The organism is Streptomyces olivochromogenes (assembly GCF_001514115.1).
Classification (GTDB): Bacteria; Actinomycetota; Actinomycetes; order Streptomycetales; family Streptomycetaceae; genus Streptomyces; species Streptomyces olivochromogenes.
This window is the reverse complement of the sequence record NZ_KQ948465.1, coordinates 138,687-195,425: the sequence shown is the minus strand read 5'-3', so window position 1 is coordinate 195,425 and position 56,739 is coordinate 138,687. Positions and strand designations below refer to the sequence as shown.

Below are 56,739 nucleotides of genomic sequence, written 5' to 3'. Positions count from 1 at the left end.
CCATCGTCTCGATCCCCGCGATCAGCGTTTCCAGCGCGAACGTGAAGTCCCGCTCCCGCATCTCCTCGACCGTGTCACCGCCGCGGGCCTCCATGAGGTCCGCGGCGTTCTCGAAGTTGGCGGAGAACTGCGGCTGTTCGCCGATCGTGCTCATGGCCTGACGGAAGTACTCGTCCTGGGTCATCCCCGCCGAGGCGCAGCGCTGCACGAAGTGACCCTCGATGGTGCCGAACCCGTACACGAACTGGAAGACCGCCGAGAGCGCGCCCATCTGGCCGTGCCGGGGCAGGCCGGTGTTACGGATCACCTGCTGGACGCAGAGCGAGAAGGCCATGGAGTGCGGGCCGATGTTCAGGAAGGTCCCGATCAGCGGGGAAACCCAGGGGTGGCGGACCAGCAGCGCGCGGTAGCCGGTGGCGAGGGAACGAAGCTGGTCGCGCCAGTCCTCGCCGGACTCCGCGGCGGGCAGCTCCAGTTCACCGAAGACCGCGTCGAGGGCGAGTTCGAGCAGGTCGTCCTTGGTGTCGACGTACCAGTACACGGACATCGCGGTGACGTTCAGCTCGGCGGCCAGCCGGCGCATGGAGAACTTCGCCATGCCCTCGGCATCCAGCAGCCGCACGGTGACCTCGGTGATCCGGTCCCGGTCCAGCCCCGACGGCTGCCCGCCCCCGCGCGCCGCGGCGCCCCGGGGAGCCTTGCCCTCCAGCCAGACACTGGTCCGCGCCGGACGCTCGGCACGGTCGGCTGCCCTCACCATGGCGCACCTTCCTCGGAACTCGAAACTCATCACTCATGACTCGGAACTCGAAACTCATGACTCGGAACTCATGACTCGGAACTCGGGACCCTGATGCTAAGCGGGCGCTACGCCGGTACCGCCACCGCGGAGTCTGCCCTCTCCGCACGTCGTAGCAACGCCGCGGCCAGCAGTCCACCGAGAAGAACGGCCGCCGCGCCCACCAGTTGGCTGGTCTCCAACCCCGACGAGAACGCGTCCGTGATCCGCCCGCGCTCCTCCTCCGAACCCGCCGAGGCCAGCGCCGCCGGGAGCGAGGCCGCCGCCACCGGTATCAGCGCCGCGAACCGGGAGTTGAGGATCGCCCCGAGCACCGCCACGCCGAGGCCGTTGCCGAACTCGGCGAGCGTGCCGTTGATGCCCGCGCCCACGCCCGCCTTCTCCGGCGGGATCGCGCTCATGATGGCGTGTGCCATGGCCGGGTTGGCCACGGCGGCGCCCGCGCCGATCAGCAACAGCCCGAGCAGTGTGCCCCCGTACCCGTGCGCGGCGAGCATGGCGATCGACACCAGCCCGGCCGACATCAGCGTCATACCGAGCGCGATCGACACCGGAGTGCCGAGTCGCGCCGTCCACTTCGCCGAGAGGCCGGAGAAGTTCAGCGCCACGACCGCGAGCGCGAGCGGCGCCGTACGCAGTCCGGCTTCCAGGGGGCCGTATCCCAGGACGAATTGGAGGTGCTGGGTGAGGAGGAAGAGGGCCCCGCCCATGCCGAAGGTGATGAGGACGGCTCCCGCGACGGCTCCGGTGAAGCGCCGGTCGCGGAAGAAGTGCAGGTCGAGCATGGGGTATGGGATCCGGCTCTCCCAGTACGCGAAGGCGGCCAGCACCAGCACGGCGACCGCGTCCGTGGCCAGGACCCGGCCCGACGTCCAGCCGTGTTCGGGGCCGGAGATGATCGCGTACACGAGTGCGGTCATGCCGATCGTGGAAAGCAGCGCTCCCAGGAGGTCGGGACGGTCCCCGCGCGGACTCTTCGACTCCGGTACGAGGGCCACCACCGCGGCGAGGCCCAGGGCCACCACCGGCAGGTTGATCAGGAAGATCGCGCCCCACCAGAAGTGGTTCAGTATGAGGCCGCCGAGGAGCGGTCCGGCCGCGAAGCCGAGGGCGTTGACGGCGCTCCAGATGCCGATGGCCTTCGGGTGCTCCGCGGGGGTGAAGACCTGCATGGCGACGGCGAGCGTGGTGGTCAGCAGGAGCGCGCCGCCGACGCCCATCCCGGCCCGCGCGGCGATCAACTGGCCGGTGGAGTCAGCGAGTCCGGCCACCACCGAGCCGATCCCGAAGAGGACGAGCCCCGCGATCAGCATCTTCTTGCGGCCGTAGCGGTCGGCCGCGCTGCCCGCCGTGAGCAGCAGTCCGGACTGCACCAGCGAGTAGGCGTTGATCATCCACTGGATGTCGGAGGTGGCCGCGCCCAGCTCCCAGGTGAGGGAGGGGATCGCGACGTTCAGGACGGTGTTGTCGAGCAGCACGGTCAGTTGGGCGAGGCAGATGACGCCGAGGATCAGCCAGCGTCGGGGGTGGCCTTGTGGCTGGTCCTCGGGGGGCCCTGGGGGAGTCGTGGACATGTTGTACACCGTAGAACAGTTCCCATACAGCGTACAACGTGGTTCTCCGGGCGTACGAGGAGGGCGTACGGAAAGGGCGTACGGAAACGGAGTACGGAAAGGGCGGTGGCCCGGAGCTGGATCGCTCCGGGCCACCGCCCTGCGTACAGGACCTGCCGTCAGCTACTTGGTCGGCTGCGTCAGGTCGTAGAAGGTGGCCGAACCGACCGTCACCTTCTTGAAGTTGGCCGTGACCCACGAGCTGATCTGGGAGGAGGTGGAGGTGGTGGTGGAGGAGTTGCCGCCGCCCATGCCACCGCCCATGCCGCCGCCCGAGATGAAGTAGTGGATCTTGCCGTCCGTCACGTACTTCTTGAACTGGGCCAGCGTCGGGGACGGGTCGGTGCCGTTGAAGCCGCCGATCGCCATCACCGGCTTGCCGGTGGCGAGCTGGTAGCTCGCGGAGTTCTGGGAACCGATGGCCGCGGCCGCCCAGGTGTAGTCCTCCGCGTTCGCCTCCAGCAGCTTCTTGGCCGCGGAGCTGACGGTCGCACCGTTGAGCAGACCGCCCGCGCCGCCACCGCCCATGCCGCCCTCGCCCATCGCGCCACCGCCGGGCATGCCGCCCTGCTGGTTCTGGCCCTGGGTGTTGCCGTTGCCCTGCTGGTTCTGACCGGGGAAGCCGCCGGTGCCACCGGTACCGCCCGTGCCGCCCGTCGGGGGCTGGCCCATGCCGCCGCCTTGCTGGGTGGTGCCGTTGCCGCCCTGCTGGTTCTGGCCCTGGGTGTTGCCGCCACCGGGGAAGCCGCCCCGCATGCCACCGCCGCCACCGGGACCACCCCGGCCGCCGCCCATCATGCTGGCGCCCGCCGGACCGGCCGTGACGATCGAACCGGTGTGCCCGGTGTTCACCGTGGACAGGGTGTACGCCGTCGGGCCCGCGACCGAGGCCACGAAGCTCAGTCCGACCGCCGCGAGGGCCAGTTGACGGCCCAGCCTGGCCGCGAAGATCAGGCCGAGCGCGCCCACCAGACCGCCGATGAGGACCAGCCACTTCAGCCACGGGAGGTAGGTGGGGGTGCGGTTGAGGAGGACGTATCCCCAGGCGGCGGTCGCGGTGACCGCGCCGGCGAGGGTGAGCGAGGCCCAGACCTTGCTCCGCTCCTCCCACAGCACCGTCGCGCCCATGCCGACGACGGCCGCGATGTAGGGGGCCAGGGCCACCGTGTAGTACTGGTGGAAGATGCCGGCCATGTAGCTGAAGATGATCGTCGTCATCAGCAGCGCGCCGCCCCAGGCGAGGAACGAGCTGCGCGTCAGGTCGGTCCGCCGGGCCTTGCGGGTGAGCACGATCCCCGCGACGAACAGGATCAGCGCGGCGGGCAGCAGCCAGGCGATCTGGCTGCCGATCTCCGAGTTGAACATCCGGTTCCAGCCGGTCTCGCCCCACTGGCCGGTGCCACCGCCACCGCCGCCACCACCGACGCTGCCGGTCTCGTCGCCGTTGATACGGCCGAGGCCGTTGTAGCCGAAGGTCAGCTCAAGGAAGGAGTTGTTCTGCGAGCCGCCGATGTACGGGCGGGAGGACGCGGGCCACAGCTCCACGATCGCCACCCACCAGCCGCCGGAGACGACCATCGCCACCGCCGAAAGACCCAGCTGGGCGAACCGCTTCCTGAGCTGCACCGGCGCGCAGACCGCGTACACGACCGCGAGCGGCGGCAGGATCAGGAAGGCCTGCAGGGTCTTCGCGAGGAACGCGAAGCCGACCGCGACACCCGCCCAGACCAGCCACTTCGTCCGACCGTCTTCCAGAGCGCGGACCACGCAGTAGATCGTGACGGTCATCAGCAGCGCGAGCATCGCGTCCGGGTTGTTGAACCGGAACATCAGCGCGGCGACGGGAGTGAGCGCGAGCACCGCACCCGCGATCAGACCGGCCGCTGGGCTGAAGCGACGGCGCAGTGCCCCGTACAGGACGCCGACCGTGGCGACGCCCATCAGCACCTCGGGGACGAGGATCGCCCATGAGTTGAGACCGAAGATCCGCACCGACAGGGCCATCGGCCACAACGAGGCCGGGGGCTTGTCGACGGTGATGGCGTTGGCCGAGTCGAGCGAGCCGAAGAAGAGGGCCTTCCAGCTCTGGCTGCCGGCCTGGACGGCCGCGGAGTAGAAGGAGTTGGCGTACCCGGAGGCGCTCAGGTTGTAGAGGTAGAGCAGGCCGGTGGCGACGAGCAGGCCGAGGAAGGCGGGGCGCACCCAGCGCGGGTCCTCGGGCCGGCCGCGCCAGACGCGGTGGAAGAACGGCTGCTTGGGCTCACCGGACCGGGGGGCCGCGGTGGGCGGCGCCACGGGCTCCCGCAGAACCGTCGAGCTCGTCGGTCCCCAGGAGGGCTCGGCGCCCCCGGTGAGGCTCGCGCCCCCCTGATGGCTCGTATCGGACTGAGTCGTCATCGTGCGTCCCTCGTGTCCCTCGGGTCGTGATCGTGCGGGCGCACCGCTTGCAGCTGCATGGTTGCGTCCCCCCAGGTGCGGTCCGCGGCTTCACCGGCGCGGAACTCGTTGGTCTGGTTGTGGTCGTGATGGGTGTTGGTGTTGGTGTACGGAGCTTGGGGCGCCGTCGCGTTCGGGCGCTGGGGCAGCGGCGAGTGCGGGTGCTGCTGGTGCGGGAGCTGGTGCGGGTGCTGATGATGGTGCGCGTGCTGCTGGTGCGCCGCCGTCGTGCCGTAGGTGGCCGAGGACGGGTTGTGCGAGGCCGGGTTGTGCGAGGCGACGACGGTCGAGGCCGCCGTCTCGTCACGCCGGTCCGGGAAGACCCAGGCGCGGAAGAGCAGGAACCGCAGCACGGTCGCCGCGAGGTTGGCGGCGATGAGCACCGCGAGTTCGGTGGAGTGCGCCGGGCTGCTCGTCGCCGCGTTCAGGGCGGCGAGCGAGCCGCTGGTGAGGGCGAGGCCGATGCCGAAGACGACCAGGCCCTGTGCCTGGTGCCGGACCGCGCTGCCGCGGCCGCGGACGCCGAAGGTCAGCCGGCGGTTGGCCGCGGTGTTGGCGACGGCCGACACGAGCAGGGCGAGCGCGTTGGCGATCTGCGAGCCCGAGAACGAGCGGAAGACGCTGTAAAGGAGCAGGTAGAAGAGGGTGGACAGAGCTCCCACCACACAGAAGCCGACGAGCTGGCGGGCCAGACCCTTGGGTACGTCGGTCAGGTCGCGGTCGCGCGGATCGTCCCCGAAGGGGCGCGCGACCCGGTCGAGCGGCAGCGAACCGGTGGCGAGGGCACGTCCCACGCGCCACACACCCTTCAGGTCGTCGGTCGCGGTCTTCACGATGTGCACGGTCGAGTTCGGGTCGTCGACCCAGTCGACCGGCACCTCGTGGATGCGCAGTCCGGCGCGCTCGGCGAGCACCAGCATCTCGGTGTCGAAGAACCAGCCGGTGTCCTCGATCAGCGGCAGCAGTACCTGGGCGACATCGCGGCGGATCGCCTTGAAGCCGCACTGCGCGTCCGAGAAGCGGGCCTGCAGCGAGCCGCGCAGGATCAGGTTGTAGGTGCGGCTGATGAACTCCCGCTTGGCACCGCGCACCACGCGCGAGCTGCGGGCGAGCCGCGAGCCGATCGCGAGGTCCGAGTGGCCCGAGATCAGCGGGGCCACCAGGGGGAGAAGGGCGTTGAGGTCGGTGGACAGGTCCACGTCCATGTAGGCGAGGATCGGAGCGTCCGAGGCCGACCACACGGTGCGCAGCGCGCGCCCTCGGCCCTTCTGCTCAAGCCGGAAGGACCTGACTTCCGGTATCTCCGACTCCAGCCGTGCGGCCACCTGAGGGGTGGTGTCCGTCGAGGCGTTGTCCGCGACCGTGATGCGGAACGCGTACGGGAAGGTGCGCTTGAGATGCTCGTGCAGTCTCACCACACACGGCTGGAGATCCTTCTCCTCGTTGTAAACGGGGATCACTACGTCCAGGACAGGCGTACCGGCGGACCCGGCCGGGAGGTGCTCCCGCGCCGGCAGGTTGCCGGGAGAAGAGTCGGTTCGCATGCGAACGACTCTCGTCAAACGCCCTGTTGCACCCATGTGGTGGCGCTGTGCTGTGCCTGTGAGAACAGTTGCGCCTTTGTTTCCACGAACGGATCGACGGCGATCGCGGGCAAATGAAGGGTGAACACCGTCCGTCCGGGCATGCTGTCCACGGTGACGGCACCGCCGTGCGCGGCGGCGACGGCCTGCACGATGGCCAGTCCCAGGCCCGTCGAGCCGGAGGACCGGGAACGCGAGGAATCACCGCGTGCGAAGCGTTCGAAGACGCGCGGAAGCAGGTCGGGCGGGATGCCGGGCCCGTCGTCCTGGACGTCCACGCACAGCCACGGTCCGTGCCGGTGCACACGTGCGGTGACGGTCGTACCGGGCGGGGTGTGCGTTCTGGCGTTCGCGAACAGATTGACCATGACCTGCTGCAGCCGTGCGGCGTCCGCGAGGACCAGCGCGGGCTCCTCCGGCAGTTCGAGCCGCCAGTTGTGGTCGCGTCCGGCCGCCCGGGCGTCGCTCACGGCGTCGATGACGAGCGGTACGAGATCGGTCTGGTCGTACTGGAGCGGGCGTCCGGCGTCCAGCCGCGCGAGCAGCAGCAGGTCCTCGACGAGCAGGGTCATGCGCCCGGCCTCGGACTCGATCCGGCCGAGGGCGTGCCGGGTGTCGGGCCCGGTCTCCTCGCGGCCGCGTCTGGTCAGCTCGGCATAACCGCGGATCGACGCCAGCGGTGTACGCAGCTCATGACTGGCGTCCGCGACGAACTGCCGTACGCGCATCTCGCTCTGCTGGCGTGCGTGCAGGGCGCTGTGGATGTGGTCGAGCATGCGGTTGAGCGCGGCGCCGACCTGGCCGACCTCGGTGTGCGGGTCGGCCTCGGACTCCGGCACCCGCTCGTAGAGGGTGACCTCACCCGTGTGCAGGGGGAGTTCGGAGACACGGGTGGCGGTGGAGGCGACCTTGCGCAGGGGGCGCAGGGCGAGCCCGACGAGGACGCTGCCTGCGATACCGGCGGCGATGAGACCGGCGGCGGTGACGCTGACCTCGACCCAGATGAGGGTGTTGATGGTGTTGGTGACGGAAGTCGTCGGGATGGCGACGTAGTAGGCGCCCCTGGGGCCTTCCTGGTACGTGACGCGGTACTCGCCGAGGCCGGGGATGTCGACGCTGTGCACGCCGGTCTTCGACACGGAGCCGAGCGCGGCCAACTGGGCCTGGTTGAGCTTGTTGGTCACCATGTCCGGGACGCGGACCGTGGTGGTGCTCGGCCCCGCCTTGGAGATGACCCCCTCGGTGATCCTGCCGTTCTTCACGACGGCGGCGATGGTGTTCTCTTGGTTCGGCCCACGCTTGAGGAAGGTGAAGGTGTCGTTCTGCAGGCCGCCATTGGCCTGGTTCTGCGTGTTGTTCGGCGGTAGGCCACCCGGCTTGTCCGGGCCACCGCCGGTCGCCCGCCCGACGGTCTCGCCCAGCGTTACGTCCAGCTGCCCATACAAGTGATCCCGGAGCGCGAGGGTCGTCACGGTACCGATCACCGCACACACCACCGCGATCAGCGTCACCGCGGAGACGACGAGCCGCGTCCGCAGCGTGCGCGGCTGTCGTCCTCGCCCCTGCTTACGCGGCCGTCGTCGCCCGCTCATGACGCCGCGGGCTTGATCAGGTAACCGGCCCCACGCCTGGTGTGGATCATCGGCTCACGTCCGGCGTCGATCTTGCGGCGCAGGTAAGAGATGTAGAGCTCGACGACGTTGGCCTGGCCGCCGAAGTCGTACGACCACACGCGGTCGAGTATCTGTGCCTTGCTGAGTACACGTCGGGGGTTACGCATGAGGAACCGCAGAAGTTCGAACTCGGTCGCGGTGAGGTGAATGTTCTCCCCGGCACGCGAGACCTCGTGGCTGTCCTCGTCGAGAGTGAGGTCGCCGACGACGAGCACGGAGTCGGAACGCCGGTCGGCGGCACCGGAACGGCGGATCAGTCCGCGCAGCCGGGCCACGACCTCCTCGAGGCTGAAGGGCTTGGTGACATAGTCGTCGCCACCGGCCGTCAGCCCCGCGATGCGGTCCTCGACGGCGTCCTTGGCCGTGAGGAAGAGGACGGGCACGTCGGGCAGATCGCGGCGCAGGCGCCCCAGGACCGCGAGGCCGTCCATGTCCGGCAGCATCATGTCGAGGACAACGGCGTCGGGCCGAAACTCGCGCGCGGTCTGCACCGCACCCTGTCCGTCACCCGCGCTGCGGATCTGCCAGCCTTCGTAGCGAAGGGCCATGGAGAGCAGCTCGGTGATCGACAGCTCGTCGTCCACTACCAGCACTCGGACGGGGCTCCCGTCCGGCCTCAGCAGTTCGGTGCGCCCCTGGGGCGAGGTCGTGGTCATAGCGGACACCTTGTCGGGGTCCTCTGAGAACGCGCTTTCGGGAACCTGTGATTTTCCTGAGAAACACACAGGAGCCTCTCAGGGAACTCCTGGGAAGATCACGAAGTTCCCGAGGGGCGTTCCGGGGCGCCCCGTTCAGGGATTGATCGGGCGTCCGCTCAGGGACTGACTAGGCGTCCCGCTCAGGGACTGATCGCGAAGAGACGAGCGCCGTTCTCGTAGCAGACGGCCCTCAGCCAGTCGTCCCCCAGCCCGAGCCGTTCGAGGGCGTGCAGCTGGTGGACGTACGGGTAGGGGATGTTCGGGAAGTCGGTCCCCAGCAAGACCCGGTCACCGAGGGCGACGAGTCGGGTCCTGGCCTCGCGCGGAAACGGCGCGAACCGCTCGCTGAAGTCCGTGAACGCCATCGTCGTGTCCAGCCGCACCTCCCCGTAGCGCTCCGCGAGGGCGAGGAAGTCCTCGTACTCGGGCATCCCCATGTGCGCCACGATCAGCCGCAGTCGGGGATGCCGGGCGAGGACGCGGGCGACCGGCTCGGGCCCGGTGTGTTTGCCGGGCGCGGGACCGGACCCGCAGTGGATCACGACAGGGACCCCGGCCTCGGCGAGCAGCCCCCAGGTGGAGTCGAGGAGTCGATCACTCGGGTCGTACGCCCCCACCTGGACGTGCGCCTTGAAGACGCGAGCCCCTTGCTCCAGGGCCTCCCGCACATACCCCTCGACGCCCGGCTCGGGGAACAGGGTCGCGGTGTGCAGACAGTCGGGCGTCCGGCGGGCGAAGTCGACGGCCCAGGAGTTCAGCCACTGCGCCATGCCGGCCTTGTGCGGGTAGAGCATCGCGGTGAAGGCCCGTACTCCGAACTCCCGGATCACCGCGAGACGTTCGCTCTCCTCCGCGCGGTAGGTGATGGGCCACTCGACGCCGCCGGTCAGCGGCCCTAGCGCGTCGAAGTAGTCCCACACCTTGTGCAGGACGCGCTCGGGCATGAAGTGCGTGTGGACATCGACGAGCCCCGGCAGCCCCAGCCGCTCCCAGAACCGCCGTACGTCCTCCCCGCCTGACCCGCCAGACCCGTCAGACCCGTCAGACCCGTCAGTCGCCCGCACGCTTACTCCCGCCACTCCGACCTACCTCCGTGCCCTGCTGAGTCCGATGCTCTGCTCAGTCCCCTGGAGTCCGCTCGAACTCATGGCTCCGCTCGACCCTGGCGATGTGCAGCGTGTAGCGCTCGTACCACTCGGCGCGGCCGCGCCGCTGCGCCGTGCGGTGCTCGGCATGTCCGCTCCACTCCCTGATCGCGTCCGCGTCCCGGAAGTACCCGACGGTGATCGACAGCCCGCCCGGCGTGTGCGCCTGATCCATGCCGAGGTAGCCCGGGATGTCCTTCACCAGCTCCTCCATGCGCTCGGCGGTCTCTCCGTACCCTCCGTCGTCGTCGGTCCTGACGGAGGTGAACACGGCGGCGTAGTAGGGGGGTTCATGGGCTGCGACAGGTGTAATGGAGTGATCGCTCATGTCAGCCACTGTCGGGCCACGTGTCCTCACTCGTCCAGGCCCTTTCCGAACGGGATCCAAGAGGGATCCAACTCTTGACCTTCGGAGAACGGCATCCACTCGGACCCGGGCATTCAGAAGAGTCCGTCCTGCCTCATGCTCCTGTCCTCCCACTCCCTTACGGGAACCGTCAGTTGCTCACCCCTGACCGCGGTCAGCTCCCACCCGGTCATGAGCCGCGTATCGACCACGACGACCCCACGCCCGGTCGCCAGGTGCAGATCGGGCCCGGCCGCGGCGAGCAGCTCCCCGCTCACCACACCGCCCGCGACCAGCTCGCTCACGACACCGACGGCGGGCGGGAGCCCTTCGAGCCCGAACACCTCGGTGTGATCGACGGCCTGGAAGGGCGCCCGCTCCAGGGACTCGGGCCAGCCTTCGAGCTCCATGACCCGCGCATGCAGCTCCCGGATCTCCTCGAGCCGCTCGCCCGGCCCCGGCAACGCGGCCCGCACCGCCCTCTTCTCGGCGTACGGGATCCGGTCCGGCACCCGGAGCGCCGCCCGCAGCAGCTCCTCGGTCCGCCGCGCCGCCATCAACGGCCCCTGCCCCAGCCAGCTGAAGACGACGGCCCCCTGTTCCAGCAGCCGAGCCGAGCCGCGCGCGGCCCCGGTGATCCCGACCTTGACCATGCCGGGCCCGAACCACGCGAGGTACACGCGGTACGGCCGCGGGTCGTCGGCCATCGTGTCGGCGGCCACGGAGTGCGCGCGGTCCAGCCGCGCGCACTCCTCACAACGGGCCCCCGCACTCCGCCCCGACACCACCGCCCGCACCGGACACGCGTTCCCCCGCGCGCCCACACACGTCCGTACGCCCTCGTCCACCACCCCAAAGGCCACCCGCTTCCCCCAGGACAGCGCACTGCCCCGCCCGCCGCCCCACATCAGCACGGGGCCGTCCGCCGACCACCGCAGACCCGAACATCTCCACGTCTGTGCCATCACTCACGAGCGTAGGCGTTGCCACCGACAACGGGGCCGGCGATCAAGCCGCCTCTGCCCGGGCAGCCGTTGAGGTGACGGACTCGGCTGTTCAGGTGACGGACTCGGTCACGGGTTCACCACTCGCCGGCCTTCCGCCGACAGCCACGTCCGACCTGGTCGCGGACCGCCCACGCCCCGCCAGCCGGCACCCCACACACCCGGGGTGCCCCTCCCGCGCGCCGAGGTCCCTGACCCGCAGTCCCCACTCCGAGGTCGGCCGCCGCCCGGGCGGCTTGCCCCACCCGGCGAGATGGAGCACCCAGGTGACCAGCACGCTCACGGCCACGACCGCCAGGCCGCCCCATTCGCCGAGGGCGTTGTCGGTGCAGACCCCCAGCCCGATGCCCACCACCCCCACGGTGGCGATCCCGAATCCGGTCCAGCCCGCGAGGGTGTGCCCCTCGTCATGCTTGCTCACGTATTGCCTCCCTCTGTCCGAACAGCGGAGTTTCGTGACGTGAGGGACTAGAATCCCTCATACGCTAAGAAATCTACCCCAGAAACATCTCACGCACTAAGGGAAATGCCCATGCAGCAGGGCACGCCGCGCCCACCCGCGACTCCGGCCCAGGCGCTGAGCGCGATGGACCACCTCATCGCGACGGGCATGATCGGCCAGCAGGAGATGGCCCAGCGGCTGAACCTGAACGTCACCGACCTCACGTGCTTCGGCTTCGTCCTGGAGGCGGGCGACACGCTGCTCACGGCCGGCGACCTCGCGGAGCGGGCCCACGTCACGACGGGCGCCGTCACGGGGATCCTCAACCGCCTCGAACGCGCCGACTACGTCACCCGCCGTCCCGACCCCGACGACCGCCGCCGTGTCCGCGTGGCCGCGAACCCGGACGCGGTCGCCCGCGTCAAGGCCCTCTACGAGCCGCACCACACCCGCGTCACCGAACTCTTCTCCGACTACTCTCCCGCCGAAATCGCGGTCCTGTACGACTGGTTCACCCGTACGGGAAGGCTGATGGGCGAATACCTGGAGGAGCTGCGGAAGGGTGACTGACCTGGCGCGCCTTCACCTAACGTGGAGAGGGCCCGAAGCCGCAAGTATGGGATGCGACTTCGGGCCCTTCTGCTTCCTCCGGCGTCCTTCGACATGCTTGGGGGCACCCTTCGACGCCCTTCGGCGCTCCCTTGCCCCCTGGCGCCCTCCCGGCGCCCCCCTACAGCACGTACACCGGCGCCCCGTCCGCCGCGCACCCGCTCTGCTACATGCATCCGCGCTTGAGCAGCGTCCTCACCTTGTCGTGCACGCGCTCCACCGTCAGCCCGGTTCGCCCGGCGGCTTCCGGCTCCCGCCGCCCGCCCCCATCCGCCCCGCGATCCGGTCCAACGACTCGGCCATGCGCCCCAGAGCCGCCGCCATCGCGTCCTGGCTCCGGGCGATCATCTCCTGGCTGCGAGCGATCACCTCCTGACTCCGAAAGATCATTTCCTGGCTGCGTGCCATCGCGTCCTGGTTCCGGGCCATGGCGCTCCGGTCACCGTTCGACTCCCGCAACAGCTGATTCCGCTCAGCCATCAACTGCTCCCGCTGAGCCGCCAGCCGATTACCCTCAGCCATCAGGGCATTGCGCTCGGCCAGCAATTCGTTCCGCGCCGCCGCCCGCGCCGCGAACTCCTCGTCCGCCCGAAAGTTCCGCTCCTCGAGCCGCACGATGGCATCGGCGACCTGCTGGGGCACGACGTAGGCGACGCCACCGCCGGAGGCGGGCTGTACGGGGGCCTGCTCGAGTTCGTAGCAGCCGTCGCGCTGGATGGTCACGACGACCTCGGCCACCCAGGCCTTGAAGGGCTCGCACTCGGACTTGGTACACCCGTTGACCAGTCTGATGAGCCCCTGCAGATTCACCATCTTCATCGACTTCTTGAGCCCGTGACCTGCAATCTTGCTCAATGCGTCTACTCCATAGACGCTTCGTGCAAGATCCGCGAGGCGCTGTTGGCAGTCTTCCGCGACATGCCAGAGAAGGGCTTGGCGGGTGTTGGTGTAGCCGAGCTCCTTGGCCACGTCCGCCGCCGGGAACCAGTGCTCCCCCTCAGCCAGCGTCAGCCTCCGCACCCGCGCCCCCGTCGCCGCGAACACGAAGTCGTTGACGTCGATCGCGTCCTGCTCGTACATCGAGCATCACCTCCACGCCGGAAAATAGGCGAGGAAGCATGCAACTCCCGTAGAAATCAATGACGTTCACTCGATAGGCGACAGCAGGATCGATTCCCCGCAAGCACCCCCATCGGAAGCCCTCCGCGGCGACGGTGTGCGGGCCGGGGATTGTGCTCGGACCAACGGCATCGGTCAAGTCCCGACTTCTCGCGTCACGTGATGCAGGGGCATGACCCGATTCAAAGGACCGGGCCTAATGGACACATGCGATGCACGGCCGGAAACCCGTAAGCCGCGGACCATTCGTCAACCTACTGTCCCCCCTCCCCCACTTCCACGGGATGTGAATTTCCATGACTCGCCGTTCCCATTTCCAGCGCCTTCTGCTGCTCGCCGCCTCGACCACCGTGATCGCCGGAGGCGCGGTGTTGCCCGGCAGCGCGATGGCCGCCACGGCGGCGCCGCACACGGCCGCCGTCACCACGGTCGCCTCCGATCACGACGCTCACCGTCAGCACGGCAGCCCCGCCTCCGCCAGGCAATGGGTGGAGACCACCGACGCCGCGAGCGGCATCAAGTTCCGGCTCCCCGGAAAGCCCAAGGTCATGCAGTTCACCCAGGACGTGGACGGAATGAACGGTCGCCTTTACAAGGTGAAGACCGAGAACGGGGTCATCGTCTTCGCGGTCTTCGACCTGCCCTGCGCCCAGGGAGAGCTCAACGACGCTCTTCGGGGCTTGGTGGACGGCTACAACGCGGCCACCCAGTCCTCCCAGCACAAGCTCTCCAGCACCGACGTCCACAAGATCAAGGTCCACGGCCGGCCGGGCCTCGACGCGCGTCTCTCCGCCCCTGACGGCGCTGCGGGCTCCGCCCGCCTCATCGCCGGCGACTCCCACTTCATCCAGATCATCTCTCTCAGCCCGAAGGGGAAGGAGAAGCCCATGAGTGAGACGTACCGGCAGCTCCTCGCGAGCGTCCACGACCCGCACGCCCACGCCACCCATACCGGCTGACACCCACAAGAGCGAGCGCTCCGACAACGAAGGAACCCACAGCCCCATATTCCCCGAACGCCAGAGGCCCCGGATCCCTCCGGGGCCTCTGGACGCATTCCGAGATCCTCATGGTACGGATAGAGAATTCGACGTCCGAGTCCATGGAATTCGACGTCCACGTCCATGAAATTCACGGCCATCAGCTTCCCGGACTTCGCCGTCGAATCCTGCGAAGCGAAGGAATCCGGCAGGGCTGAACGATATCCGGACCGTGTTCATGCGGTGTGCGCTAGGGGTTGCATTGGGTGACGCCTGCACCGGTGGAGGGGTGGACGCAGAAATCGATGCCGGGCCCACCGTTGTTGGTGTTCGTGCCGGGTCCGCCGTCGAGGGCGTCGTTGCCGTTCTGGCCGAGGAGGGTGTCGTTTCCGGCGGCGCCTTGGAGGACGTCGTTGCCGTTGCCGCCCTCGATGCGGTCGTTGCCGTCGGCCCCGGCAAGGACGTCGCTGCCGTCACCGCCGCACAGCAGGTCGTCGCCGCCGCGCCCGTCGATGGTGTCGCCGCCGCCGAGCCCGAAGATCGCGTCTCGTGCCTGGGTACCGACCAGGATGTTGGGGCGGTCGTTGCCGGTGATGACGTTGAAGCCTTGGGTCCGCAGGTCGGCGGTGCTGGTGGCGCAGGTGGGGGGAGCGGGGGGCTGCACGATGAGTGTGAACTGCCGTGAGGCCGCGGGCACGTTCGGGTTGGGGTCGGTGGCCGTGACGGTGAACGTGAACGTGCCATTCGTGGTGGGAGTGCCGGAGATCTCTCCGCTGTCCGGGTCGAGGCTCAGGCCGGGGGGCAGGGAGCCGTCGGTAACCGCGAAGGTGGGGTTCCCGGTGCCGCCGGTGGTCTGCAGGGTGGTGGAGTAGGCGACGTTCTGGGTTGCGTCGGGCAGCGGGCTTACCGTGCTGAAGGCCAGGTCCTGGACCGTGTAGGTGATGGTCACCCGACCGTTCGCGTCAGGGGTTCCAACCGGCGAGGTGGAGTACGCGGTGCTGGTGCCCGTCGGGGTGGCGAAACTGCTGCCTCCACCGCCGCTCCCTCCACCAGCGGCACCCAGGATGGTGGCCGAAGCGCCCCCTCCACCACCGCCGAAGTAACCGCCTCCGCCACCTCCGCCACCGGCAACCACAAGACCGGGGCCACAGCCGGAGTAGTTGCCGCCCGAGCCCCCGGCGCCGACCGTGGCGGCGGAGAAACCACCCCCTGTGCCGCCGGCCTGCGCCATACACGGCGGGGCGACACCTCCCGCACCTCCTGCGCCTCCTGCGCTGGTGGTACCCCCGCTACCGCCGCCTCCAGGGGAACCGCCGACAGTTCCTCCCGGGTCGCCGGCAGTGCCATTCGGGGTGCCGCCGTTACCCCCGTTGGAAGGGAAATTACGTCCCCCGGTACCGCCGCCCCCGCCCGCCACCACGAGCAGGCTGCCGCCCGTCGACACACTTGACGCCCCACCCCCACCCGAACCGTTGGAGATTGGAGTGGTAGGTCCCGCTCCACCCGACGCTCCGCCGTTGAACCCGCCGGCGGCACCCACGTTGGCACTGCAGCCCCTGCCGCCGGCGCCACCCACATTCACAGTGACGGGCGTCGGGGTTGCGGAGGCCGGGAGAGTGGTGACCACCCGCGCCCCTGCACCGCCCGTTCCACCATTGACGCAAGAGCCGTTGCGGGTGCTGCCACCGCCTGCGCCGTCCGCGGTGATCGTTACCGCCGTGTCGGCCGGAACGGTGAAGCTCTGCGGGGCACCCGTGAAGGTGAAAGTCTCGGTAAGGGGAACTGCACGGGACGACGACTTGACCGCCGTAGCCGCCGTAGCCGGAACCAGCCCAAGACCGGACAGGACCAAGCACAGGGCCGTCGCAGTGCCTGCGCCATTCCACCGCCCGCCGCCGAGCCGCCCCTGGTGAGGCACTGATCGCACGATCAGAGCCGGTTTCCGTGCGTGCCGATTGTCCACCGATCTCTCCCGAGGCTTTTGAAACGATGCCCGCGCTCGATCAGCAGCAGGCCTGCACCTCCCTATCCGGCGGCGCACAAGCGCACCGTACACAACAAAATGACAAATAGGACGAATTGCCCTCTATGCGCGAACGGGTGTCCCGGGTTGGCACGACTTCGCAGCCCGATACCGGAACCGGATGGAGGGCCCGGAAGGAATCGCGTACGACGAATGGGAGCGCGGAACGTGGAACTTCCAGCCGTGGCATGAAGGGCCGGAACACACGCAGCGTGCTCACCACCGGCGAGGGCTATCCGATGAGGGTCTCCTTCGGACGGACCACGCAGAACTCGTTCCCCTCCGGATCGACCAGCACGGTCCACGATTCGTCACCGCTCTGCCCGACGTCCGCTCTGCGAGCGCCGAGGGCAAGGATGCGCTCGATCTCGGCCTCCCGGTCCTCCGCCGTGGAGGTGAGATCGAGGTGCAGGCGGTTCTTGACGACCTTGCGGTCGGTCACCGGCATGAAGCAGATTCCCACCGGGGCCGTCTCGTCCGGCCCGATCACGACCTCCCGCTCCCGCTCGGACAGGATCCGCCAGCGCAGCACCTCGGCCCAGAACCGGGCCAGGGCGGGCAGGTCGTGGGCGTCGATGACGATGTGATGCAGCGAGACAGGCATGCCGAACAGTGTTCCCTTTGAGCTCATGGACCGAACAGAAGCGGTCGCCGTCAAACACTGCCGTCAAGGCAAAAGCCAGAGGCCCCGTGGATCACTCCACGGGGCCTCTGGTCTGGTGTGCACTCGGCAGGATTCGAACCTGCAACCTTCTGATCCGTAGTCAGATGCTCTATCCGTTAAGCTACGAGTGCTTGTTCTGTTGTTTCCTGCTTCGTCCCGCTTCCCGGGCTTTCGGCCCGCTCGCGGCGACAGGAAGAACATTACATGACTGCCGCCGCCATGTGAAATCCGTTTGCCGCACCCCTTGTGAGCTGGGCAAACGCGCTCCAGAGGGACTCAACGCCGAAGCCCCGGTCCAGGTGGACCGGGGCTTCGGATCTTGGTGCGGAGGCGGAGGGATTTGAACCCTCGATGGGCTTTAAGGCCCAAACCGCATTAGCAGTGCGGCGCCATAGACCGGACTAGGCGACGCCTCCCGCACAACCGCCCACGCGAGCGCGAGTGGTGCGTGCAGATGATGACACAGCCGGGTGGGGTGTCACCAATCGGCTCCCACGGTACTAGGCAGTCGGGCCACAGAGCAAAGTCCCGAGGAGCCGGTGAGCCGGAGAGCGGGAGAACGGGAGAGACGGGAGAGACGGGAGAGCCAGTGAGCCGGAGAGCCGAGCCTCTGAGAGCGCGGGGGCGGGCGTCGGCCGCGCGCAACCGCTCGGGGGCCCTCGCGTTAGTCAGGTCATGTTGCGTCGTCTCGTCCTCACCGCCGCCGCGTCCGTCGCGGCACTGTCCGCCGTACCCGCCTTGCCCGCCGTCGCCCAGGCCGGAGCCGCCCGCGAGGAACCGGCCTCCCCGAGCCTGAGGCCTCCGCCGGCCCGCGGCGAGGATTCCGGGGACCGGCTGACCGTGACCGTCCAGCACACGGAAGGCGGCGACGGGACGTACGAACTGCGATGTCATCCCGATGGCGGCAGTCACCCCGACGTGGGCAAGGCGTGCGCGACGCTGGACCGGCGAACCACCTGGGGCAAGGACCCCTTCGCCCCCGTGGCGCCCGGCACGATGTGCACGATGATGTACGGCGGTCCGGCCACCGCCCATGTGACCGGGACCTGGGCCGGGCGGCCCGTCGACGCGCGTTTCGACCGGGCGGACGGCTGCCAGATCGCACGCTGGGACGCCCTCGTCCCCCTGCTCCCCGGCTCCGCCCACAGCCGCGACACGGCTCGGTCATGGTGACGCCATGGTTCGGCGAGGTAGGCAGGGAAGGGATGAAATGCGCGGTCACAGGTTCTTCCGTTCTTCTGCGTGCGACCTCCCTCTCATCCGGCGCCGCGAGCGCAACCTCTGCCCGTAGACTCCCTCGCGTGACACGCTGCGGGCAGGTTGGCAAGATGGCCCTCGCGGTCGGCAAGGTGCGGTAACAGGGAGGAAGCGTCTCGTGAGCAGCAGGCCATCCCGAGGCGCTGCTCGCCTCGCAGCCATACTGGACGCGCTGCCCGATGCGTTGGTGCTGGTCAACGCCAATGGCACGGTCGTCAACGCCAACACCATCGCCCTGGAGGCCTTCGAGGCCCCGGGTACGGCTCTGGTGGGCCGGGGGCTGCTCGATCTGCTGCCGCAGTTCGACTCCCGGCTGATCCCCGGGTCCATGCGGCGGCCCGAGACGATCGACCAGAGCGGGCGGACCAAGCCGACCAGGATGATCGCGCGGCGGACCGACGGCAGCGAGTTCCCGGTCGAGGTCACCAGCGCGAACCTGGAGAACGGCCAGCAGGCCTACGACAGTTACGGTCCCGCCCCTGACGAGCTGCTCATGCTCGTCGTACGCGATCTGTCGGGCACCGTCGACACCGAGGCCGAACTCGCGCGTTCGCAACGACAGACCGAGATGATCCTGCGCGCGGCGGCCGAGGGTGTCGTGGGCACGGACACGGAGGGGCGGGTCGTCCTCGTCAATCCGGCGGCCGCTCAGATACTGGGTTATCGGGCCAGTGATCTCGGCGGGCAGGACCTGCACGCCCTCATCCTTCACTCGCGCGCGGACGGCGAGTCCTTCGCGTACGAGGAGTCCCCGCTCGCCGACACCCTGCGCTCCGGGCGCAAGCACCGGGTGCGCGGGCAGGTGCTGTGGTCCAAGTCCGGGGACAAGGTGCCGGTCGACCTGACGACCGCTCCGGTGCGTGACGGGGACCAGCTCGTCGGCGCCGTGATGACCTTCACCGACCGACGGCCGTACGACAGCCTCGTCGAGGAGAAGGACGCCGAGGCCACCCAGCACGCGGAGGAGATCGAGCGGTTCCGCGAGGAGCACGCGGCGGAGCTGGCGGCGCTGCGCGAGCGGCACGCCGCCGAGCTCGCCGAGGTGAGCGAGCGCCACGAGGAGGAACTCGCCGCGGGTGACGAGCGGTACGCGGCGCTCGGTGAGCGTGAGAAGGACCGCTACGAGGCACTGACCGCCCGGCACGATCAGCTCCTCTCGGTGCTCGGCCAGTCCCTGCGCGGGCCCCTGGACCAGCTGCGCGGTGAGCTCTCCAAGCTCGCCGCCGACGACGCCGGCCAGCTGTGGCCCGAGGCCAACCAGGTACTCCACCACCTCGCGGCGGGCTACTCGCGGATCACGACCCTCGTCGACAACGTGCTCGGCTATCAGCGGCTGGACGCGGGGGCCGAGCAGATCGTCCGTACGAACGTGATGCTGGACGCGGTCGTCGCGGCCGGTGTCGACGGAGCCGTCGAACTGATCGGGCCCGGGCGTGTGCAGTTCGCCGTGCACGCGCCGCCCATCGAGGCTGAGGTCGACCCGCAGCGGCTCGCGCAGGCGCTGGCGCACCTCATCGCGGACGTGGCCGGCGTCGACGCGACCGGCAACGCGCCGGTGTCCGCGGGCGGCTACATGGACAACACCGTCGTCGTGGCGGCGGCGCAGCGCGGCGAGGTCGTACGGATCGAGGTGCGCGGCCCGTACAGCGGGGGAGACCCGGTGCACGAGCCGATCGTGCGCGGGATCGTGCGCGCGCACGGCGGCGTGCTGCAGACGCACGAGGTGCCGGGGATGAGCGGCAGCGCGTTCGTCCTGGAGGTGCCGATCGGCGACGGGGCCGGAGCGATGGCCCCCCAGGCCCCGGTGTCGACCGGTGCCGAGATCGCCCTTCCCGAGCAGGCCTCGCACCAGAACGGCGGCAACGAGAGCGGTGGCAGGCGGCGGGCCCGGCGGTCCTCCGTGGACGCCTTCCTGGAGAGCGAGGTCGCCCCCGCGGAGCCGGTCACGACCGAGGGCGGTGCGGCCGCTCCCACCGGGCGGCGCAGGCGCCGTACGGCCGCGGAGCAGGAGGCCGCCGAGGTGTCCGTGCCCGCGCAGGCCCAGGGTCCCGGTGATGGCGACGCCGTCGCCACCGGGCGCCGTCGTGGGCGGCCGAGCCCGGTCGAGGGCGCGGACGACGACGCGGCCGAGGGCGTGTCGGAGGGCGCGGTCGTCATGGCGGCCGAGCACGCGGCGGGAACCGCGGCCGTGGGTACCGGACTGGGCGGGACGGTGCCTCCGCAGGGGGTTCCCGTGGCTTCTCCGCAAGGGGCGCCCGTGCCGTCCGGGCGGCGGGCACGGCGCGACGGTGAACAGCACGCGCTGCCGCCCGCGTTGCCCGCGGCTCCCAGCGCCCCGAGCGCGCCCGGTACTCCGGGTGCCCCGGAGGCCGTCCCCGCCGAAGGTGCCGGCGCGCAGCCGACCGGTCGGCGTCGGCGGGCGCTGGCCGCGGCGGCCGAGCGGGCCGCCGCGCAGGAAGGGAGCGCCCGTACCGTGTTCGCGCTTCCGCCCGCGGAAGCGGACCGCTCACCCGAGTACATCCAGGCCGAACAGGCCCAGCAGGCGCAACGAGCCCAGCAGCAGCTCCTGGAGCAGGCGGGCGACGCCGTGGGTGCCGTCGCCGGTCGTGGCCAGGGGGACGAGGGCCGGCACGACGGGATGCCGCGCGACCCGGCCGACGATCACACTCCGCCCCAGCCGCACCCGGTTCCCGCGCCGTCGGGAGTGCGGACCCGCCAGGCACCGGCCCCGGCTCGGCCGGACGCGGCGGCGGTTCCGGCCCAGGGCGTCCCGGTCGCGGCCACCCCGGCGCCCGGAGCCCCGGCACAGGCAGTCCCCGCGCAGGCCCCGGCCCCTTGGCCGGCCCCGAACGCCGACGACACCTCCGGCGCCGGCACGCCTGTACCGCCCGGCGCCCCCGTACCTCCGGGAGCGCCCGTACCGCCCGGCGCCCCCGCCCCGGCGGCGGCCGCCCGTCAGGCCCAGCCGCAACCGCAGGCGCAGACCCCTGCCCCCGGCACCCCTCTCCCGCCGGAGCAGCCCGCGCAGCCGGTGTCCCGGCCGGGGGCTCAGCCGCGGGTCGCCCAGCCACTGCCCGCCGAGGCCGCCGCGCCGATCGACCCCAACTCGACGCAGGGGCGCGCGTTCAGCGTGCGGACGCTCGGGCAGGGCGTGCCCTTCAGCCGTCAGCCGGCGCCGAACCAGCCGGGTGCCGTACCGGCCCAGGCACAGGGCCAGGCACAGCAGACCGCCACGCCTCCCCCGCACCAGACCAACGGCTCCGGCCGCCGCCGCAAGCTCGGCACTCCCCCCGAGCCCGCCGCCGAGCGCCCCGAAGCGACGGCGCGCCCGCATCCGCAGGCCGGGCAGACCGCCACGGCTCCCGGGCCGAGGCTGCCCGGAGCGACCGAGGGTGCCGGTCGGTCGTACGCCATAGGAGCCCCGGACAAGAACGCCGACGAGGGTCCTGAGCCGCTGGACGGTCCCGGTGGCGCGGTCGAGGTCGCCGACCAGCCGCAGCCGCGGCCCGTGGACGACGAGCTGCCCCCGGAGCCGCTGGACAACCCGCGCCGCCTCCTCGTGTGGCCCGCGCCGGACGTGACGACCCAGCAGGCGCTGAGCGACCGCGGCTACCGGCCCGTCATCGTGAACTCGCGCGAGGAGGTGGACGCGCAGATCGCCGCGTTCCCGGCCGCGCTGTTCGTGGACCCGCTGACCGGTCCGATCACCCGCACCGCGCTGCAGTCGCTGCGCCAGGCCGCCGTCGCCGCCGAGGTCCCGGTACTGGTGACGGCGGGACTGGGGCAGGCGACGCGGGAGGCGGCGTACGGCGCCGATCCCGCCGTACTCCTGAAGGCGCTCGCGCCGCGGGACTCCGACCAGCACCCGCCGCGTGTCCTGCTCATCGAGGAGCACGCGGAGATCGCGCTGGCGTTGACCTCGACGCTGGAGCGGCGCGGAATGCAGGTGGCGCGGGCGTCCACGGACGCGGACGCCGTGACGCTGGCCTCTCAGATGCGGCCGAACCTGGTCGTGATGGATCTGATGCAGGTACGGCGTCGGCGCGCCGGGATCGTGGACTGGCTGCGGGCGAACGGGCAGTTGAACCGCACCCCGCTGGTCGTCTACACCGCGGCGGTCGACCAGGCCGAGCTGCCGCGCCTCGCCGCGGGTGAGACGGTCCTGTTCCTCGCCGAGCGGTCGACGAGTGCCGAGGTGCAGGACCGGATCGTGGATCTGCTGGCGCGCATCGGCACGAACTGACCCACTGCGCTTCGGGCCTCGAACTGGGTTCACACATACGACGGTTGGGGTGCTGTTTCACGTGAAACAGCACCCCAACCGTCATTCTGCCGCCGAGAGCCTCAGAGCTGGGTGACGTCCAGCGTGCCCTCCGCGTACTGCCTGCGCAGCACCTTCTTGTCGAACTTGCCGACGCTCGTCTTCGGGACCGACTCGATGATCGTCCAGCGCTCGGGGAGCTGCCACTTGGCGATCTTGCCCTCCTCGGCGAGGAAGGTGCGCAGCGACGCGAAGTCGGCGGTGACGCCCTCCCTCAGGACGACCGTGGCGAGGGGGCGCTCGCCCCACTTGTCGTCGGGGACGGCGACGACGGCGGCCTCGGCGACGGCCGGGTGGGACATCAGCGCGTTCTCCAGGTCGACGGAGGAGATCCACTCGCCGCCCGACTTGATGACGTCCTTGGCGCGGTCGGTGAGGGTCAGGAAGCCGTCGTGGCTTATCGTGCCGACGTCACCGGTCTTGAGCCAGCCGTCCTCGCTGAACTTGTCGGCGGGGCGAACCGGTTCGGAGCCCTGACCGCCGTAGTACGCGCCCGCGATCCAGGGGCCGCGCACTTCCAGCTCGCCCGCGGACTCGCCGTCCCAGGGGAGGCGTTCGCCGCCGGGGCCGGTGAGTCGGGCCTCCACGCCGGCCGGGAAGCGGCCCTGGGTGAGGCGGTACGCGAACTCCTCGTCCGTGCCGACGACACTGGCCGGCGGCCGCGCGATCGTGCCCAGCGGGGAGGTCTCCGTCATGCCCCAGGCGTGGCAGACGCGCATGCCCAGCTTGTCGAAGGCCTCCATGAGCGAGGGCGGACAGGCCGAGCCGCCGATGGTGACCTGGGTGAGCGAGGAGACGTCCCGGGGCTTGGCGTGCAGTTCGCCGAGCAGGCCCTGCCAGATGGTGGGGACGGCCGCGGCGTGCGTCGGCCGCTCGGACTCGATCATCTCGGCGAGCGGCGCGGGCTGGAGGAAGCGGTCCGGCATGAGGAGGTTGACGCCGGTCATGAACGTGGCGTGCGGCAGGCCCCAGGCGTTGACGTGGAACTGAGGGACCACCACGAGCGAGGTGTCCTGGTCGGTGAGCCCCATCGACTGGGCCATGTTGACCTGCATGGAGTGCAGGTAGATCGAACGGTGGGAGTAGATGACGCCCTTGGGGTCGCCGGTGGTGCCGGAGGTGTAACACATGGCCGCGGCGGCACGCTCGTCCAGCTCCGGCCAGTCGTACGTGGTCGGCTTGCCCGCGATCAGCTCGTCGTACTCGTGCACCTGGACACTCGCGCCCTCGAGCAGCGAACGGTCACCGGGGCCCGAGACGACCACGTGCTCGACCGTCGGCAGGTGGGGGAGCAGTGGCGCGAGCAGCGGGAGCAGCGAGCCGTTGGCGATGATCACCCGGTCGGCGGCGTGGTTGACGATGAAGACGAGTTGTTCCGCGGGGAGGCGGAGGTTGAGCGTGTGCAGGACCGCGCCCATGGAGGGGATCCCGAAGTACGCCTCGACATGCTCGGCGTTGTTCCACATCAGCGTCGCCACACGGTCGTCGTCCTCGACACCGAGGTCCTCGCGCAGCGCGTGCGCGAGTTGGGCGGCCCGGTCGCCGATCTCGGCGTAGGAACGGCGCTGCGGCTCTCCCTCACCCGTCCAGGTGATTACCTGCGAGGTGCCATGGATGGCCGACCCGTGGGTCAGGATCCTCGAGATCAGCAGCGGTACGTCCTGCATCGTGCTCAGCACGGCGTCCTCCCGGGGCGACATTGCCTACGAGGTGGTAAGGGATGCGCTGATTCTGCGCACATACCACGTGGTATGTCACTAGCTCCGGACGATCGATCAGGTCACAGGGGTCGTTCGGCTCGGACGGGAACTTTTCCGCAGGGGCCGTTCGGCCCGGATCTGCCGAGGGGTCAGCGCACGGGTTCCAGCTCCGGGTCCTCCCGGAGCTTGCCCAGCGCCCGTGACACCGCCGACTTGACCGTGCCGACGGAGACGCCGAGCACCTCCGCGGTCTGTGCCTCGCTGAGGTCCTCGTAGTACCGCAGGACGACCATGGCCCGCTGCCGTGCCGGGAGTTTCATGATCGCGCGCCACATCGCGTCGTGCAGTGCCTGCTGATCGGCCGGGTCCCCGGCGGGGACGTCCTCCGGCTCCGGGAGTTCGTCGCACACGAACTCGTCGACCTTGCGCTTGCGCCACTGCGAGGTCCGGGTGTTCAGCAGCGCACGACGTACATAGCCGTCGAGCGCGCGGTGGTCCTCGATCCGCTCCCACGCGACGTAGGTCTTGGTCAGCGCGGTCTGCAGCAGGTCCTCGGCGTCGCTCGGGTTCGCGGTCAGCGAGCGGGCGGTACGCAGCAGCACCGGCTGGCGGGCCTTCATGTACGACGAGAACGACGGGTACGGAAGGGTCCGCGTCCCGCCGTTCGAACCGCTGGTGCAGACGAGTGAGGTCATGGCTCCACGCTAGGAGTGACCCCTACCTTTTCGGATCGGCCGCAGGTCCCGAAGAGGTGTCCCCCTCAGGTTGTAGGAGGGGGGCTGGCCCCACCTCCTGAGGGTGGACGAGCGGCGCCTGCACCCTGAGGGTTCACCCCCGAGAGACCCATACGGCCGTAGTACGGCGGCTGACGCCGTACCACCCGGGATGTCCCCGAGGGGCCCTGAGGGCTCCGTGACGAGGGGCGAGCGGGGAGAGTAGGGAGAGAGAGGGGAGAGTGAGGCGAGCCCGACAGCGTACTCATCCCCCGTCCGCCCCCAGGATCAACCCCGAGGTGGGGACCCCGGTGCCCGCGGTGACCAGGATGCGGCCGGCGCCCGGTATCTGGTTCACGGACGTGCCGCGCAGCTGGCGTACGGCCTCCGCCACCCCGTTCATCCCGTGCAGATACGCCTCCCCGAGTTGCCCCCCGTGGGTGTTCAGCGGCAGCCGCTCCTCGGCGACGAAGTCCGCGGCCTCCCCCGGCTTGCAGAACCCGAACTCCTCCAGCTGCATCAGCACGAACGGCGTGAAGTGGTCGTACAGAATGCCCACGTCGATGTCCGTAGGGGTCAGCCCCGAGGTCCGCCACAGCTGGCGCGCCACGACCCCCATCTCCGGCAGCCCGGTCAGCTCGTCCCGGTAGAAACTCGTCATCTGTTCCTGCGCCCGGCCCGCACCCTGGGCCGCCGCCGTGATCACCGCGGGCGGATGCGGCAGCTGCCGGGCGCGCTCCACCGAAGTGACGATCAGCGCCTGGCCGCCGTCCGTCTCCTGGCAGCAGTCCAGCAGCCGCAGCGGCTCCACGATCCACCGCGAGGCCGCGTGTTCGGCGAGGGTGATCGGTCTGCCGTGGAAGTACGCCGCCGGGTTCGTCGCCGCGTACTTGCGGTCCACCACGGCGACATGACCGAACGCCTCGGGCGTCAGTCCGTATGCGTGCAGATACCGCTGGGCCGCCATCGCCACCCAGGACGCCGGGGTGAGCAGCCCGAACGGCAGGGCCCAGCCCAGCGCGACGCCCTCGGCCGACGGCTCCCGCTGCTGCACCCCCGCTCCGAATCTCCGCCCCGACCGCTCGTTGAACGCCCGGTAGCAGACGACGACCTCGGCCACCCCGGTCGCCACCGCGAGCGCCGCCTGCTGGACGGTCGCGCAGGCCGCACCGCCTCCGTAGTGCACCCGGGAGAAGAAGGACAGCTCGCCGATCCCGGCCGCCTGGGCGACGGTGATCTCCGGGCTGGTGTCCATGGTGAAGGTGACCATCCCGTCCACCTCGGCCGGTGTCAGCCCCGCGTCGTCGAGCGCCGCCCGCACCGCCTCCGCGGCGAGGGTCAGCTCGCTGCGCCCGGAGTCCTTGGAGAACTCGGTGGCTCCGATCCCGACGATCGCCGCCCGGCCGCCGAGCCGGTCCCTCGTGCGTACGCTCACGAGGCACCGCCGGGCGGCAGGGTGACCGTCACGGTCCCGGTCACATGTCTGCCGATGCCGTTCGCCCCGACGACGCGCACGGTCGCGGTGTCGCCCTCGACCTCTTCGACTCTGCCGGTCAACACCATCGTGTCGCCGGGGTAGTTGGGCGCGCCCAGTCGTATGGCCACCTTGCGGAGGACGGCCGCCGGTCCGAAGTGGTCCGTGATGTACCGCCCGACGAGGCCGTTGGTGGTCAGGATGTTCATGAAGACGTCGGGGGAGCCCCTGTGCCGTGCCAGCTCGGCGTCGTGGTGCACGTCCTGGTAGTCCCGGGACGCGATCGCCCCGGCCACGATCAGCGTGCGCGTGATCTCGATCTCCAGCGGCGGCAGCTCGTCACCGGCCCGCACCCGCCCGCCCTCTCCGGCCCGCACGCGCTCGCCCTCTCCGACCCGCACCCGCTCGCCTTCTCCGACCCGCCCGCGCTGTCCCTCTGCGACCCGCACGCGCTCCCCTTCCCCGCCCCTCATGTCTCCTCCTCCCCGCTCGCGATCAGCTCCCCCAGTTCCTGGAGGACTTCGCTCCCGCACCCCAGGTACGCGTCCAGCTGCCGCCCCCACAGGAAGTGCCGGTGCACCGGGTGCTCCAGGTCGGCGCCCGTCCCTCCGTGCAGATGCTGGCCCGCGTGCACGACCCGCTGGCCCGCCTCGGACGCCCACCAGGCCGCGGTCAGCGCGTGCGTCGCGTACGCGAGCCCCTCGTCGCGCCGCCACGCCGCCTCGTACGCCGTCACCCGTATCGCCTCGGTGTCCATGTACGCGTCCGCGGCCCGGAGTTGGACACCCTGCTTGGCGGCGAGCGGACGTCCGAACTGCTCGCGTGTGTTGGTGTGCTCCACGGCTCGGGCCAGCGACCCGGCGCACACCCCGGCCTGCAGCCCCGCGAAGGCGGTCCGTGCGGTGGCGAGCACGTCGTCGTAAGCGTCCGTCCCGCCCACCGGCTCACCCGGCGTCCCCTCCAACGTCAGCCGTCCTGCCGCCCAGGGCGCCGTCAGCTCGACCGGCGCGCACCGCGCGTCAGCGGTCCGCACGAGCCACAGCCGGCGCCGGTCGTCCGCGACGAGCACATGGGTGGCGTCCCGCAGCCACGGCACCACGGGGACGACTCCGCTCAACCGCCCCGCCGCGTCCGCCCGTACGCCCCCCGGCTCGAAGACCGCCCCGCACACCACCGCCGTCCCGTCCCCGATCCCCGGCAGCAGCCGCTCCCGCTGCTCCGGTGAACCGTGGGCGGACACCGCCAGCAGCCCGTACACACAGCTCGCCGCGAAGGGCACCTGGGCCGTGGTCCGCCCCTGCTCCTCCAGGAGCAGCACCAGGCCGAGGAGCCCCGTGTCCGCGACGGCCGCCACCAGCCCGGCCGCGCACAGCGCCTTCCATGTCTCGGCGTCGCTGCCGGTGCCGGCCGCGGCGAGCCGCTCCGGGGTGGAGAGGTCGCCGAAGATCCGCGCGGCCAGGTCTCGGGCGGCCGCCTGTTCCTCGGTGGGCGTGAAGTCCATGTCAGCGTCCCCCCTCCGCACCGGCCCGGAAGACCGGCAGCACCAGCTCCTCGTCGTACCGCTCGAACCGGAGCCGCACGGGCATCCCGATCCGCACCTTGTCGTACGGCACCCCGATGACGTTGCTGACGATCCGGACGCCCTCGGCGAGCTCGATCAGACCCACGGCGTACGGAGGGTCGAAGGCGGGGAACGGCGGGTGGTGCATGACGACGTACGAGTAGACCGTCCCGTCTCCGCTCGCCTCGACCGTGTCCCACTCCGGGGAGCCGCACGCGCCGCACCCCGGCAGCCAGGGAAACCGCAGCGTTCCGCAGCCGCCGCACCGCTGGATCAGCAGCTGGTGCCGGCCGACGCCCTCCCAGAACCCGGCGTTGTCCCGGTTGACGACCGGTCGCGGCCGGGCCGCCTTGGACTTGGGGCGCGCCGGGGCGTACTTGAGGATCCTGAACCGGTGCGTCCCCGCCGGCTCCCCGTTCGCCCGTACGTCCATCCGTGTCGTGACGAAGTGCCCGGTGCCCAGTTTGGTGGTCTTGCGCTCGGAGACCGACTCGATCACCGCGTCGAAGGTGATCTCGTCGCCGGGCCGCAGCGGGCGCAGGTACTCCTGCTCGCAGTCGGTGGCGACCACGGAGGTGCAGCCCGCCTCGTCGAGCAGGCCGAGCAGCTCGTCGTAGGCGTCCGAGCGGCCCTCGTGCCCGGACAGGCCGCCCATCGTCCACGCCTGGAGCATGGTGGGCGGCGCCACGGCGTCCGGACCCGTGTACGCCGCGTTGGTGTCGCCCATCGCCTCGCACCAGTGCCGGATCATCGGCTCGTTGACCGGGTCCTTGCCCACGCCCGCGACGGCGGCCGCACGCCCTTCGTACGCCTTGAGCCGCGCCGCCGGCTCGGCCGCCTCGTCGCTCACCGCCGCCCCCTCGTCATCCCGAGCCGCATGGTCGCCACGATCTCCCGCTGCACCTCGCTCACCCCGCCCCCGAACGTGTTGATCTGCGCCGCCCTGTTCATCCGCTCCAGCTCGCCGTCCCCGAACACACCCGGCGAACCGGAGCGCACCAGCGCCTGCGCACCCACGACTTCCTGACACATTCGGTACGAAGCGACCGCCGATTCCGTTCCCGCGACCTTCACGCCGCTCGCGTCGCCCGGGGCCAGTCGGCCGGCCCCGACATCCCCCACCAAACGCCAGTTGAGCAGGCGTGATGCCGCCAGCCGGGCATGCACCTCGGCCAGCCGAAAACGCACCCAGGGCTCGTCAACCCGACGCCGCCCCGTCACCGGATCGGGGGTGCGCGCCGCCCGCAGCGCGGCCGCGTAGAAGTCCTCGGCCTGCATGCCGATCGCGGCGAGGGCGACCCGCTCGTGGTTGAGCTGGTTGGTGATGAGCTCCCAGCCGCCGTTCTCCTCGCCGACGAGGTTCGAGGAGGGGACGCGGATGCCGTCGTAGTACGTGGCCGTGGTGGTCAGCCCGCCCACCGTCTCGATCGGTGTCCACGAGAAGCCCGGCGCGTCCGTGGGCACGAGGACGATCGAGATGCCCCGGTGCTTGGGGGCGTCGGGGTCGGTGCGGCAGGCGAGCCAGATCCAGTCGGCGTGCTGGGCGTTGGAGGTGAAGATCTTCTGCCCGTCGATCAGCCAGGCCTCGCCCTCGCGCACGGCCCGCGTGCGCAGCGCGGCCAGGTCCGTGCCCGCCGAGGGCTCCGAGTACCCGATCGCGAAGACGAGGTCGCCCCTGAGGACGCGCGGCAGGAAGTACTCCTTCTGCGCCTCGCTCCCGTACTTCATGAGGGTCGGTCCGACGGTGTTCAGCGTGACCATCGACACCGGTGCTCCGGCCCGGTACGCCTCGTCGAAGAACACGAACTGCTCGTCGGCTCCGCGCCCTTGGCCCCCGTACGCGACGGGCCAGCCGATCCCGAGCAGTCCGTCGGCGCCGATGCGGCGCAGCAGCGCGCGCTGCCTGCCGGGGTCGTCGGCGGACGGGGGACCATCGGGCATCAGGTCCCGGAAGTACGCACGCAGTTCGGCGCGCAGCCGTTGCTGGCGCTCGGTGGGGGCGAGGTGCACGGCGGCGGCCCTCCCGGACCTCGTACGAACAAGGTTTTCTGACTGTCCGTCAGATAACGGGAGCTGTCAAGGTCACGACGGGACCGTCGGGGACGGACACACGAAAACGTCTGCGCGACGACACCCAAGTGCCGTCGCGCAGACGCGTTACCACCCCACAAGAGCACCCCACACGGTGCTTCAGGGCCGATGAGCCCGTCGAGAGCGGGCGAATCGGCCCCGGCTCACCAGAGGTTGGTGAAGTTGACGACGGCGTTCGACTGGTCGATGGCCGTGAACGCGGAGCCGTTGACCTGAGCCGTGTTGTTCTGGTTCGAGGCCCCGGAGCCGACCGCCTGCTGCTGCGTGGTCGAGGAGTTGCCGCTGTTGTTGTGTCCTACCCCGCTGCCACTGACGGTTGCCACGCCCGCGTTCGATCCGTTGTCCGCGAAAGCGCCGTTGTCCGCCGTGGCCACACCCGTGAAGAGGGCGGCGGCGAGAGGCAGGGCCGAGACGGCGGCGAGAACACGGGCGGTACGGATGCTTGCCATGTGAATTCCTCCAAGAACCGGATGTACGGACCGGCGCGAACCGGGAAGCACTGCTCGTTCCAAGGCGGTTGGCCGACCGCCCCGGCGCTGATCACGACGTCGCGACTCCAGAGTTGCCCACCGAATCCCCGGCGAACCACCCCGGAAGCCGTGATTCGCCCTCAAGCGTGAGTACATGTCGATAAACCCTCTTCATGACAAGAAACCCCAGCTCAGACCGGATCGGACAGCTCGACCCCGGGCACCCCAAGCGGGGAACCGTTCCGCCACTTTTTGGCCAATCACCCTTAAATCCCCTTCCCGGCACCCACGCGCCCGGCAAGCCCTTCCCTTTTTCGAACACTCGTACGAACATAGATGCATGGCCACCATCGACCGGCAGGCCACGACCCTGGCCCTGGCCCACGCCCTGTCCGCCGCCGAACGCGGCCTCGCGGTGATCCCGCTGTCCCGCACGAAGCTCCCGGCCCTGCGCTCCCCCCACCGCGACGACCCCGATCCCGACCCGACGTCCCCTCCCTGCCACGGCGCATGCGGCCGCTTCGGACACGGCGTGTACGACGCCTCCACCGACCCCCGCCGCATCCGCGCGCTCTTCGCCGCCGCGCCCTGGGCGACCGGCTACGGCATCGCCTGCGGCCTCGACCCGCACCGCCTCATCGGCATCGACCTCGACACCAAATCCGGTACGGACTCCTCGGCCGCCCTGCGCGAACTGGCCCTGCGCCACCTGTTCACGATCCCGGAGACGGTGGTCGTGCTGACCCCGAGCGGCGGCCGCCACCTCTGGTTGACCGGACCGCCCGACGTGGTCGTCCCCAACTCGGCGAGCCGACTGGCCCCGGGCATCGACATCCGCGGCGCCGGCGGCTACCTGGTCGGCCCCGGCTCCCGCACCGAGCACGGCGTGTATGGAACGGCCCCGGGCACCGCCCAGTTGGCGCCCGCGCCCTGTCCACGCGAACTTCTGCGCCTGCTCACGCCCCCGCCCCGCACGCACCACCGCGCGCCCCCTGCGACCGGCCAACACGGCCAGGGGCTGGTCCAGTTCGTGCTCGCCGCCCACGAGGGCCAGCGCAACACCCGCCTCTTCTGGGCCGCCTGCCGCGCCTACGAGAACGGCATGGGCCCGGAGCTGACCACCGCACTCGTCGAGGCCGCCGTCCGCACCGGCCTCACCGAACGCGAGGCCCGCTCGACGATCGCCTCGGCGTCCCGGATGACGTTCCCGCGCCCCGGACCACCGGAAAACGACACGACACCACGTACCGCCCGTCCCTAGGCTGCGCGCCATGGCCCTGACCCGCGTCACCCTCACCTCGGGCAGAACCGTCGAGATATCCGACCTGCGTCTCACCTCGACCTATGGCGGAATGCTCGAGGGCTACCCCTTCACGCGCTGGAACGACCGCCTCGTCGACGGCTTGGCCCGGCGTACCGCGGCGGCGTTCCCCAACACCCCGACGCACCTCGTCACACCCCACCGAGACCATCCGGACCTGCCCGCCGGCGGCTTCGGCCCGGTCGAACTGCTCCCGGCCGTGACCTGCGTCGGCCTCTTCCTTTCCCACGCGGTCGACCCCGCCGTCGACCCCGTCCTCCACCGTTCGGCCCTCGCGGTCGCGTGGTTCCAGGCCACCCCCGACATCCCGTCCGGCGACACCGCCGATCCGGCCCTGCGCGCCATCCCCTGGGACGAGGCCGCCCATGACTTCGAGCTGTGAGCCGTGGTGGGCCTTGAGGCTCTGCAGAGCGGGGGGAGAGTGCCTGTTCTCGAAGCCCCGGTAGGCCTAGGCTCGGCCGATGACCTTGGAATGGCGAAATGTAATTGTTCATTCGGCAGATCCGGAGGCCCTGGGGCAGTGGTGGGCCGAGGCTCTTGGTTGGGTGGTGGTCCACTCCTCTGATGTGGAGTTCGCGATCCGCCCGGAGCCGGATCGCCTGCCGGGGTTGGAGTTCGTCCTGCTGGAAGAGAGCAAGAAGGCCAAGAGCCGACTGCATCTCGACTTCGTGCCTGATGATCAGGACGCCGAGGTGGCTCGCCTTGAGGCTCATGGCGCACAGCGTGTCGATATTGGTCAGGGTGACGTGCCGTGGGTTGTCATGGCAGACCCCGAAGGCAACGAGTTCTGTGTCCTTGGCCGACGACCTCAGTGAGAACCACTGAGAGCGCGCGTGTCCAGCGTGGCGGGCTCGCAGTTCGTAGGCTGTGTCAAAGGCGCAACGGGCTGACATCAGCGCCTGCCACCAACACCGGCGAATAGGGGCGGGGGCTCAAATTCCGTTGGCCCCACCCGCGGAAAGACCCCCGGTCCTGATGGGCCGGGGGTCCTTTGCGTGTTCGGCCGACACGGTCGCCGGAGACGGCGGCTGCCGTCAGCGCACCAGGGTGTGTGGATCAGAAGACGCCGGGCCCCTGCCGTGCGCGATCCACCGGCAACTGACGGGGAACCACGATGGTTGACGGACAACGCACATGAGAACGGCCCCCGACCGAGTCGCCTGGTCAGGGGCCGTTCACCTGCGGTGGGTGTGGGATTTGAACCCACGGTGACATCGCTGCCACGACGGTTTTCAAGAGCGTCGCCGTGACGCGCTGGCTGTCGTCGGCCCCACCGCCGATACGAGCGCAAGGCCGGACACTTCCTCGGCTTCCTCGGCTTCGTCGGCACAGCCGCAGCCCTCATCTGTCACCGCCGCCTCTGACCTGCTGCCGAGCTGTCGGCACCTGTCAGCGGTGGTCACCATTGAGTGCCCTTCCACGGCCCGAGGACGGCCCGGGAGGGCGCTCGTGCGTGAGCACCGCGTTACGTGAGCACCGCATTAGGAGTTCGATCAACTGAACCTCTTTCCTGGGTGCGGAGCCCGCGGCGGAGCACGGCGAGTGTCCCTGGAGGTGCCCAAGGCCGATGCAGTCTGCTGACGTTGCCGCCAAGGGTTGCCGTCAGGACCTCTCACCTGTTGTGTTGGTCCGCGGATGTGCGCTATTGACCGTCGGCGTTGTCACGCAGCTATTACCGGTTCTTGACTGGCTCCTGGCATACCCCGGAGCTTCGAAAACGACTCCGATAAAGATGGGAAAATAGCAATTTCGGCAGCGTGGTCAACCTAACCTGCGGCGGAATTAGGCCAGTTGATTCGAGCGGTGACGAATCCGCGTCCGAACGAGTGGAAGAGATCTATTCGTGAGAATCTCACACATTCTTTACACCTCGCCGCCGCTACGTTGATGCCGCAGATCTCAGATCGCTGTCGCGAAACAGTAGAGGATCGATCAATATGCGTAGGCGTCAAATCGCTATTCCCCTCCTCGTCGGCGCCCTCGGCGTGCTGCCGCTCGCGGCACCGGCGTCCGCGGCCGGGAGCGGCAGCACGCCGGTGACGGTCACGGTCACCACCGGCACACTCGACATCACCGTCCCGGCGGGTCCGGTGTCCCTGGGCACGGTGCCGGCCCTCGCCACCGCTCAAACGGTCAGCGCGCAACTCGGCAACGTCACGGTGACGGACAGCCGGGGCGGCACCACGGGGTGGGTCGTCACGGCCAACGGGAACGACTTCGTCGGGCCCTCCTCAACCATCTCCGTCTCGGCCGCGGGCTCCTCCTCGTACACGTCCCCTGCCGCCGCCGTCACCGGCACCGCGAATGTCGCGCCCAGCGATCTCAACCCGCTGTACCCGCCCGGTCCGGTGCAGACCGCCACCGGAGTCGCAGGGGTCAACACCGCCACCTGGAACCCGACCATCACCCTCAACCTTCCCGCGAACACCGTGGCGGGGACGTACACCTCAACGATCGTCCACTCCGTCGCCTGAGCACACGCATGACATCTCCAGAGGTCCTCGACTTTGAGTAGATTCATTCCCGCCCGGGTGCTGGCGGGTACGGCGATCGCCGTGTCCGCCAGCGTCCTCGCGCCCAGCACCAGTACCGCCGTCCCGGCGCCACGGTCGCCACACGGCACACACCACGATCCCGGCAGTATCGGCATCCGGCTTGTCGATGTACCCGCCAAACTGGCCGACGACCCCAGAGCCAGGGAATACATCATCGACAACCTGCTACCCGGCACGATCATCCACCGCCGCATCCGGGTCGTGAACAAAAGCACCTCCACGCAGCACGTGGACGTGTATCCGGGCGCCGCGGCCATCACCCACGGTTCGTTCATCGGCGCGCGGGGCGGCACCCGAAACGACGTGACCACCTGGACGAAGCTGGGCCATTCCAGCCTTGATATTCCTGAAGGCGGCACCGCCGACGACACCGTGACGATCGCGGTACCGGCCGACGCGGCACCCGGTGAGCGATACGCCGTGCTGTGGGCCCAGGTTTCCGACGGTCACGGCGCCGACGGCGTCAGACTGGTCACCCGTACCGGCATCCGCCTCTACCTGTCCGTCGGCGGCGACAATCCCCGGTCCGCGGCCTTCAAAGTCAACACGATGACCGCCGCGCGCAACCCCGCCGGGGACGCGATCGTCGTGGCCCAGGTGCACAACACCGGCGGCCGCGCGGTGGACCTGAGCGGCACGTTGAACCTCTCCAAGGTCTCCGGGAACCTCACCGCAGGCCCCTACAAGGTGAAGCTCGGCACGACCCTGGCACCGGGCCAGTCCGAACCGGTGACCGTCCCAGTGACCGACCAGGTGGCAAACGGACCGTGGAATGCCACCATCGACCTGAAGAGCGGACTTCTCGATGAGACCGCCCACGCCCGGATCACCTTCCCCGACACCCCCGGCATCGCCGCCGCGGTCGCCGTCACTTCGCCACGCACACCTACCCGCCCGGTCCTCATCGGCGTAGTCGTCGCGGCGTTCCTCCTCGGCACGGCCACCCTGCTCACTGCGGCCCGCCTACGCAGACGCCGCGGGAGCACGTGATCCAGCGCCCGGCGTCAGCCTGTGCGCGATCACTGGTGGTGGGCCGCGCGAGCAGGCCCACCACCTCGATGAGGGTTCGCGCTCGGTTTGTGAAACGGTCCTGCAGGGCTCGGGTCAACCGGCGAAACGGCGCGACGGCTACGCGAATTTCGCCATCACCGAACCTCCGCTCAAGCTCGTCCTGATCCAGGGCGAACCCGGCGAGGAAACCCGCATGGATCACCTCGGCGTCGAAGTCGAGACCACCGACCAGGTCACCGCCGCCACCAGCCATCTCAAGGGCGCCGGCCTCGAGAGGCGGAGTCCGTCATCTGTGATCGGCTCCGGGAGCGGGCTTGTCCCGCAGACTTCGTACACCTGCGGGAGGCGCTGGGGCTCAGCGACAACCCGGGCGACCTCTGGCACGAATACGTCGACGGCATCGCCCAGTCGGTGCGCTGCTGGCCGAAGGTTCGGGACAGTCTCGAAGGGCTGCGCGGTACGGGGTGGACTCTCGGTATCGCGACGAACGGCGCGGGAGACATCCAGCGAGCCAAGCTCGCCGCGACCGGGCTGATTTCGCTCTTCGACGGGATCTGTGTTTCGGCTGAGCGCCGGAGGGTGGAGGGTAGGGGACAACCCCGAGACGGATAGGGAAGGGGGCCGCGCGGCGGGACTGCGAACGGCGTGGGTGGCTAGCCCTACGAACTGCGCCGGCGCGCGAGTTGGCCGTGCGTACCTCGCCCACCTGGTACGACCACGCCACCGCATACATGCTCATGAAATGGCCGCGCGCCGCGGCCAAGCACCCGCCGGCATCGCCGAAGCGCTCGCAGTCGTCACCCCGACGCTGGTCACGACGACTCGGGGCACCCCGAATTCCAAGATCAGGACGCGGCAACACCCCTCGCGCTGGTGCCGTATTCACTCCGTCACGCAGGGGTGTCCCTGTGGATCAAATCGGGAGTGGACCCCATGGAAGTCGCCCGGCGGGCCGGCCACAGCATCGCCCTACTGTTCCGCTTCTACGCCAAGATCCTCCGGGGTGAGCAGTCCCGCTCCAATCAGCTCATCGCGCAGGAGCTGAACAAGGGCGGGTAAGCGGGCCCATGTTGGCCCACTGGACGGATGACGGCAAGCCGTACGAGGAAGGGCAGTTGAAGCACCGGGCCCGCAAGGCGGTGCGGCCCGTGCCCATTCCCCCCGTCCTGGTCGCCCTGCTCCGGGCTCATCTCGAAGCGTTCGGGACCACGTTGGAAGGCCGCCTGTTCAGCGCCGTACGCGGCGGGCCGATCCGGGCGCAGGAGTACAGCGCCGCTTGGAAGGAAGCCCGCCGCAAGGTGCTCACCCCGGCGCAGGTGGCCTCTCCGCTGGCGGCCATCCCGTACGACCTGCGGCACGCATGCGTGTCGTTCTGGCTCCGCTCCGGGGTGAGCCTCGCAGAGACCGCCCGGCGGGCTGGCCAGAGCGTCGCCGTTCTTCAGCGCTACTACACCAAGGTTCTGGACGGGGAAGAGGCCAAGATGACGCGCTGATCGAACAGGGGTTGGCGGAGCATGAGGGCTAGGAACCTCGCCCTCCCGGAAAGATCCAAAAGACTGGCCCCGGAACGTCCCGATTCCGATACTCTCCCCGCGCCAAGGACATCGGACCCGAAGTCAGATTTGAGCCGACTGCGCGACGGAGTCACGTGAATTTCGCGGCTCACGCCGCCTCACGGACTGGAGAACACCATGCCCCGATGGGCCGTCCTGCAAGCTGAGGGCCAGGCGGAAGCCTTCCGGTACACCGTCCATCGTGAACTCGAAGGGACCGAGGCCGAAGCCCTGGCCGCGATGCTGCACATCGTCAACACTTTTAAAGAAGCCTTCACCTCAGCAGGACGCCAGCGCCAGAGAAGACGGGTCTTCCGCGTCTCCGAACGCAGCTACTTCGTGCGCGTCGAAAACCGGATGTCGAACGAGGAAGCTCACTTCACCCTCGCCGAGCTCATAGCCGACACCCACGACGACGACCTTCCCGACACCGTGGGCGGGTTAGTAGAGGGGTCGTGAATCCTGGCCGCAGGTTGGCCGCACGCGCTGGTCAGAGGTGGGATACCGGCGAATCAGGGTGAGACAAGGTCATGCGGAAGGGGTGCCGCTCCGGAGAGTGGCACCCCTTCTTACCTGCAAAGCTTCTGACCTGCGCGGTGGGTGTGGGATTTGAACCCACGGTGACATCGCTGCCACGACGGTTTTCAAGACCGTTCCCTTAGGCCGCTCGGGCAACCCACCTCTGCCCCGCCCACCAGGGGCGGAGCGGGTACAGCCTACCGGGCTCACGCGTTTCCCGGGGACGGCGGTCCACACGGCGTCCACCGTCCACGGCGCCTCATGTGTGCGCCCTCGACCCCGTTCCCCGTAGGGCAAATGACAAGGTCACAGTCCGTTTAGGGTGCCACACGAACACGACGGCATGGCACGTGATCAACAAGTCTTGTCCCATGGCAATCTGCGGGCCAGGACAGCGACGTGGAGCCGGAGGTACACCGCCCGTGGCGGCGAACATCAACCCCACAGTGAGGAGACGCCGTCTGGGAGCCGAGCTCCGTCGGCTCCGCCAGGCCAGTGGGCTGAAGAGTACGGAAGTGGCCGAGCGGCTTATGATCTCCCAGCCCAAGATCAGTCACCTGGAGAACGGCAACCGCGCCATCAGCCCCCGCGATGTGCGCGATCTGTGCGCGCTCTACGGAGTATCGGACGATCAGGTCATCGACTCTCTGATCCAGATGGCCAAGGAATCCAGACAGCAGGGCTGGTGGCACGCCTACGGCGACATTCCCCAGAGCGTCTATATCGGCCTGGAGACGGACGCCGTCTCTCTCCATGCCTACGAGCCCCTGGTGATCCCTGGCCTGTTGCAGACCCCTGCCTACGCCCAGTCGGTCATCGAGGAAACGATCCCGCTGGTCACCGCCGAACAGGCCGCCACGCGCCTCAAGGTACGGCTGCGCCGTCAGCACCGGATCTACGCCCTGGCCTCCCCGTTGCGCCTGTGGGTCGTCCTGGACGAATCGGCGCTGCGCCGCGTCGTCGGCAGTCCCGACATCATGCGGGAACAACTGGACCACCTGAACGCACTCGGCACCGAGCCGCACATCACCGTGCAGGTCCTCCCCTACGACGTGGGGGCCCACCCGGGCCTGTCAGGCCGGTTCTCCATCCTGACATTCGCCGACAGCTCCGACGCGGGAGTGGTGTACCTGGAAGGTTCCACCAGCGACCTCTACCTGGAGAAACAATCCGACGTGCAGCACTACAGCGTGATGTACGACCACCTCCAGGCCCAGGCCCTCAGCCCCGACAGCACCCGCGACTTCATCACTGACGCAACCAAGGCGTACATCGACGCGATGCGCCGCCCTTGAACCCGTGCGAGAAGAGCGGCCTGCCAGCCAGGAGGCGGACCACCGGGGGTCATCTCGTCAAGCTGACGCGAAATGGGCCGAACTTGCGTCCGCCTGCCGCATCGGTCCGAGATCCTGGAGTCCCACGCCGGAACCAGCTGTTCGGGCTCGTGCTCGTAGCCGCCGCCCTGTCCGCACCGACCGAACCCGACAACGCGTGGGACCTGGCGGTCAGCGGCCCTGAGAAGGACCACCCTGAACGGGCCCTCTGCCGGGCGGCATTCGTTGCCGACGCGGCATGGGTGCGACGTCTGCTGGCCGACGACGAACTGCTGGTCGGTCCTCATCTGGACGAGGGCGAGCGGGCGTCACTGGTCCAGGCGGCCGGACCGTAACGCGCAAAGCACCCCCGGGCAGGCAGACGGCCACTGCTGCCAGACTCCGAGCCTCGACGGTCGGCCTGCTTCGGCTGTCGGTTCGAATGCCTCGGGCACGCCCGTGTGTGGGGACACTCCGGCCGCATCCTGCACGGAAGTTGGGCCAGAACCGGTTCTCGTGAGCAGAGCCACCGGGGAGAGGGTGGCGCCTGCTCGCCGTCCTGGGCATGGTCCACGCTCCGGACGGCGCAAGGCCGCTGACCAACAGACTCCCGCCCCAGCCCGCCAGTTCTTGGTCCGAGCCCGGCTCGCGCCTCCCTACGAGCGAGACGCGTCCGTGCTCATCACCACGGCGAGATCAATTCACCCCGCCCGGTTTCCCGTTCGGGGAAGTCTTGGACGGTCGTACAGAACCCTCGAGCGGCGCCCCCACAGCCCCCGGCGACTCGAGTCAATCGAAAAGGGCAACGAGCCCGTTCAGCCAGATCGCGAGGAACGCGAGGACCGCCACCAGGCATCCAGTCCCTGCCAGGAAGTCGGCGAAGGCGCTGCCCCTGCCGTCCGTCTTCCGGTTCGATGGCACCGTGTCCCAGTCGACGGGGTGCCCCATGGCATCGGAGCAGGCTGCTCGTACCGCTGCCAGTTGTTGTCTGGCAAAGGCCGATGGGGCCAGCGACTCAGGGCCATGCCAGGCAAGTGCCCCCATACGTTGCGGGGCGGTACGGTATCTCGCCTCGAAGGCCGTGGTCTCAGATGCGTCCCGGTCCTGTTCGAGGTACATCCAGCGGCCCGCTTCCGCAGGCTCTCCGTACAGTCGGTACACCTCGGCCAGGCGGCGACGAAGCATCAGGTCGTTCGGAAAGGACGACACCAGCCCGCGCAGGCGCTGACGTGCGACGGGAACCCGGCCGGCGGCCAGGTCCGCATCGACGCGGGCAAGGATGTCTCTCAGCGGCATGAGCGCATGATCGGGTACCACAGTGACCGCCGTCCACCGTATAAGCCCTGGTCGGTGGGCAGTTCAGCGGCTTCGTCACAGCGCGCCGTCTGGTCCACGCCTGGTCCACACGCACTGATCGACAGCGTGACGGAACAAGACCAAGGTGAGACAGGCTCCACGCGAAAGGGGTGCCCCTCGCTGAGGGGCACCCCTTCTGACCAGCACGTCTATGACCTGCGGTGGCGGTGCGATCCGAGCCCACGGAGACGCTTTCGCGTCCTCACGTTTTTCACGACCGTTCCCTTAGGCCGCTCGGGCAACCCACCCCTAGACCGCTCGGGCAACCCACCCCGCGCCGCCGGCGATCGTCGGTGGCGCGGGGACAAGGTCAACCGGTCAGCTGTCGCCGTCGCGCTGTCCGAGGGTGACCTCGGCCGTGTGGGTCTTTCCGTCGCGCGTGTACGTGAGCTTGACGACGTCGCCGGGCTGGTGGGTCCAGATCTCGCCGATGAGGGTCGGACCGCTGTCGATCACCTGGTCGTCGAGCTTGTTGATGACGTCGCCGGGCTTGAGACCGGCCTTGTCGGCGGGGCCGCCGGAGGTGACCGCCGCGGAGCCGCTCGCACCCTGCTCGGTGATCTTCGCGCCGCCGGTGCCGTCCTCGAGGGAGACCGAGGCGCCGATCACGGGGTAGACCGGCTTGCCGGTCTTGATCAGTTGCTGGGCGACGTGCTTCGCCTGGTTGATCGGGATCGCGAAGCCGAGGCCGATGGAGCCGGACTGGCTGGTGCCGCCCAGACCGCCGCTGCTCGAGGACTGGATCGCCGAGTTGATGCCGATGACCGCGCCCTGTGCGTCCAGGAGAGGGCCACCGGAGTTGCCCGGGTTGATCGAGGCGTCCGTCTGCAGGGCGCTCATGTAGGAGGCCTTGCTGCTGGCGCTGCCGTCGCTGGAGGCCACGGGGCGGTTCTTGGCGCTGATGATGCCCGTGGTCACCGTGTTCGAGAGGCCGAAGGGCGCGCCGATCGCGATCGTGGAGTCGCCGACCGCCACCGCGTCGGAGTCACCCAGGGTGAGCGGCTTCAGGTCCGACGGCGCGTTCTTGAGCTTGATGACCGCGACGTCGTAGCCCTGCGCGTGGCCGACGACCTCGGCGTCGTACTTCTTGCCGTTGGGGAAGGTCGCGGTGAGCTTGCCGCCGTCGACCGCCTCCGCCACGACGTGGTTGTTGGTGAGGATGTGGCCCTGGGTGTCGAAGACGAACCCGGTGCCGGTGCCGCCCGAGCCGCTGCTGCTCTCGGCCTCGATGGTGACGGTGCTCGGCAGCGCCCTGGCGGCCACGTTCGCGACCGTGCCCGAGGCGCGCTTCACATCACCGCTGCCGCTCGGCGCGGAGACGGTCGTCGAGTCGGTGGAGTTGTCGTTGTTCTTGGCCAGCGAGTAGCCGATGCCGCCGCCGACGCCGCCCGCGACCAGCGCGGCCACCAGGATCGCCGCGACCAGGCCGCCGCGCCCGCTCTTGGGCTTCGGCGCGGGCTGCTCGTAGGAGGAGCCCCAGCCGCCCGCTCCCGAGCCGCCACCGTCCGCGTACGAGGGAACGGCGGGCGGCGGGGGCGGCCAGCCCGCCTCGGCGGCGGAGACCGGCGCTCCGGGCGCTCCGGGGGCGTGCCCGTGCGGCTCAGGAGCTCCGGCGCCCATCGACGCGTACGCCGGTGTCTGCTCCGGTGCGCCGGGGGCGCTCGGAGGCACCGCCGGGAGCTGGGCGGTCGGCGCGCCCCCTTCGGGCGCAGCGCTCTGCGCGGAAGCAGCGGGAGTTTCCACCGGCACAGGAGGTGCGGACGGGGCCGGGGGTACTGCAGTGCCCTCGTTCTCGGTGCTCACAGCTCTTCTCCTCGGTCCACGGCTGTTGTTCTCGGTCGCACTCGGTCACGCTCACTCACGCTTGTCGGACGGTCCGGCGCGATGCAGCTGTGCTGGTGTGCATGTGCTTTTTGTACGCCGTCAGCTTTTCCCACGGGACGTCAGAGCACCATAAGCGGTGGCTGTGGGTCCAGGGCCATCCTTTATATCGGGCTTTTTATACTAAAAAGAAACATTCCTGGTGTCTCGGCCCCCACGTCGGCCCCGTGACGGTGGCACCATGACGCGGTGACCCACGCACGACAGCACCCGATTCAGGTCGTCGCCCACCGCGGGGCCTCCGACGAGGCTCCCGAGCACACCCTGGCCGCGTACAAGAAGGCGATCGAGGACGGTGCGGACGCCCTCGAGTGCGATGTACGGCTGACCGCGGACGGACATCTCGTCTGTGTGCACGACCGCCGCGTCAACCGTACGTCCAACGGCCGCGGAGCCGTCTCCGCCCTGGAGCTCGCCGAGCTCGCCGCCCTGGACTTCGGCTCCTGGAAGAACCGCGACGAGTCCCCCGACTGGGAGTACGGCCCCGGGGACCCGCAGGACACCTCCGTCCTCACCCTGGAGCGACTGCTCGAACTCGTCGCCGACGCGGGCCGCCGCGTGGAGCTGGCCATCGAGACCAAGCACCCCACGCGCTGGGCGGGCCAGGTCGAGGACCGGCTGCTGCTCCTCCTGAAGCGCTTCGGTCTGGACGCCCCGGCGAGTGCCGCCACCTCTCCGGTGCGCGTCATGAGCTTCTCGGCGCGCTCCCTGCACCGCGTCCGGTCCGCGTCCCCGACGATGCCGACGGTCTATCTTCTGCAGTTCATCTCGCCCCGACTGCGCGACGGACGGCTGCCGGCCGGTGTCCGGATCGCGGGCCCCTCGATGCGGATCGTACGCAGTCACCCCGGATACATCGAACGGCTGAAAAGAGCCGGTCATCAGGTCCACGTCTGGACGGTGAACGAACCCGAGGACGTCGATCTCTGCGTTGAACTGGGCATCGACGCCATCATCACCAACCGCCCACGCGCGGTGCTGCACCAACTCGGCCGCTGACCTCGCGGCTCGTCGTCCGGAAACCACCGCTCGAAGCGCCGGCGACGACCGTCGGACCACGTCAATCACCGTCGAAATCCAGCCACACGATTACAGGGAGTGCACCGGCGCGTTCGTTCCGTGTTCGATCGTTACGAGTGCGTCAGCAGACGTGGATTGGCCGGTTTCCGGTCCAGTTCAAGGGGGCATCCACACCGTGGCGTGGGGCAAAGGAGGTCTCGGGGGTGGCGTTGGTGGTGGCACAGGAGGTGCCCACGTCGTCGAGCATGGCCGTTCCCCATGGCCCTGCGGGCGTGGGGAAAGCAAGACATCGGATGCGCGACCAACTGCGTACCGGTGGAGTGACGGAATCGGTCATCGACGACGCCGTACTGATCCTTTCCGAACTTTTGAGCAATGCGTGCCGGCACGGCAGGCCCCTCGGCGACGCCCTCGCCGGGGACGGCGACGTCCGGGCCGCGTGGCGCGTCGACGCCTCCGGGAGGCTCACCGTCGAGGTGACGGACGGCGGTGGTCCGACCCGCCCGGTTCCCGCCACGCCCTCGGTCACCGCCCATGGCGGCCGCGGCCTGAACATCATCACGGCGCTGGCCAAGGACTGGGGCGTACGGGACGACACCCGCGGAGAGGTCACCGTGTGGGTCGTCGTCCAGGACGACGTGACGGACACGACCGCCGCACGTCGGCGTGACGACTTCGCTACGCGCGTCGCGTCACCGGCTGTGACGGGGCTGCCGGGGCTGGACTTCGCGGACGCCTTCGACGACTTGGACTGACCAGGGCGGGAGAGGCCAGGACGCCAGGACGGGACAGAGCGGGATGGCCGAGTCGGGACAGGGCGGGACCGCCAGGACGGGACAGGGCGGGACGAGGCGGAAACCGCGGGCGGGAACCCCGGACGGAAGGTCCGGTTCCGGGACGACTCGGTGCGTTGTCCACAGGGTCCCATCGGCCGACGTACGAGCGGCTAGGCTCGCGCCAGTACGAGACGAGCCGTGATCGGGAGACACCCACGATGGCCAAGAAGCGACCCCAGACGAAGGCCAAGCAGCCTCAGCTCAAGGACGGGGAGATCCCGGTAGTCGGCGCTCGCGAGCCCTGCCCCTGCGGCAGCGGCCGCCGCTACAAGGCCTGCCACGGCCGGGCGGCCGCACACGCGGTGACGGAGCTGGTCCAGCGCCCCTTCGAGGGCCTGCCGAGCGAGGGCGACTGGATCGCGCTGCGCGAGCTGGTGCCCGCCGCCACGGTCGAGCTGAAGCTCAAGGAGAGCCTGCCCGAGGGAGTTCCCTCGGTGACGCTCGCCACCGTCCTGCCGATGGCCTGGCCCGCGCTGCGCCGCGACGACGGCTCGGTCCTGATCGGCCTGCAGAACGACACGGCGTCCGGCGACATCAGCCGCGACCTCGCCGACACCCTCCAGCGCGCGCTCACGGCCCAGCCCGGCACCCCGATCCAGGGCCGCCGCGCCCCGGCCGACGGCCCGCGACTGCAGGAACTGCTCGACCCCGAAGGCACGTTCGAGCCAGTTGTGCACACGGGCTTCGAGTTCTGGGTCCCGGACGCGGAGCACTCGACGCCGGAGGTCACCGCCTCCCTGGAGCGGGCCAACGCGGCGGCGATCCCGACCGTGAAGCTCTCCGGCGTGGACGCGGCGTACTGGTGCGAGACCCCCGACAAGAACCACCTGCGCTGGGTGATGCCGTACCCCGAGGAGCAGCTTCTGGACGCCCTCGCGCGGCTGCACGCGGCCGGTCGCTCGAGCCTCGGCGAGGGCACGCGGCTGGTCGGTTCCTTCCGCGCGCACGGGCTCACGGTGCCGGTCTGGGACCTGCCGACGGGCGTCACGGCCGACGATGTGGAAAAGCCGGCGACCGAGTTCGCCGAGCGCCTCGCGACCGCCCTGGCCTCGGACGCACCGCTCACCCCGGACGAGCGGCGGGCACGCGGCGGCCTCACGAACCGACAGGTCACGCTCAGCTGACACACAGCCGGGGCACTGACCGACCGGTCAGCTGGTCGGCGCTTCACGGAACAGGTGACTCCCGTCACAACTCCCGGCGGTGACAGGTAAATCCGTGTCCGAATAGCCGAGATCGAATTTGCGAACCGCCGATCTCTTGTTACCGTTCGAGTAGCCCGGTTGCTGGTGCATCCCCCGTCGCCAGCAACCGGGTCTTTCCATGTACGGATTTTCCTGCGGCGCCAACCGCCTTGCTACGGGGCCGAGTTGCTCCCCGAGACGCTCTTCGGGCCGCTCTATGAGCCACTTCCCGAGGTGCTCTCGGGATCACTCCCCCGAGGCGCTCTCCGCCTCGCTTCCCGACCGCAGCAGCATCGGCCCGCTCCCGGCGCTCCTCGCGAACTCGGCGACCGCCGTGTACGCCCCCACACCCCCCGCCGTACGCCCTCTGGGCGTCTCGCACACCCCCGGGTCGTCCTCGGCACCCACCACGCAGTTCATCTCCACGGTGCGGCCACCGGGGCCCATGAGGCTCAGGGCGGAGTTCAGCTCGTCACCGGTCGCGTTGCGGTAGTAGGTGCGCGCCCAGGTGTCCTCCCCCTGCGTCATGACACAGGTCTGAGCCTCGATGCCGTCGGAGGAGGAGAGCTCGGGCCCGCAACGGGCGGCGGTGGCCCGGCCGAGGCCCAGAAGCCGTGGCACGGGCGCGGAAGCGAGAGGGGTCGCGGAAGCGGAACGGGGCGCGGCGGGGGCCACCGTTCCCTTGTCGTCGACCCTCCGGGACGCGCGTACGGCCTCGGAGCTCCCGTCACCGACGGGTCCCGCGGAGGCCACGGTCAGTGGCAGGGCGACCGTGAACACCACGAGGCCCGCCAGCGCCACCAGGCGGACCCTCTGGAGGTCCGGCCCGGAACGTGGAGACGATGGGGCTCTGTGTCCCCCGGAATGACGCTGCATAGTGCGGAACATAACGAGCGCGGGTGGGCGCGCGGCTCACCGCGCGCCGGGCACCCTACAACTCGGGCGCGCTCACACCCGTACGAGTGAGCGCCTCCACCACCGCGTCCACCACGGCCTCCACATCGGGCACCCAGGGCGCGGCCGAGCCGGGCAGTGGTGCGCGCTCCCAGCGGATCTGGCCCTGGCCGGTCTCGGACGGGGGCAGCGCGATGTAGCCGCCCTCGCCGTGGAAGCGCAGGGACCCCGGCACGAAGTCCTTGGCGTAGAGGAGCTCGCCGAGCTGCTCCATGGAGTAGGGCGCGACGAGGATCGCCCAGCGCGTGGGCGCCGCGACGACCGGGCCGAGGCGCATGCCCGTGCGGTCGAGCGCGTCGAGCGCGCGGGCCGCCGCGAGGGCGGGCAGGCTCACCGCGCAGGGGGCCCTGCCTCCGGTGGCCAGCACGATGGGTGCGGACGGCCGGTTGGTCCACCACCAGCGCACCATGCGCTCGTCGGTGGTGGCCGCGAGGAGGCCGGGGTCGAAGGGGTGAGCACCGGGCACCGTGCACTCCGGGTCCGGGCACCCGCAGCGGGCACGCCCCTGCGGGTCCGGTGCCACACCCGGGAGCACGGGCCACTGCCAATCGGTCGCGAAGGTCAGGGCCGCGCTGAGCATCTCAGGCCTGCCGTCGTTTCGCCTGGACAGGAGCCTGCGTCGCCTTCCGAGGATCTCGCGCATGAGCGCTCGTTCCTTTCCGTTGCACGCCTGGCAACACCGTGGATCACATCACGTCATGTGTCGATCACTTCACTGTGCGTACCTGCTGGCGCATCACACCCCTGCGCACGGCAAGGGGAACCCATCTGGGCCGAGCATTGGCTGCGTCCGCGTCCATACTGCGTCTGTCTAAAGCATGGGCATGGCGTGGGGTGGCGGCGCCTGGCGTTTTGCCGTCCCGCTGTTTCTTGCCGCCTCCGCCACGGGAGGATGGGGCACGGTCGTCGGTGGTTAAGACGCCCGGGTCCGTCGCCAGGTTCCGGGCGGATCCCAACCACCCCTGGCCTTCACCGAGTACGTACCCATCACGACCGCTGTGACGCTCCGTCGAACGAGGCCAGTCGACCTCAATAACCCGTTACCCGAGTCAGTTTTAAGCCAACTTTGGTTTCCCGCAAGGGTTACCGAGGGTCTCATGGACACCAGGAATCCCAGCAGGACAATGCTGGACATCCCCTCACGAGTGCGTGTACATGTGGAGACACTGCTAGCGGCGCAGAACGACATGGGGGTTTGCGATGCTATTGAGCAATACGCACCGGTCGGAAAGCCGGACGCCATGAACGCCCCTCACGTTCCGAAAGTGGCCGGAATCGATTCAACGGTTCCCGCGCCCGCACACACTGTCGCGCCGACGACCTCCGTCACGGGCTCCTCCTCGGCCACCTCGTCCACCGGCCCCGGAGCCGTTCTCCAAGATCGGCTCGCCGGCTGGGTGTCCGACCTCACCACCCTCCACGAACTCACCGAGCGCCTGGTGCGCACCGCGACACTGAACGACGCGCTGCAGGAGCTGCTGCGCGCCGGAGCCGCCCTCGTGGGTGCCCGGCGCGGTCTCGTCGTCATGGAACCGGGCGACGGACTCGGCCCTGACACCACCATCGGCCTGGGCCTCGCCCGCGCCGACCTCGGCCACATCGAGACCGTCCCGCGCAGCGCCATGTCGTACGGCAGGATCCTGGACGGACTGCCCGGCGGCGAGGGCGAGATCTCCCAGCCCGACCTCCTCTCCGAGGACGGGCTCGACCCCCGCCACCGCGAGGTGGCCGCCCGGCTCGGCTATGCCGCGAGCTACGCACTGCCCCTGTCCACCAAGGCGGCGGGCCGGCTGGGCGCCGCCGTATGGCTCTACGACGAACCCGCCGAACCGGTGGAGCGTCAGCGCCACCTCGTCGGCCTCTACGCCCGCTACGCGACCGAACACCTGGCACGGCTGCTGGAACTGGACCGCACACGCGCGTGCATGAAGACGATCTCCCAGGAGCTGCTTCCGCCGCGGCTGCCCCGGGTCCCCGGTGTCCAGCTCGCCGCCCGGCATCGCACGGGCCCGCGCGGCGGCGGCGACTGGTACGACGCGCTGCCGCTGCCCGACGCCGCGCTCGGCCTCGCGGTCGGCTCCGTCACCGGGGCGGGGCCCAGCGCGGTCGCCGCCATGGGCCGGCTGAGGGCCTCGCTGCGGGCGTACGCCGTGATGGAGGGCGAGGACCCCGTCGCCGTCCTGTCCGACCTCGAGCTGCTGCTGCGTCTGACCGAGCCCGCCCGCTCCGCGACCGCCCTCTTCGCGTACTGCGAACCCGCCCTGCGCAAGATCACGCTCGCCGGGGCCGGACACAGCCCGCCGCTGGTGATCGGCGCGCGGCGCACCGAGTTCGTGGAGACCTCCCTGTCCGCGCCCCTGGGCATGCTCGCCTGCTGGGAGGCGCCCAGTGTCGAACTGACGGCCGAGCCGGGCGAGACCGTGCTGCTCTACACCGACGGCCTGCTGCACCGCACCGGCGACCCCATGGACCGCGCCTTCGCCCGCCTGCACGCGGCGGCCGCCAGCGTCCCCAGGACGCTGCGTGAGGATCCCGGCGCGCTCGCCGACCATGTTCTGCGGTCCGTGCTGCCGGACGGGCTGGACGAGGCGGACAGCGCGGAGGACGTCGTACTCCTGGCGGCGCGCTTCGAGTGAGGTCCGCACTTCGAGTGAGGCCCATGCTTCGAGCGAGGTCCACGCTTCGAGTGCGGTCCGCACTTCGAGCGCGGTCCTGGGGCCGTCGCGCTGAGTTCTGCGCGTAACAGGACTTCCGGCCCTGGGCTCGCTTCTGTACGACCGTACGATGATGGGTGTCCCCCTGCTCGAGCACAGCGGAGAGCTGGGGGGAAGGTCCAGAGTCGTATCTAGGAGGCAGACCGTGTCGGAGGCGCTCAACCCGGAGACCCCGGAAGCCGTGCTCGACGATGCCGCTGACGAAGCGGGCGAAGAAGAGCCGATCAAGCAGCGCAAGAACGGCCTGTATCCGGGCGTGTCCGACGAGCTCGCCGAGAACATGAAGTCCGGATGGGCCGACACCGAGCTGCGCGGCCTCACGCCGATCGCGCAGGCCGAGTACACCGCCGCCCGCCGCGCCGCGCTCTCCGCGCGTTTCCCGGGCGAGCGCCTGGTGATCCCGGCGGGCAACCTGAAGACCCGGTCGAACGACACGGAGTACCCCTTCCGCGCCTCGGTCGAGTACGCGTACCTCACCGGCAACCTGACCGAGGACGGCGTCCTGGTCCTGGAGCCCACCATCTCCGCGGACGTGAACGGCGGCCACAAGGCGACGATCTACCTGCTGCCGCGCTCCGACCGCGAGAACGGCGAGTTCTGGCTGTCCGGGCAGGGCGAGCTGTGGGTCGGCCGCCGCCACTCCCTCACCGAGGCCGAACAGCTGTACGGCATCCCCGCCTCCGACGTGCGGGAGCTGGCCGGCAAGCTGCGTGAGGCCACCGGCCCGGTCCGGGTCGTGCGCGGCTACGACGCCGGCATCGAGGCGGCCCTGACCGACAAGGTCACCGCCGAGCGCGACGAGGAGCTGCGGGTCTTCCTCTCCGAGGCGCGGCTGATCAAGGACGATTTCGAGGCCGGTGAGCTGCAGAAGGCCGTCGACTCGACGGCACGCGGCTTCGAGGACGTCGTGAAGGTCCTGGACAAGGCCGAGGCGACCAGCGAGCGCTACATCGAGGGCACCTTCTTCCTGCGCGCCCGGGTCGAGGGCAACGACATCGGCTACGGCTCGATCTGCGCCGCCGGCCCGCACGCCTGCACGCTGCACTGGGTGCGCAACGACGGGCCCGTGCGCTCCGGAGACCTGCTGCTGCTCGACGCGGGCGTGGAGACGCACACGCTCTACACCGCCGACGTCACACGCACGCTGCCGGTCAACGGCCGCTACAGCGAGATCCAGAAGAAGATCTACGACGCCGTGTACGAGGCCCAGGAGGCCGGTATCGCGGCCGTGCAGCCCGGCGCCAAGTACCGCGACTTCCACGACGCCGCGCAGCGCGTGCTGGCCGAGAAGCTCGTCGAGTGGGGTCTGGTCGAGGGCCCGGTCGAGCGCGTCCTGGAGCTGGGCCTGCAGCGCCGCTGGACCCTGCACGGCACCGGCCACATGCTCGGCATGGACGTCCACGACTGCGCCGCCGCGCGGACCGAGACGTACGTGGACAGCACGCTGGAGCCGGGCATGTGCCTGACCGTCGAGCCCGGCCTGTACTTCCAGGCGGACGACCTGACCGTCCCCGAGGAGTACCGGGGCATCGGCGTGCGCATCGAGGACGACATCCTGGTGACCGAGGACGGCAACCGGAACCTGTCGGCGGGGCTGCCGCGTCGCTCCGACGAGGTCGAGGCGTGGATGGCGGCGCTGAAGAGCTGAGCGCTGACTAGTGCTGACGTAGGGCTGATGGCCGGGTACGAAATGTGCCCGGCCATTCGTCTGCGGGTAGGTCGTGGCTGGTCGCGCCCACGCGGCGGAGCCGCATGGTGTCACGGCCCCGCGCCCCTTTGGGCGCGGGAACTCACGGGGGGGGATTAGTGGGCGACGACTTCTGGTCCGGTGTCGGGGTGGATCTGCATCTGGAGCCGGACGTGGCCGCGGGGCGCAGGACCGGGCTCGAACGGGCTCTACGGGACGCGGTGCGCGACGGACGGCTCGCTCCGGGCACACGGTTGCCCCCGACCCGGCGGCTCGCGGCCGAACTCGGCATCTCGCGCGGGACGGCCAAGGGGGCCTACGACCAACTGGTCGCCGAGGGGTATCTGACAGCCCGGCAGGGGTCGGGAACCGAGGTCGCGGTCCTTCCCGGGGACGCCGTGTCGGAGGCCGTCGGGGCTCCTCGCGCGCGTGCGCCCCGTTTCGATCTGCGGCCGGGCAGCCCGGACGTCGGTACGTTCCCGGCGGCGGCGTGGCTGCGGGCGCTGCGCCGCGCGATCGCGACGGCGCCCTCCCTGGCGTACGACTACGGGGACCCGCGCGGCCGGATCGAACTGCGGACGGCGCTCTCGGGCTACCTGGGACGGGCCAGGGGCGTGATCGCGCCGCCCGAACGGATCGTGATCACCTCGGGATACGTGCAGGGGCTCGCCCTTCTGACGCGCGTGCTGGACGGCGGGGTGGTCGCGATGGAGGACCCCGGGCTGCCGTTCCACCGGGATGTGGTGCGGCGGGCCGGAGGCACGGTGGTGCCGCTGAAGGTGGACGAACGCGGCGCCCGTGCGGGGGAGTTGGCTTCTTCACCGGCGGACGCGGTCGTCGTCACGCCCGCCCATCAGTACCCGACCGGGGTCACCCTGCACCCCGAGCGGCGACGGGCGCTCACCGACTGGGCACGCGCGCGCGGCGGACTGATCGTCGAGGACGACTACGACGGTGAGTTCCGCTACGACCGGCAACCCGTCGGCGCCCTCCAGGGCATGGCACCGGGGCAGGTCGCCTACCTGGGTACGGCGTCCAAGACGCTCGGCCCCGCCCTGCGGCTCGGCTGGATGGTGTTGCCGCCGCACCTGGTCGACGCGGTGGCCGACGTGAAGCTGCACAGCGACCATCACACCGAGTCCATCGGCCAGTTGGCGCTGGCCGAGATGATCACCAGCCACGCGTACGACCGTCATGTGCGCGCCTGCCGGCTGCGGTACCGGCGACGCCGGGACCAGCTGCTCGACCGGCTGGGGGCGCGCAGGAGCGTACGCGGTATCGCGGCCGGGCTGCACGCACTGGTGGACGTGGCGGACGAGGCGGAGGTGCTGGCGCGCGCGGAGGAGGAGGGGCTCGCGGTCGGGCGTCTCGGCGAGCACTGGCACGAGCGCGGTGAGGGGCGGCCTCAGGGCTTGGTCGTGGGCTACGGGACTCCCCGGGAGCGGATCTATCCGGAAGCGCTGGAGGCGTTGGGGCGGGTGCTGGACGGGCACCAGGGGGTGTCGGGCAGGAACCAAGGGGTGTCGGGCGGGAGTCAAGGGGTCTCGGGCAGGATCCAGGGGGTCTCGGGCGGGAGTCAATTGGGTCGCAAAGAGGTGTGAGGATTGGGCCTGTTGACGGGTCCACCGGGCCCGTAGCGTCGAAGTCATGACGAATCCGGCAGCATCCGCGCAGTCGAGCCGCCTCGTCCCGCCCGCGGGACCGCAACGCGTCCTGGCCCTCGCCCAGCTGACCAACTCCGTGGGGGACGGCGCCTATTACGTGACCTCCGCGCTGTACTTCACGCACGTCGTGGGGCTGGCCCCCGCGCGCGTGGGGCTCGGGCTGACCGTCGCCTGGGCGATCGGCTCCCTGGTGGGCGTACCCCTGGGGCGGCTCGCCGACCGGCGCGGGCCGCGTGGCACGGCGGTGCTGCTGGCCCTTGCGTCCGGAGCGGCGGTGGCGTCCTTCCTGGTCGTCCGCGGCTTCCTGCCCTTCGTCCTCGCGGCCTGCGCGTACGCCTCCGCGCAGTCGGGGCTCGGAGCGGCCCGGCAGGCGCTGCTCGCCGGGCTGATACCGGCCGGGGAGCGAACCGGGCTGCTCGCCCATCTTCAGTCGACGCTCAACGCCGGTCTCGCCGTGGGGGCGGGCCTCGGCGGGCTCGCGCTGCACGCCGGAACACGGGACGCGTATCTCGGGGTGTTCGCGCTGGACGCGGTGAGCTTCCTGCTCTGCGCGGGTGTGCTGCTGCGGCTGCCGTCCGTGCCGCGCGTGACCGTACGGCACGGTCACGGGGCCGGTGTCCTGCGCAACCGCCCGTACGTGCTCGTCACGTTCCTCAACACCGTGCTGCTGCTGCGGATGCCGCTGCTCAGTCTGGGCATCCCGCTGTGGATCACCGAGCGCACCCAGGCGCCCGCCTGGCTGGTCTCCGCGCTGTTCGTCCTCAACACCGGTGCGGTGATGGTCTTCCAGGTGCGGATGGCGCGCGGTGTCACGGGCCTCGCCTCGGCCACGCGCGCGATACGCCGTTCCGGGCTCGTGATGCTGGTGTCCTGCGCGGTCTTCGCGCTGTCGGCCGGTGCCTCGCCGTGGGTCGCGGCGGGGGTCCTGGTGGCGGGCGCGGTGCTCCAGGTCGTCGCCGAGATGCAGCAGTCGGCGGGTTCCTGGCAGGTGGGCTTCGACCTCGCCCCGGCCGACCGCATGGGCGAGTACCAGGGCTTCTTCGGCACGGGCGTCACGGTGGCGCGTACCGCGGGCCCGCTGGTCCTGACCGCGCTGCTGGTGGGCTGGGGCACGCCGGGATGGCTGCTGCTGGGGGGACTGATGCTGGGGGCGTCGTACGGGATGGGCCCGGCGGTGCGGTGGGCCGCCACCCGCGAGGTGACAGCCCACCGCCGGGACCGGGACCGGGATCAGGACCGGAACCGGAACCCGGACCGGGACGGGAATCGGACCCAGGACCCGGACCGGGACCGGGACGGGAATCAGACGCAGGACCGGGTCAAGCGGCAACCCGTACCGGCGAACTGACCACCACCGGAAGCGAGTCCACGAACAGGGCGCCCGCGAGCAGTCCCCCCGTGCCACGGGGGCTCCACGCGCGCGTGTGGAGGTCGTCGTCGAAGGCGGCCAGAGCCGCGTGGCCGGCCTCCGTCGCCGTACCGCCCGCCTCCAGCACGCCCCGGGCACCCGCCTGGACGTGCCGCAGCCCGTGCGGGCCCGCCGTGTACAGCAACTCGGTGTCCTGGAGGGTGGACATGACGGTGAGGAGGGCGTCGAGCCGGGCGTTCGGCTCGGACGCGCCGGCGGAGCGGGAGGCGGCGAGCGCGTCCAACGCCCTCCGTACGTGCGGGAATCCGGCGCGCGCCTCGCCCCGCGCCCCGGCCGCGCCGTACTTCGCCGACATGGACGACCCTCGGGAGGGCCGCCGCGGCGCCCGCCGGTCGGGGTGCGCCGCGATCCGCTTGGCGGTGGCGGCGACCTCGGAACCCTTGGCCCCCGGGTCCAGGGCCGCCGCCGCGACCAGGAAGCCCAGGACCCACAGCGCCCCGCGGTGGCCACCGCCCGCCAGCGTCACCGAGTGCTCGGTGGACCGGCCGATCGCGCCCAGCTCCGTGCGGAGTTCGGGCGTGGGCCCGCCGATGCGTCGGGCGGCGGCCACCATGGCCGCGAGGCCGGGCGTCAGCGCCTTGGCCGACCAGCGCAGGGAACACAGGTCCCGGCGGGTGGCCCGGGCACCGAGATCACGCGGATCGGGCAGGCCGGGCTTGGGGGTGAGCTCCAGTTGCCCTGTCAGCGCGGCCACGGCGGCCCGCGCCAGCGTCTCGTCCTCGCGGCTGCTCACGCGCGAACCCTATGAGGACGCCGAGGCGGACGGACTGGCACTGTCACTCGGGGCGTCGCTCGGGGCACCGCTCGGCGGCGTACCGGTCGGAGCGCCGCTCGGGGGCGTACCTCCGCCACCGCTGCCCGCGCCGGTGCTCTCGGCGTCGGGGTCGATGCCCAGGATGATGGACCCCTTGAAGCCCTTGGACGGGTCCTTCTTGTGGACCGGCTTCAGGGTGAGCAGCCCGCTGGAGGCGCCGCCGCCGTCGTACACCATGTCGTCGGCGAGCTTGGTGTAGCTGCCGGTGTGCTTGGAGTACGGCTCCAGGGACTGGACCTCGGCGGCGATGTCGTCGTCGAAGAAGAACTGGCCGGTGAAGTTGACCTTGCCGCCCTCGTAGGTGCCGTCCGCCTTCTCGCCGCCCGTGTGCACCCTGACGTGGATGTGCGTGGTGCGGGGCGTGTACCAGCCGGGGAAGATCGTCTCGAACTTCACGACCCCGTTGGCGTTGGCGACCTGGTAGCCGCGCAGGTAGGTCTGGTCGTTCGCGGTGGAGCCGTCCTCGCTCTCGGCGGGGGCGGATCCGCCGGGGTTGGCGGTGGTGTAGCCGGAGTAGTAGCCCCAGGCGTCGCAGTGCCAGATCTCCACGGCCGCGCCCGCGACCGGACCGCAGGAGTCGGTGGTGTCCTGCACCGTGATGCGCAGCGTCAGCGGGACGCCGCCCTTGCCCTCGGTGATGTCCTTGCGCACCAGAGCGCCGTCGAGGTAGTACGGCCCCTCCGTGACGCTGGACATCAGCACGCACTGGCCGCTGCTGGTGGAGGTCGCCGAGGCGGTCGCCTCGGCGTCGGTGGCGGTGGTCGTCTCGTCGGCGAACGCCGATTGGTAGCCCGCGACCGCGAGCCCGCCCGCGGCGACCGTGCCGCCCGTCACCGCGAGCGCACGGCGCCGGGTGACCGAAGTGTCTTTGTGGCTTCTCGTCATGATCGGAAAGCTAGGAAGGGCAACCGTCAGGGGCATGGGGTGGGGCTGTGAGGAGGGTAAGAATTCTGAGAAAGCTGAAGTCGACGGAAAATCGCCCTCTCCAGGGAGCCCGAAAACCAAAGGTGCCGCCAAAGATGTCGCCAAAGGTGCAGCCAAAGATGTCGCCACAACGCTGAGGGCGTCACCACGCGTACGGCAGGTCCACCTCGATCACCGTCGGGCCCCCGGCAGGGCTGGTCAGGCGCACGGCCCCGTCGAGCGCGGCGACCCGCCGTCGCATACCGAGCAGTCCCGAACCGGCCGCCTCGTCGGCGCCGCCACGGCCCTCGTCGCGGACGACCACGCTCAGCCCGGTCGGCGTACGGGCGAGCCGGATCGCCGCCCGCTCCGAGGCGCTGTGCCTGCCCGCGTTCGTCAGCGCCTCGGCCAGCACGAAGTACGCGGCCGCCTCGATGGCCGCGGGGGCCCGGACCCCGCTCTGCGCCCCGTCCTCCAGACCGTCCACGTCCATGGTCACGTCGAGCCCGCTGCTCGCCGCGAGCGCCCGCGCCGCCCCGACGAGACCACGGTCGGTGAGGATCGGCGGGTGGATGCCACGGACGACGTGACGCAGTTCGGTCAGCGCCTCTTCGGCCTGGTCCTGGGCGTCGTCGAGGAGTTTGCGGGCGGCGTCCGGGTCACGTTCGTACGCCCGTTTGGCGACGCCGATCCGCACGGAGAGCGACACCAGCCGCGCCTGCGTACCCTCCTGCAGGTCCTGCTCGATGCGACGCAGTTCTGCCTCGTGCGCGGCGACCGCGCCCGCCCGGGTCTCGGTCAGTTCCTCGACCCGCTCCGCGAGCAGGGCCTTGGGTGAGGGCTTGAGCAGGGCGGTGGACCAGGCGGCGTCCAGGTCCGCGAGACGGCTGACCAGCGGCAGGACCAGCGGTGAACGGCCCAGCAGACCCTGTCGTACACCGTCGACGAGCAGGCCGACAGGCCACAGCGGCAGCGCGAGGACGCCCAGGAAGCCGTAGGCGTAGTGGGCGACCATCCAGCGCAGGTCGTTGAAGGTGCCCGGGTCACGGACCGCCGTGCGCAGCCGCCGGCGGAGCGGGCCCTCGACGCGTTGGTACGCCTCGGGGATCTCCCGGCCCGTCCACTCGGCGACCTGGCGCCGCTTGGCGCCGGCGAAGCGGCGCACCAGGAGCACCGTCTCGGGCAGCAGTCCGGCACCGACCACCACGAGGGTGGCGACGGCCGTGAGCAGCAGCACCGTGATGAAGATGATCGAGCCGAACGCCAGTACGGCGGCCCGTCCCAATTGGACCGTGGCTCGCGCT

General features: G+C 70.2%; 49 protein-coding genes, 4 tRNA genes and 3 pseudogenes (2 of these 56 running past the window's edge). 24 read left to right on the top strand and 32 right to left on the bottom strand.

The features are described from left to right. The 10 genes from AQJ27_RS33900 to AQJ27_RS33855 form a co-directional block, all read right to left on the bottom strand. Positions 1 to 760, bottom strand: partial view of a TetR/AcrR family transcriptional regulator gene (locus AQJ27_RS33900; protein WP_067376993.1) — the 5' portion only. It extends 14 nt beyond the left edge of the window; the window shows 760 of its 774 coding nt (coding positions 1-760); it begins with the start codon at positions 758 to 760; its stop codon lies beyond the left edge, outside the window. A gap of 107 nt (positions 761 to 867) precedes the next feature. Beyond that, positions 868 to 2,373, bottom strand: a complete 1,506-nt coding sequence (locus tag AQJ27_RS33895) for an MFS transporter (protein WP_067377219.1) — start codon at positions 2,371 to 2,373, stop codon at positions 868 to 870. A 162-nt stretch (positions 2,374 to 2,535) separates the two neighbouring features. Continuing rightward, on the bottom strand, positions 2,536 to 4,809 hold the full coding sequence (locus tag AQJ27_RS33890) for an ArnT family glycosyltransferase (protein WP_067376989.1): 2,274 nt from the start codon (positions 4,807 to 4,809) through the stop codon (positions 2,536 to 2,538). Then, a complete protein-coding gene (locus AQJ27_RS33885) occupies positions 4,806 to 6,392 on the bottom strand; it encodes a bifunctional glycosyltransferase family 2/GtrA family protein (protein ID WP_067376986.1) in 1,587 nt (528 codons plus the stop codon). The genes AQJ27_RS33890 and AQJ27_RS33885 overlap by 4 nt, the downstream gene beginning before the upstream one ends. A gap of 14 nt (positions 6,393 to 6,406) precedes the next feature. Continuing rightward, positions 6,407 to 8,023 carry a sensor histidine kinase gene (locus AQJ27_RS33880; protein WP_067376983.1) on the bottom strand — a complete coding sequence of 539 codons (1,617 nt, stop codon included), beginning with the start codon at positions 8,021 to 8,023 and terminating at the stop codon, positions 6,407 to 6,409. Then, the gene (locus AQJ27_RS33875; protein WP_054235077.1) at positions 8,020 to 8,760 is read right to left on the bottom strand and encodes a response regulator transcription factor; all 741 of its coding nucleotides are present in this window, start codon (positions 8,758 to 8,760) and stop codon (positions 8,020 to 8,022) included. Before AQJ27_RS33875 ends, AQJ27_RS33880 begins: the two co-directional genes overlap by 4 nt. Positions 8,761 to 8,942: 182 nt before the next feature. After that, positions 8,943 to 9,866: an amidohydrolase family protein gene (locus AQJ27_RS33870; RefSeq protein ID WP_067376980.1), complete on the bottom strand. Its 924-nt coding sequence runs from the start codon at positions 9,864 to 9,866 to the stop codon at positions 8,943 to 8,945. A 55-nt stretch (positions 9,867 to 9,921) separates the two neighbouring features. Next, on the bottom strand, positions 9,922 to 10,275 hold the full coding sequence (locus AQJ27_RS33865) for an antibiotic biosynthesis monooxygenase family protein (RefSeq protein WP_067376977.1): 354 nt from the start codon (positions 10,273 to 10,275) through the stop codon (positions 9,922 to 9,924). 113 nt (positions 10,276 to 10,388) lie between these two features. Next, entirely contained in the window at positions 10,389 to 11,258 is an 870-nt protein-coding gene (locus AQJ27_RS33860) for a DUF2797 domain-containing protein (RefSeq protein WP_067376974.1), read from the bottom strand. Between the two features lie 91 nt (positions 11,259 to 11,349). After that, entirely contained in the window at positions 11,350 to 11,718 is a 369-nt protein-coding gene (locus tag AQJ27_RS33855) for an HGxxPAAW family protein (RefSeq protein WP_067376971.1), read from the bottom strand. 111 nt (positions 11,719 to 11,829) lie between these two features. On the opposite strand from AQJ27_RS33855, the gene AQJ27_RS33850 reads away from it, so the two are divergent. Next, positions 11,830 to 12,309, top strand: a complete 480-nt coding sequence (locus tag AQJ27_RS33850) for a MarR family winged helix-turn-helix transcriptional regulator (RefSeq protein ID WP_425275245.1) — start codon at positions 11,830 to 11,832, stop codon at positions 12,307 to 12,309. Between the two features lie 261 nt (positions 12,310 to 12,570). Here AQJ27_RS33850 and AQJ27_RS33845 read toward each other — a convergent pair whose 3' ends face one another. Continuing rightward, positions 12,571 to 13,428: a BRO-N domain-containing protein gene (locus AQJ27_RS33845; protein ID WP_067376965.1), complete on the bottom strand. Its 858-nt coding sequence runs from the start codon at positions 13,426 to 13,428 to the stop codon at positions 12,571 to 12,573. Positions 13,429 to 13,763: 335 nt separating this feature from the next. Between AQJ27_RS33845 and AQJ27_RS33840 the strand changes: the two genes are divergently transcribed. After that, positions 13,764 to 14,426 carry a hypothetical protein gene (locus tag AQJ27_RS33840; protein ID WP_067376962.1) on the top strand — a complete coding sequence of 221 codons (663 nt, stop codon included), beginning with the start codon at positions 13,764 to 13,766 and terminating at the stop codon, positions 14,424 to 14,426. A 271-nt stretch (positions 14,427 to 14,697) separates the two neighbouring features. Here the strand turns inward: AQJ27_RS33840 and AQJ27_RS33835 are convergent, their stop codons facing one another. The 4 genes from AQJ27_RS33835 to AQJ27_RS33820 form a co-directional block, all read right to left on the bottom strand. Beyond that, positions 14,698 to 15,678, bottom strand: a complete 981-nt coding sequence (locus tag AQJ27_RS33835; protein WP_079065438.1) for a calcium-binding protein — start codon at positions 15,676 to 15,678, stop codon at positions 14,698 to 14,700. 1,024 nt (positions 15,679 to 16,702) lie between these two features. Next, positions 16,703 to 17,074 (bottom strand): VOC family protein, encoded by a 372-nt coding sequence (locus tag AQJ27_RS33830; protein ID WP_067376956.1) that lies wholly within the window; start codon positions 17,072 to 17,074, stop codon positions 16,703 to 16,705. A gap of 118 nt (positions 17,075 to 17,192) precedes the next feature. Next, positions 17,193 to 17,265 (bottom strand) — tRNA-Arg (locus AQJ27_RS33825). A gap of 194 nt (positions 17,266 to 17,459) precedes the next feature. After that, positions 17,460 to 17,550, bottom strand: a tRNA-Ser gene (locus tag AQJ27_RS33820). A gap of 259 nt (positions 17,551 to 17,809) precedes the next feature. Here AQJ27_RS33820 and AQJ27_RS33815 point away from each other — a divergent pair. Together AQJ27_RS33815 and AQJ27_RS33810 are read left to right on the top strand one after the other, a co-directional pair. Then, complete coding sequence (locus tag AQJ27_RS33815) at positions 17,810 to 18,307, top strand: SSI family serine proteinase inhibitor (protein WP_067376954.1); 498 nt, start codon at positions 17,810 to 17,812, stop codon at positions 18,305 to 18,307. 202 nt (positions 18,308 to 18,509) lie between these two features. Beyond that, a complete protein-coding gene (locus AQJ27_RS33810) occupies positions 18,510 to 22,634 on the top strand; it encodes a hybrid sensor histidine kinase/response regulator (RefSeq protein ID WP_067376951.1) in 4,125 nt (1,374 codons plus the stop codon). A gap of 101 nt (positions 22,635 to 22,735) precedes the next feature. On the opposite strand, the gene AQJ27_RS33805 is transcribed toward AQJ27_RS33810, so the two are convergent. From AQJ27_RS33805 to AQJ27_RS33770, 8 genes are all read right to left on the bottom strand, one after another. Continuing rightward, complete coding sequence (locus AQJ27_RS33805; RefSeq protein ID WP_067376948.1) at positions 22,736 to 24,412, bottom strand: long-chain fatty acid--CoA ligase; 1,677 nt, start codon at positions 24,410 to 24,412, stop codon at positions 22,736 to 22,738. 149 nt (positions 24,413 to 24,561) lie between these two features. Next, positions 24,562 to 25,107, bottom strand: a complete 546-nt coding sequence (locus AQJ27_RS33800) for a SigE family RNA polymerase sigma factor (RefSeq protein WP_067376945.1) — start codon at positions 25,105 to 25,107, stop codon at positions 24,562 to 24,564. 283 nt (positions 25,108 to 25,390) lie between these two features. Further along, positions 25,391 to 26,560 carry a lipid-transfer protein gene (locus AQJ27_RS33795; RefSeq protein WP_067376942.1) on the bottom strand — a complete coding sequence of 390 codons (1,170 nt, stop codon included), beginning with the start codon at positions 26,558 to 26,560 and terminating at the stop codon, positions 25,391 to 25,393. Beyond that, the gene (locus tag AQJ27_RS33790; RefSeq protein WP_201264381.1) at positions 26,557 to 26,952 is read right to left on the bottom strand and encodes a MaoC family dehydratase; all 396 of its coding nucleotides are present in this window, start codon (positions 26,950 to 26,952) and stop codon (positions 26,557 to 26,559) included. Before AQJ27_RS33790 ends, AQJ27_RS33795 begins: the two co-directional genes overlap by 4 nt. 116 nt (positions 26,953 to 27,068) lie before the next feature. Continuing rightward, positions 27,069 to 28,100: an acyl-CoA dehydrogenase family protein gene (locus tag AQJ27_RS33785; RefSeq protein ID WP_067376939.1), complete on the bottom strand. Its 1,032-nt coding sequence runs from the start codon at positions 28,098 to 28,100 to the stop codon at positions 27,069 to 27,071. Position 28,101: 1 nt separating this feature from the next. Next, complete coding sequence (locus AQJ27_RS33780; RefSeq protein ID WP_067376936.1) at positions 28,102 to 29,010, bottom strand: bifunctional MaoC family dehydratase N-terminal/OB-fold nucleic acid binding domain-containing protein; 909 nt, start codon at positions 29,008 to 29,010, stop codon at positions 28,102 to 28,104. Continuing rightward, the gene (locus tag AQJ27_RS33775; protein WP_067376933.1) at positions 29,007 to 30,170 is read right to left on the bottom strand and encodes an acyl-CoA dehydrogenase family protein; all 1,164 of its coding nucleotides are present in this window, start codon (positions 30,168 to 30,170) and stop codon (positions 29,007 to 29,009) included. The genes AQJ27_RS33780 and AQJ27_RS33775 overlap by 4 nt, the downstream gene beginning before the upstream one ends. Before the next feature lie 224 nt (positions 30,171 to 30,394). Further along, positions 30,395 to 30,700, bottom strand: a complete 306-nt coding sequence (locus tag AQJ27_RS33770; RefSeq protein WP_067376930.1) for a hypothetical protein — start codon at positions 30,698 to 30,700, stop codon at positions 30,395 to 30,397. Positions 30,701 to 31,061: 361 nt separating this feature from the next. On the opposite strand from AQJ27_RS33770, the gene AQJ27_RS33765 reads away from it, so the two are divergent. The 3 genes from AQJ27_RS33765 (at position 31,062) to AQJ27_RS33755 (ending at position 32,857) form a co-directional block, all read left to right on the top strand. Further along, on the top strand, positions 31,062 to 31,982 hold the full coding sequence (locus AQJ27_RS33765; protein WP_067376926.1) for a bifunctional DNA primase/polymerase: 921 nt from the start codon (positions 31,062 to 31,064) through the stop codon (positions 31,980 to 31,982). Positions 31,983 to 31,992: 10 nt separating this feature from the next. Continuing rightward, entirely contained in the window at positions 31,993 to 32,424 is a 432-nt protein-coding gene (locus AQJ27_RS33760; protein WP_067376923.1) for a hypothetical protein, read from the top strand. Positions 32,425 to 32,503: 79 nt separating this feature from the next. Then, a complete protein-coding gene (locus tag AQJ27_RS33755; protein WP_067376920.1) occupies positions 32,504 to 32,857 on the top strand; it encodes a VOC family protein in 354 nt (117 codons plus the stop codon). A 365-nt stretch (positions 32,858 to 33,222) separates the two neighbouring features. On the opposite strand, the gene AQJ27_RS56595 is transcribed toward AQJ27_RS33755, so the two are convergent. After that, positions 33,223 to 33,319 (bottom strand) — tRNA-Ser (locus tag AQJ27_RS56595). On the opposite strand from AQJ27_RS56595, the pseudogene AQJ27_RS57475 reads away from it, so the two are divergent. From AQJ27_RS57475 to AQJ27_RS33725, 8 genes and pseudogenes are all read left to right on the top strand, one after another. Next, positions 33,296 to 33,406: pseudogene (locus tag AQJ27_RS57475) on the top strand (IS5/IS1182 family transposase); the annotation flags it as partial. The gene AQJ27_RS56595 and the pseudogene AQJ27_RS57475 overlap by 24 nt on opposite strands. A 573-nt stretch (positions 33,407 to 33,979) precedes the next feature. Further along, a complete protein-coding gene (locus AQJ27_RS33750) occupies positions 33,980 to 34,516 on the top strand; it encodes a WxL domain-containing protein (RefSeq protein ID WP_067376917.1) in 537 nt (178 codons plus the stop codon). A gap of 33 nt (positions 34,517 to 34,549) precedes the next feature. Continuing rightward, positions 34,550 to 35,587 (top strand): peptidase, encoded by a 1,038-nt coding sequence (locus tag AQJ27_RS33745; RefSeq protein WP_159064451.1) that lies wholly within the window; start codon positions 34,550 to 34,552, stop codon positions 35,585 to 35,587. Positions 35,588 to 35,702: 115 nt separating this feature from the next. Beyond that, positions 35,703 to 35,879, top strand: a pseudogene (locus tag AQJ27_RS58980) (VOC family protein); the annotation flags it as partial. A 285-nt stretch (positions 35,880 to 36,164) separates the two neighbouring features. Continuing rightward, positions 36,165 to 36,233: pseudogene (locus AQJ27_RS61210) on the top strand (hypothetical protein); the annotation flags it as partial. Positions 36,234 to 36,541: 308 nt separating this feature from the next. Beyond that, positions 36,542 to 36,667: an integrase gene (locus tag AQJ27_RS60880; protein WP_425275249.1), complete on the top strand. Its 126-nt coding sequence runs from the start codon at positions 36,542 to 36,544 to the stop codon at positions 36,665 to 36,667. A gap of 8 nt (positions 36,668 to 36,675) precedes the next feature. Beyond that, positions 36,676 to 37,101, top strand: a complete 426-nt coding sequence (locus tag AQJ27_RS33730) for a site-specific integrase (RefSeq protein ID WP_067376905.1) — start codon at positions 36,676 to 36,678, stop codon at positions 37,099 to 37,101. Positions 37,102 to 37,299: 198 nt separating this feature from the next. Further along, positions 37,300 to 37,620: a hypothetical protein gene (locus AQJ27_RS33725; protein ID WP_067376902.1), complete on the top strand. Its 321-nt coding sequence runs from the start codon at positions 37,300 to 37,302 to the stop codon at positions 37,618 to 37,620. A gap of 135 nt (positions 37,621 to 37,755) precedes the next feature. Here AQJ27_RS33725 and AQJ27_RS33720 read toward each other — a convergent pair. Then, positions 37,756 to 37,842 (bottom strand) — tRNA-Ser (locus AQJ27_RS33720). A gap of 260 nt (positions 37,843 to 38,102) precedes the next feature. Between AQJ27_RS33720 and AQJ27_RS33715 the strand changes: the two genes are divergently transcribed. Beyond that, entirely contained in the window at positions 38,103 to 38,975 is an 873-nt protein-coding gene (locus AQJ27_RS33715) for a helix-turn-helix domain-containing protein (RefSeq protein ID WP_067376899.1), read from the top strand. A gap of 149 nt (positions 38,976 to 39,124) precedes the next feature. Further along, a complete protein-coding gene (locus tag AQJ27_RS33710) occupies positions 39,125 to 39,349 on the top strand; it encodes a hypothetical protein (protein ID WP_235613678.1) in 225 nt (74 codons plus the stop codon). A gap of 433 nt (positions 39,350 to 39,782) precedes the next feature. Here the strand turns inward: AQJ27_RS33710 and AQJ27_RS33705 are convergent, their stop codons facing one another. Both AQJ27_RS33705 and AQJ27_RS33700 read right to left on the bottom strand, forming a co-directional pair. Next, positions 39,783 to 40,289 (bottom strand): DUF6584 family protein, encoded by a 507-nt coding sequence (locus AQJ27_RS33705; RefSeq protein WP_067376896.1) that lies wholly within the window; start codon positions 40,287 to 40,289, stop codon positions 39,783 to 39,785. A 378-nt stretch (positions 40,290 to 40,667) separates the two neighbouring features. Further along, positions 40,668 to 42,152 (bottom strand): S1C family serine protease, encoded by a 1,485-nt coding sequence (locus AQJ27_RS33700; RefSeq protein ID WP_067376893.1) that lies wholly within the window; start codon positions 42,150 to 42,152, stop codon positions 40,668 to 40,670. 267 nt (positions 42,153 to 42,419) lie between these two features. On the opposite strand from AQJ27_RS33700, the gene AQJ27_RS33695 reads away from it, so the two are divergent. The 3 genes from AQJ27_RS33695 to AQJ27_RS33685 all read left to right on the top strand — a co-directional run bounded on the left by AQJ27_RS33695 (position 42,420) and on the right by AQJ27_RS33685 (position 45,210). Next, positions 42,420 to 43,229 carry a glycerophosphodiester phosphodiesterase gene (locus AQJ27_RS33695; RefSeq protein WP_067376890.1) on the top strand — a complete coding sequence of 270 codons (810 nt, stop codon included), beginning with the start codon at positions 42,420 to 42,422 and terminating at the stop codon, positions 43,227 to 43,229. A gap of 137 nt (positions 43,230 to 43,366) precedes the next feature. Further along, positions 43,367 to 44,005: an ATP-binding protein gene (locus AQJ27_RS33690; protein WP_079065437.1), complete on the top strand. Its 639-nt coding sequence runs from the start codon at positions 43,367 to 43,369 to the stop codon at positions 44,003 to 44,005. A 239-nt stretch (positions 44,006 to 44,244) separates the two neighbouring features. Continuing rightward, positions 44,245 to 45,210, top strand: coding sequence for a DUF5926 family protein (locus AQJ27_RS33685; RefSeq protein ID WP_067376884.1), 966 nt, complete (start codon positions 44,245 to 44,247; stop codon positions 45,208 to 45,210). A 306-nt stretch (positions 45,211 to 45,516) separates the two neighbouring features. Here the strand turns inward: AQJ27_RS33685 and AQJ27_RS33680 are convergent, their stop codons facing one another. Further along, positions 45,517 to 46,146, bottom strand: coding sequence for a hypothetical protein (locus AQJ27_RS33680; protein WP_079065451.1), 630 nt, complete (start codon positions 46,144 to 46,146; stop codon positions 45,517 to 45,519). 55 nt (positions 46,147 to 46,201) lie between these two features. Beyond that, on the bottom strand, positions 46,202 to 46,867 hold the full coding sequence (locus tag AQJ27_RS33675) for a bifunctional DNA primase/polymerase (RefSeq protein WP_067376881.1): 666 nt from the start codon (positions 46,865 to 46,867) through the stop codon (positions 46,202 to 46,204). Between the two features lie 481 nt (positions 46,868 to 47,348). Here AQJ27_RS33675 and AQJ27_RS33670 point away from each other — a divergent pair, with 481 nt between their 5' ends. The 4 genes from AQJ27_RS33670 to AQJ27_RS33655 all read left to right on the top strand — a co-directional run bounded on the left by AQJ27_RS33670 (position 47,349) and on the right by AQJ27_RS33655 (position 53,637). Next, on the top strand, positions 47,349 to 48,860 hold the full coding sequence (locus AQJ27_RS33670) for a PP2C family protein-serine/threonine phosphatase (protein ID WP_079065436.1): 1,512 nt from the start codon (positions 47,349 to 47,351) through the stop codon (positions 48,858 to 48,860). Positions 48,861 to 49,083: 223 nt separating this feature from the next. Continuing rightward, positions 49,084 to 50,586, top strand: a complete 1,503-nt coding sequence (locus AQJ27_RS33665; protein ID WP_067376875.1) for an aminopeptidase P family protein — start codon at positions 49,084 to 49,086, stop codon at positions 50,584 to 50,586. Between the two features lie 158 nt (positions 50,587 to 50,744). Next, positions 50,745 to 52,226 (top strand): MocR-like pyridoxine biosynthesis transcription factor PdxR, encoded by a 1,482-nt coding sequence (gene pdxR / locus AQJ27_RS33660; RefSeq protein WP_425275244.1) that lies wholly within the window; start codon positions 50,745 to 50,747, stop codon positions 52,224 to 52,226. A 46-nt stretch (positions 52,227 to 52,272) separates the two neighbouring features. Beyond that, positions 52,273 to 53,637, top strand: a complete 1,365-nt coding sequence (locus AQJ27_RS33655) for an MFS transporter (protein ID WP_067376871.1) — start codon at positions 52,273 to 52,275, stop codon at positions 53,635 to 53,637. Here AQJ27_RS33655 and AQJ27_RS33650 read toward each other — a convergent pair. The 3 genes from AQJ27_RS33650 to AQJ27_RS33640 form a co-directional block, all read right to left on the bottom strand. Further along, positions 53,609 to 54,451 (bottom strand): triphosphoribosyl-dephospho-CoA synthase, encoded by an 843-nt coding sequence (locus AQJ27_RS33650; RefSeq protein ID WP_067376868.1) that lies wholly within the window; start codon positions 54,449 to 54,451, stop codon positions 53,609 to 53,611. The genes AQJ27_RS33655 and AQJ27_RS33650 overlap by 29 nt on opposite strands. Positions 54,452 to 54,460: 9 nt before the next feature. Beyond that, positions 54,461 to 55,417 carry an intradiol ring-cleavage dioxygenase gene (locus AQJ27_RS33645; protein ID WP_235613677.1) on the bottom strand — a complete coding sequence of 319 codons (957 nt, stop codon included), beginning with the start codon at positions 55,415 to 55,417 and terminating at the stop codon, positions 54,461 to 54,463. Positions 55,418 to 55,598: 181 nt separating this feature from the next. Beyond that, positions 55,599 to 56,739, bottom strand: the 3' portion of a protein-coding gene (locus AQJ27_RS33640) for a sensor histidine kinase (RefSeq protein ID WP_067376862.1). It continues 23 nt past the right edge of the window; the window shows 1,141 of its 1,164 coding nt (coding positions 24-1,164); the start codon falls outside the window, past its right edge — the gene reads right to left on this strand; its stop codon occupies positions 55,599 to 55,601.

Coding starts and splice junctions, on each gene's coding strand:
- AQJ27_RS33895 (WP_067377219.1), bottom strand. CDS start 2,373: ATGTCCACGACTCCCCCAGGGCCCCCCGAGGACCAGCCACAAGGCCAC.
- AQJ27_RS33890 (WP_067376989.1), bottom strand. CDS start 4,809: ATGACGACTCAGTCCGATACGAGCCATCAGGGGGGCGCGAGCCTCACC.
- AQJ27_RS33885 (WP_067376986.1), bottom strand. CDS start 6,392: ATGCGAACCGACTCTTCTCCCGGCAACCTGCCGGCGCGGGAGCACCTC.
- AQJ27_RS33880 (WP_067376983.1), bottom strand. CDS start 8,023: ATGAGCGGGCGACGACGGCCGCGTAAGCAGGGGCGAGGACGACAGCCG.
- AQJ27_RS33875 (WP_054235077.1), bottom strand. CDS start 8,760: ATGACCACGACCTCGCCCCAGGGGCGCACCGAACTGCTGAGGCCGGAC.
- AQJ27_RS33865 (WP_067376977.1), bottom strand. CDS start 10,275: ATGAGCGATCACTCCATTACACCTGTCGCAGCCCATGAACCCCCCTAC.
- AQJ27_RS33860 (WP_067376974.1), bottom strand. CDS start 11,258: ATGGCACAGACGTGGAGATGTTCGGGTCTGCGGTGGTCGGCGGACGGC.
- AQJ27_RS33850 (WP_425275245.1), top strand. CDS start 11,830: ATGCAGCAGGGCACGCCGCGCCCACCCGCGACTCCGGCCCAGGCGCTG.
- AQJ27_RS33845 (WP_067376965.1), bottom strand. CDS start 13,428: ATGTACGAGCAGGACGCGATCGACGTCAACGACTTCGTGTTCGCGGCG.
- AQJ27_RS33840 (WP_067376962.1), top strand. CDS start 13,764: ATGACTCGCCGTTCCCATTTCCAGCGCCTTCTGCTGCTCGCCGCCTCG.
- AQJ27_RS33835 (WP_079065438.1), bottom strand. CDS start 15,678: ATGGCGCAGGCCGGCGGCACAGGGGGTGGTTTCTCCGCCGCCACGGTC.
- AQJ27_RS33830 (WP_067376956.1), bottom strand. CDS start 17,074: ATGCCTGTCTCGCTGCATCACATCGTCATCGACGCCCACGACCTGCCC.
- AQJ27_RS33815 (WP_067376954.1), top strand. CDS start 17,810: ATGTTGCGTCGTCTCGTCCTCACCGCCGCCGCGTCCGTCGCGGCACTG.
- AQJ27_RS33805 (WP_067376948.1), bottom strand. CDS start 24,412: ATGTCGCCCCGGGAGGACGCCGTGCTGAGCACGATGCAGGACGTACCG.
- AQJ27_RS33800 (WP_067376945.1), bottom strand. CDS start 25,107: ATGACCTCACTCGTCTGCACCAGCGGTTCGAACGGCGGGACGCGGACC.
- AQJ27_RS33785 (WP_067376939.1), bottom strand. CDS start 28,100: ATGGACTTCACGCCCACCGAGGAACAGGCGGCCGCCCGAGACCTGGCC.
- AQJ27_RS33770 (WP_067376930.1), bottom strand. CDS start 30,700: ATGGCAAGCATCCGTACCGCCCGTGTTCTCGCCGCCGTCTCGGCCCTG.
- AQJ27_RS33765 (WP_067376926.1), top strand. CDS start 31,062: ATGGCCACCATCGACCGGCAGGCCACGACCCTGGCCCTGGCCCACGCC.
- AQJ27_RS33760 (WP_067376923.1), top strand. CDS start 31,993: ATGGCCCTGACCCGCGTCACCCTCACCTCGGGCAGAACCGTCGAGATA.
- AQJ27_RS33755 (WP_067376920.1), top strand. CDS start 32,504: ATGACCTTGGAATGGCGAAATGTAATTGTTCATTCGGCAGATCCGGAG.
- AQJ27_RS33750 (WP_067376917.1), top strand. CDS start 33,980: ATGCGTAGGCGTCAAATCGCTATTCCCCTCCTCGTCGGCGCCCTCGGC.
- AQJ27_RS60880 (WP_425275249.1), top strand. CDS start 36,542: ATGGAAGTCGCCCGGCGGGCCGGCCACAGCATCGCCCTACTGTTCCGC.
- AQJ27_RS33730 (WP_067376905.1), top strand. CDS start 36,676: ATGTTGGCCCACTGGACGGATGACGGCAAGCCGTACGAGGAAGGGCAG.
- AQJ27_RS33725 (WP_067376902.1), top strand. CDS start 37,300: ATGCCCCGATGGGCCGTCCTGCAAGCTGAGGGCCAGGCGGAAGCCTTC.
- AQJ27_RS33705 (WP_067376896.1), bottom strand. CDS start 40,289: ATGCCGCTGAGAGACATCCTTGCCCGCGTCGATGCGGACCTGGCCGCC.
- AQJ27_RS33685 (WP_067376884.1), top strand. CDS start 44,245: ATGGCCAAGAAGCGACCCCAGACGAAGGCCAAGCAGCCTCAGCTCAAG.
- AQJ27_RS33680 (WP_079065451.1), bottom strand. CDS start 46,146: ATGCAGCGTCATTCCGGGGGACACAGAGCCCCATCGTCTCCACGTTCC.
- AQJ27_RS33675 (WP_067376881.1), bottom strand. CDS start 46,867: ATGCGCGAGATCCTCGGAAGGCGACGCAGGCTCCTGTCCAGGCGAAAC.
- AQJ27_RS33670 (WP_079065436.1), top strand. CDS start 47,349: ATGCTGGACATCCCCTCACGAGTGCGTGTACATGTGGAGACACTGCTA.
- AQJ27_RS33655 (WP_067376871.1), top strand. CDS start 52,273: ATGACGAATCCGGCAGCATCCGCGCAGTCGAGCCGCCTCGTCCCGCCC.
- AQJ27_RS33645 (WP_235613677.1), bottom strand. CDS start 55,417: ATGACGAGAAGCCACAAAGACACTTCGGTCACCCGGCGCCGTGCGCTC.